The 57,671-nt window shown below is 70.3% G+C and carries 52 protein-coding genes and 1 pseudogene (1 of these 53 running past the window's edge); 26 read left to right on the forward strand and 27 right to left on the reverse strand.

What is annotated here, in order from left to right:
• Window positions 1–399 (reverse strand): amidase family protein (locus tag G6039_RS13915; protein WP_241258784.1); only part of this gene is annotated, 399 nt, incomplete at its 3' end.
• A 165-nt stretch (window positions 400–564) separates the two neighbouring features.
• Between G6039_RS13915 and G6039_RS13920 the strand changes: the two genes are divergently transcribed.
• The 7 genes from G6039_RS13920 to G6039_RS13945 all read left to right on the forward strand — a co-directional run bounded on the left by G6039_RS13920 (window position 565) and on the right by G6039_RS13945 (window position 8,914).
• Window positions 565–1,995 (forward strand): MFS transporter, encoded by a 1,431-nt coding sequence (locus G6039_RS13920; protein ID WP_043802795.1) that lies wholly within the window; start codon window positions 565–567, stop codon window positions 1,993–1,995.
• 60 nt (window positions 1,996–2,055) lie between these two features.
• Window positions 2,056–3,243: a flavin reductase family protein gene (locus G6039_RS13925; protein ID WP_043802798.1), complete on the forward strand. Its 1,188-nt coding sequence runs from the start codon at window positions 2,056–2,058 to the stop codon at window positions 3,241–3,243.
• Between the two features lie 322 nt (window positions 3,244–3,565).
• Window positions 3,566–3,754, forward strand: coding sequence for a hypothetical protein (locus G6039_RS30275; RefSeq protein WP_139310913.1), 189 nt, complete (start codon window positions 3,566–3,568; stop codon window positions 3,752–3,754).
• Window positions 3,751–4,977, forward strand: a complete 1,227-nt coding sequence (locus tag G6039_RS13930) for a glycosyltransferase (protein ID WP_043802800.1) — start codon at window positions 3,751–3,753, stop codon at window positions 4,975–4,977. Before G6039_RS30275 ends, G6039_RS13930 begins: the two co-directional genes overlap by 4 nt.
• Before the next feature lie 182 nt (window positions 4,978–5,159).
• On the forward strand, window positions 5,160–5,633 hold the full coding sequence (locus tag G6039_RS13935) for an STAS domain-containing protein (RefSeq protein WP_006931741.1): 474 nt from the start codon (window positions 5,160–5,162) through the stop codon (window positions 5,631–5,633).
• 236 nt (window positions 5,634–5,869) lie between these two features.
• Window positions 5,870–7,357 (forward strand): flavin-containing monooxygenase, encoded by a 1,488-nt coding sequence (locus tag G6039_RS13940; RefSeq protein ID WP_043802803.1) that lies wholly within the window; start codon window positions 5,870–5,872, stop codon window positions 7,355–7,357.
• 243 nt (window positions 7,358–7,600) lie between these two features.
• Entirely contained in the window at window positions 7,601–8,914 is a 1,314-nt protein-coding gene (locus G6039_RS13945) for a serine/threonine-protein kinase (protein WP_152103868.1), read from the forward strand.
• Window positions 8,915–9,005: 91 nt separating this feature from the next.
• Here the strand turns inward: G6039_RS13945 and G6039_RS13950 are convergent, their stop codons facing one another.
• The 11 genes from G6039_RS13950 to G6039_RS14000 all read right to left on the reverse strand — a co-directional run bounded on the left by G6039_RS13950 (window position 9,006) and on the right by G6039_RS14000 (window position 20,712).
• Window positions 9,006–10,088: an ABC transporter ATP-binding protein gene (locus G6039_RS13950; RefSeq protein ID WP_043802940.1), complete on the reverse strand. Its 1,083-nt coding sequence runs from the start codon at window positions 10,086–10,088 to the stop codon at window positions 9,006–9,008.
• 8 nt (window positions 10,089–10,096) lie between these two features.
• Window positions 10,097–11,413 carry an ABC transporter substrate-binding protein gene (locus G6039_RS13955; protein WP_006931730.1) on the reverse strand — a complete coding sequence of 439 codons (1,317 nt, stop codon included), beginning with the start codon at window positions 11,411–11,413 and terminating at the stop codon, window positions 10,097–10,099.
• A 20-nt stretch (window positions 11,414–11,433) separates the two neighbouring features.
• Window positions 11,434–12,321, reverse strand: a complete 888-nt coding sequence (locus tag G6039_RS13960) for a carbohydrate ABC transporter permease (RefSeq protein ID WP_006931729.1) — start codon at window positions 12,319–12,321, stop codon at window positions 11,434–11,436.
• Window positions 12,318–13,367: a carbohydrate ABC transporter permease gene (locus G6039_RS13965; protein ID WP_043802936.1), complete on the reverse strand. Its 1,050-nt coding sequence runs from the start codon at window positions 13,365–13,367 to the stop codon at window positions 12,318–12,320. Before G6039_RS13965 ends, G6039_RS13960 begins: the two co-directional genes overlap by 4 nt.
• Window positions 13,368–13,480: 113 nt before the next feature.
• Window positions 13,481–14,401, reverse strand: a complete 921-nt coding sequence (locus tag G6039_RS13970) for a L,D-transpeptidase (RefSeq protein ID WP_029546319.1) — start codon at window positions 14,399–14,401, stop codon at window positions 13,481–13,483.
• Between the two features lie 145 nt (window positions 14,402–14,546).
• Window positions 14,547–16,226: an FAD-dependent oxidoreductase gene (locus G6039_RS13975; protein WP_043802933.1), complete on the reverse strand. Its 1,680-nt coding sequence runs from the start codon at window positions 16,224–16,226 to the stop codon at window positions 14,547–14,549.
• Between the two features lie 129 nt (window positions 16,227–16,355).
• Window positions 16,356–16,571 (reverse strand): dodecin, encoded by a 216-nt coding sequence (locus G6039_RS13980; RefSeq protein ID WP_006931721.1) that lies wholly within the window; start codon window positions 16,569–16,571, stop codon window positions 16,356–16,358.
• Between the two features lie 65 nt (window positions 16,572–16,636).
• Entirely contained in the window at window positions 16,637–17,845 is a 1,209-nt protein-coding gene (locus G6039_RS13985) for a serine hydrolase domain-containing protein (protein WP_043802930.1), read from the reverse strand.
• Between the two features lie 82 nt (window positions 17,846–17,927).
• Window positions 17,928–18,455 (reverse strand): DUF6764 family protein, encoded by a 528-nt coding sequence (locus G6039_RS13990; RefSeq protein WP_006931715.1) that lies wholly within the window; start codon window positions 18,453–18,455, stop codon window positions 17,928–17,930.
• A 130-nt stretch (window positions 18,456–18,585) separates the two neighbouring features.
• Complete coding sequence (locus tag G6039_RS13995; protein WP_006931712.1) at window positions 18,586–19,638, reverse strand: DNA polymerase domain-containing protein; 1,053 nt, start codon at window positions 19,636–19,638, stop codon at window positions 18,586–18,588.
• A gap of 6 nt (window positions 19,639–19,644) precedes the next feature.
• A complete protein-coding gene (locus tag G6039_RS14000) occupies window positions 19,645–20,712 on the reverse strand; it encodes an ATP-dependent DNA ligase (protein ID WP_006931710.1) in 1,068 nt (355 codons plus the stop codon).
• Window positions 20,713–20,813: 101 nt separating this feature from the next.
• On the opposite strand from G6039_RS14000, the gene lppU reads away from it, so the two are divergent.
• The gene (gene lppU / locus G6039_RS14005) at window positions 20,814–21,422 is read left to right on the forward strand and encodes an LppU family putative lipoprotein (RefSeq protein WP_006931708.1); all 609 of its coding nucleotides are present in this window, start codon (window positions 20,814–20,816) and stop codon (window positions 21,420–21,422) included.
• 22 nt (window positions 21,423–21,444) lie between these two features.
• Here lppU and corA read toward each other — a convergent pair whose 3' ends face one another.
• Entirely contained in the window at window positions 21,445–22,599 is a 1,155-nt protein-coding gene (gene corA, locus G6039_RS14010) for a magnesium/cobalt transporter CorA (RefSeq protein ID WP_006931706.1), read from the reverse strand.
• Between the two features lie 342 nt (window positions 22,600–22,941).
• On the opposite strand from corA, the gene G6039_RS14015 reads away from it, so the two are divergent.
• Window positions 22,942–23,622 carry a 3'-5' exonuclease gene (locus G6039_RS14015; RefSeq protein WP_006931704.1) on the forward strand — a complete coding sequence of 227 codons (681 nt, stop codon included), beginning with the start codon at window positions 22,942–22,944 and terminating at the stop codon, window positions 23,620–23,622.
• Between the two features lie 121 nt (window positions 23,623–23,743).
• Here the strand turns inward: G6039_RS14015 and G6039_RS14020 are convergent, their stop codons facing one another.
• Window positions 23,744–25,165 (reverse strand): RtcB family protein, encoded by a 1,422-nt coding sequence (locus tag G6039_RS14020; RefSeq protein WP_029546328.1) that lies wholly within the window; start codon window positions 25,163–25,165, stop codon window positions 23,744–23,746.
• 92 nt (window positions 25,166–25,257) lie between these two features.
• Between G6039_RS14020 and G6039_RS14025 the strand changes: the two genes are divergently transcribed.
• A complete protein-coding gene (locus G6039_RS14025; RefSeq protein WP_043802925.1) occupies window positions 25,258–25,674 on the forward strand; it encodes an archease in 417 nt (138 codons plus the stop codon).
• A gap of 559 nt (window positions 25,675–26,233) precedes the next feature.
• Here G6039_RS14025 and G6039_RS14030 read toward each other — a convergent pair.
• Window positions 26,234–26,698 (reverse strand): annotated as a pseudogene (locus tag G6039_RS14030) (M23 family metallopeptidase); the annotation flags it as partial.
• Between the two features lie 264 nt (window positions 26,699–26,962).
• On the opposite strand from G6039_RS14030, the gene G6039_RS14035 reads away from it, so the two are divergent.
• Window positions 26,963–27,835, forward strand: a complete 873-nt coding sequence (locus G6039_RS14035; RefSeq protein WP_373867484.1) for a F510_1955 family glycosylhydrolase — start codon at window positions 26,963–26,965, stop codon at window positions 27,833–27,835.
• Between the two features lie 104 nt (window positions 27,836–27,939).
• Here G6039_RS14035 and G6039_RS14040 read toward each other — a convergent pair whose 3' ends face one another.
• Window positions 27,940–28,653 carry a DUF305 domain-containing protein gene (locus tag G6039_RS14040; protein ID WP_029546334.1) on the reverse strand — a complete coding sequence of 238 codons (714 nt, stop codon included), beginning with the start codon at window positions 28,651–28,653 and terminating at the stop codon, window positions 27,940–27,942.
• 557 nt (window positions 28,654–29,210) lie between these two features.
• Between G6039_RS14040 and G6039_RS14045 the strand changes: the two genes are divergently transcribed.
• On the forward strand, window positions 29,211–29,477 hold the full coding sequence (locus G6039_RS14045; protein ID WP_006945984.1) for an SHOCT domain-containing protein: 267 nt from the start codon (window positions 29,211–29,213) through the stop codon (window positions 29,475–29,477).
• Window positions 29,478–29,739: 262 nt separating this feature from the next.
• On the opposite strand, the gene G6039_RS14050 is transcribed toward G6039_RS14045, so the two are convergent.
• From G6039_RS14050 to G6039_RS14065, 4 genes are all read right to left on the reverse strand, one after another.
• Window positions 29,740–32,130: a heavy metal translocating P-type ATPase gene (locus G6039_RS14050; RefSeq protein ID WP_043802922.1), complete on the reverse strand. Its 2,391-nt coding sequence runs from the start codon at window positions 32,128–32,130 to the stop codon at window positions 29,740–29,742.
• A gap of 404 nt (window positions 32,131–32,534) precedes the next feature.
• Window positions 32,535–32,990: a hypothetical protein gene (locus tag G6039_RS14055; RefSeq protein WP_029546339.1), complete on the reverse strand. Its 456-nt coding sequence runs from the start codon at window positions 32,988–32,990 to the stop codon at window positions 32,535–32,537.
• A gap of 17 nt (window positions 32,991–33,007) precedes the next feature.
• Window positions 33,008–34,546 carry a multicopper oxidase family protein gene (locus G6039_RS14060; protein ID WP_164528082.1) on the reverse strand — a complete coding sequence of 513 codons (1,539 nt, stop codon included), beginning with the start codon at window positions 34,544–34,546 and terminating at the stop codon, window positions 33,008–33,010.
• A 48-nt stretch (window positions 34,547–34,594) separates the two neighbouring features.
• On the reverse strand, window positions 34,595–34,831 hold the full coding sequence (locus tag G6039_RS14065) for an SHOCT domain-containing protein (protein WP_037201187.1): 237 nt from the start codon (window positions 34,829–34,831) through the stop codon (window positions 34,595–34,597).
• Window positions 34,832–35,036: 205 nt separating this feature from the next.
• On the opposite strand from G6039_RS14065, the gene G6039_RS14070 reads away from it, so the two are divergent.
• From G6039_RS14070 to G6039_RS14080, 3 genes are read left to right on the forward strand one after another with little or no spacing between them, the layout of a single operon-like run.
• The gene (locus G6039_RS14070) at window positions 35,037–35,738 is read left to right on the forward strand and encodes a response regulator transcription factor (protein WP_043802950.1); all 702 of its coding nucleotides are present in this window, start codon (window positions 35,037–35,039) and stop codon (window positions 35,736–35,738) included.
• A complete protein-coding gene (locus tag G6039_RS14075) occupies window positions 35,735–36,949 on the forward strand; it encodes a sensor histidine kinase (RefSeq protein ID WP_043802919.1) in 1,215 nt (404 codons plus the stop codon). The genes G6039_RS14070 and G6039_RS14075 overlap by 4 nt, the downstream gene beginning before the upstream one ends.
• Window positions 36,946–37,275: a cupin domain-containing protein gene (locus G6039_RS14080; protein ID WP_029546350.1), complete on the forward strand. Its 330-nt coding sequence runs from the start codon at window positions 36,946–36,948 to the stop codon at window positions 37,273–37,275. Before G6039_RS14075 ends, G6039_RS14080 begins: the two co-directional genes overlap by 4 nt.
• 213 nt (window positions 37,276–37,488) lie before the next feature.
• On the opposite strand, the gene G6039_RS14085 is transcribed toward G6039_RS14080, so the two are convergent.
• Window positions 37,489–38,325, reverse strand: a complete 837-nt coding sequence (locus G6039_RS14085; RefSeq protein ID WP_037202046.1) for a helix-turn-helix transcriptional regulator — start codon at window positions 38,323–38,325, stop codon at window positions 37,489–37,491.
• 254 nt (window positions 38,326–38,579) lie between these two features.
• On the opposite strand from G6039_RS14085, the gene G6039_RS14090 reads away from it, so the two are divergent.
• The 4 genes from G6039_RS14090 (at window position 38,580) to G6039_RS14105 (ending at window position 43,251) form a co-directional block, all read left to right on the forward strand.
• A complete protein-coding gene (locus G6039_RS14090; RefSeq protein ID WP_043802914.1) occupies window positions 38,580–40,211 on the forward strand; it encodes an acyl--CoA ligase family protein in 1,632 nt (543 codons plus the stop codon).
• A 72-nt stretch (window positions 40,212–40,283) separates the two neighbouring features.
• A complete protein-coding gene (locus G6039_RS14095) occupies window positions 40,284–41,024 on the forward strand; it encodes a TetR family transcriptional regulator (RefSeq protein WP_006930316.1) in 741 nt (246 codons plus the stop codon).
• Between the two features lie 160 nt (window positions 41,025–41,184).
• Entirely contained in the window at window positions 41,185–42,342 is a 1,158-nt protein-coding gene (locus G6039_RS14100) for an acyl-CoA dehydrogenase (RefSeq protein ID WP_006930317.1), read from the forward strand.
• A gap of 60 nt (window positions 42,343–42,402) precedes the next feature.
• Entirely contained in the window at window positions 42,403–43,251 is an 849-nt protein-coding gene (locus tag G6039_RS14105) for a 3-hydroxybutyryl-CoA dehydrogenase (RefSeq protein ID WP_029546354.1), read from the forward strand.
• 110 nt (window positions 43,252–43,361) lie between these two features.
• On the opposite strand, the gene G6039_RS14110 is transcribed toward G6039_RS14105, so the two are convergent.
• The 3 genes from G6039_RS14110 to G6039_RS14120 are packed head-to-tail and all read right to left on the reverse strand — an operon-like array spanning window position 43,362 to window position 46,350.
• On the reverse strand, window positions 43,362–44,006 hold the full coding sequence (locus tag G6039_RS14110; protein WP_006930319.1) for a GTP pyrophosphokinase: 645 nt from the start codon (window positions 44,004–44,006) through the stop codon (window positions 43,362–43,364).
• The gene (locus G6039_RS14115; RefSeq protein WP_006930320.1) at window positions 43,978–45,312 is read right to left on the reverse strand and encodes an MFS transporter; all 1,335 of its coding nucleotides are present in this window, start codon (window positions 45,310–45,312) and stop codon (window positions 43,978–43,980) included. The genes G6039_RS14110 and G6039_RS14115 overlap by 29 nt, the downstream gene beginning before the upstream one ends.
• 42 nt (window positions 45,313–45,354) lie before the next feature.
• Entirely contained in the window at window positions 45,355–46,350 is a 996-nt protein-coding gene (locus tag G6039_RS14120) for an aldo/keto reductase (RefSeq protein ID WP_043802911.1), read from the reverse strand.
• A gap of 131 nt (window positions 46,351–46,481) precedes the next feature.
• Between G6039_RS14120 and G6039_RS14125 the strand changes: the two genes are divergently transcribed.
• Complete coding sequence (locus G6039_RS14125) at window positions 46,482–47,054, forward strand: TIGR03086 family metal-binding protein (protein ID WP_043802909.1); 573 nt, start codon at window positions 46,482–46,484, stop codon at window positions 47,052–47,054.
• Entirely contained in the window at window positions 47,051–48,826 is a 1,776-nt protein-coding gene (gene ilvD, locus G6039_RS14130) for a dihydroxy-acid dehydratase (RefSeq protein WP_206531035.1), read from the forward strand. Before G6039_RS14125 ends, ilvD begins: the two co-directional genes overlap by 4 nt.
• Window positions 48,827–48,879: 53 nt before the next feature.
• Here ilvD and G6039_RS14135 read toward each other — a convergent pair whose 3' ends face one another.
• Together G6039_RS14135 and G6039_RS14140 are read right to left on the reverse strand one after the other, a co-directional pair.
• A complete protein-coding gene (locus G6039_RS14135) occupies window positions 48,880–49,242 on the reverse strand; it encodes an ArsR/SmtB family transcription factor (RefSeq protein ID WP_006930324.1) in 363 nt (120 codons plus the stop codon).
• A 115-nt stretch (window positions 49,243–49,357) separates the two neighbouring features.
• A complete protein-coding gene (locus G6039_RS14140) occupies window positions 49,358–50,482 on the reverse strand; it encodes an MBL fold metallo-hydrolase (RefSeq protein ID WP_231772402.1) in 1,125 nt (374 codons plus the stop codon).
• Window positions 50,483–50,673: 191 nt separating this feature from the next.
• On the opposite strand from G6039_RS14140, the gene G6039_RS14145 reads away from it, so the two are divergent.
• Genes G6039_RS14145 through G6039_RS14165 form a run of 5 tightly spaced genes read left to right on the forward strand, consistent with a single transcriptional unit; the run spans window position 50,674 to window position 57,009 of the window.
• Window positions 50,674–51,183 (forward strand): DsrE/DsrF/DrsH-like family protein, encoded by a 510-nt coding sequence (locus G6039_RS14145; protein WP_006930336.1) that lies wholly within the window; start codon window positions 50,674–50,676, stop codon window positions 51,181–51,183.
• A 24-nt stretch (window positions 51,184–51,207) separates the two neighbouring features.
• Entirely contained in the window at window positions 51,208–51,441 is a 234-nt protein-coding gene (locus G6039_RS14150) for a sulfurtransferase TusA family protein (protein ID WP_029546361.1), read from the forward strand.
• Between the two features lie 4 nt (window positions 51,442–51,445).
• Window positions 51,446–52,966, forward strand: a complete 1,521-nt coding sequence (locus G6039_RS31250) for a 4Fe-4S dicluster domain-containing protein (protein ID WP_043802902.1) — start codon at window positions 51,446–51,448, stop codon at window positions 52,964–52,966.
• Window positions 52,967–53,008: 42 nt separating this feature from the next.
• A complete protein-coding gene (locus G6039_RS14160) occupies window positions 53,009–55,876 on the forward strand; it encodes a molybdopterin-dependent oxidoreductase (protein ID WP_043802898.1) in 2,868 nt (955 codons plus the stop codon).
• On the forward strand, window positions 55,873–57,009 hold the full coding sequence (locus tag G6039_RS14165) for an Mrp/NBP35 family ATP-binding protein (protein WP_051446183.1): 1,137 nt from the start codon (window positions 55,873–55,875) through the stop codon (window positions 57,007–57,009). Before G6039_RS14160 ends, G6039_RS14165 begins: the two co-directional genes overlap by 4 nt.
• 26 nt (window positions 57,010–57,035) lie before the next feature.
• Here the strand turns inward: G6039_RS14165 and G6039_RS14170 are convergent, their stop codons facing one another.
• Window positions 57,036–57,671, reverse strand: the 3' portion of a protein-coding gene (locus G6039_RS14170) for a chymotrypsin family serine protease (RefSeq protein ID WP_043802893.1). It continues 27 nt past the right edge of the window; 636 of the gene's 663 nt are visible here — the last part of the coding sequence; its start codon lies off the right edge, out of view — the gene reads right to left on this strand; its stop codon occupies window positions 57,036–57,038.

The raw sequence follows: 57,671 nt of genomic DNA on the forward strand, positions 1-57,671 counted from the left end.
GCGGGTGGGGCCGGGGGCGAAGTAGCCGAACTCGGTCGTCACGGTCTTGCCCTGGACGATCGCACCGAGGGAACGCAGACGGGTCACGCAGGCAGCATCGGTGCCGACGGCATCCGGAGAGGTGACTGCGGAGCCGGCACGCGTGGGCATCCCGGCTACGTCGATGAGGTCCTTGACTCCGACGGACACACCGGCCAGAGGCGCAGAGCCGGGGTCCCGGTCGACGGCACGAGCCTCTGCCGCAATCGTCGACGACAGGCAGACCCAGGCGTCGAGTTCCGGTTCGCGCAGCTCGATCGCTCGTCTGACCTGCGTGGCGAGGTCCTCGGCCGGCACCGACCCGGTCCGGACCACCCCGACCTGCTCCCGCAGAGACAGCTCCGACGCGCGCGTGCTCATACTCCTCCTCCGGTCTCGACTCCTCCATTCTGGGCGAACAAGCCGAGGGCCGACAGTAAAGGTTTCCCTCCTACCGCAGTAAGGACGCATGGAAATAGCTTCTGAACCACTGTCGACCCGCTGGCGGATTCCGCATCCGCAGCTCGCTAGGAAAGGTGGCTGCTCATGGCTTCGACCGTGGCGCCCGAAGTCTCTGTCTCCCCGGAACCCGGGGAGAAGAGGATCGACTTCCACAGGATGAACCGCAAAGCGTGGATAATCACGGCTCTGCTCATCCTCTTCCAGATCGTGGCCTTCGCCGACAAGGCCGTACTCGGCCTGGTGGCCTCGAAGGCCATGCCCGATCTCGGAATCTCCGCCGTACAGTTCGGTTTCATCGGCAGCGCGTTCTTCTTCCTCTACGCGGTGGTCTCCGTGGTCACGGGTTTCCTCGCCGCCAGGTTCTCGGTCAAGTGGATCATCCTCACCATGGGCGTCGTCTGGGCGGTCATGCAGTTCCCGATGCTCCTCGGTGGCGGTGCCGCGGTGCTGCTGGTGACCCGCATCGTCCTGGGCGGCGCGGAAGGTCCCGCCACGGCGATGTCCCTCACCGCGGCCCATTCGTGGTTCGAACCGCGCCGTCGCGCCCTGCCGTCCAACCTGGTGGCCGCCGGCTCGACGCTGGGCCCGGTCATCGCCGCGCCTGCCCTCGCCTGGGTCATCGTCGCCTGGGGATGGCGCTGGGCCTTCGGCGTCCTCGGCATCGTCGGGCTCGTGTGGGTCGTCGCCTGGCTCCTGATCGCCGGTGACGGACCGTTTGCCGGGCACGGCAAGCAGAACCCCGCCGCCGCCCGCACCGCCGATCGGAAGCCGGCCGATGCCGCCGACGAGGTGGCCACGAACGATGTGGACGAACAGAAGCCTGTCGTCGTATGGCGTGCCCTGCTCAGCATGACCTTCCTCGCCGCGGTGATCGGCGGCGCCTCGAACTTCTGGGTCCAGGGGTTCGTCACGACATGGTTGCCCCAGTACCTCGGCACCGTCGTCGGCCTGTCGCTTCCTCAGGTCGGCACCGTCACCACCTTTCCCTGGATCCTCGGAGCCGCCGTGTTGCTGCTGCTCGGTTTCCTCGGCCACCGGTTGATGAAGCGCGGCCACAACGCGCATCGCGCGATCGCTGTCCCGTTCGGCATCGCGGCTCTGGTGGCCGGAGTCTGCTTCATCCTGGTCCAGGCGACCTCCGGTGTGCTGGCCGTCGCCCTCCTGTGCCTCGCCGCGGGCTGCAGCCTCGCGTACCCGATGACCGCCTCTGCGATCGCCTATGCCGTCGGCGCCAAGCAGCGACCGATTCTCATGGCCACGCTCGGCGGCGTGGCGTCGATCGGTGCCATCGTCTCCCCCACGCTCGTGGGCTGGCTGATGGCCCGCGCCGGTTACGTCTCTCCCGCTGCAGGAAGCGAACTGACCACCGAAATGGCGACGAACATGGCGATCGGTGTGCACCAGGCATTCACCATCACCGGCATCATCCTTCTCGTCGGCGGTCTCCTCTGCATCCTCTTCCTGCGGCCCGAGAGCCTCGGCCGGAAACTGCAGTCCAAGTACGTCAAGCACTGAACCCGGCATCTCGATGCATGCCGGCACCATCCCACCGTCCCCGAGATCAGGAGGACCTCCATGACAGGTTTCGCGACCCCGGTCGACCAGGGGCTCTTCCGGGAAGTGATGGGGCACTACCCGACCGGTGTGGCTGTCGTGACCGGCCGCGCGGACGACGGGGAACTGCTCGCCCTGGTGGTCGGAACCTTCGGTTCGGTGTCTCTCGATCCGCCCCTCGTCTCCTTCATGCCGATGAAGACGTCGAGGACGTTCGCCAAGATGCGGGAGTGTACTTCGCTGTGCGTCAACATCGTCGGCGGCGAGCAGGAGGAACTGGTCGCCACCGTCGCACGACGCTGGGAGAACAAGTTCGACGGGATCGACTGGTTCCCGTCCCCGTCGGGGGACCCCGTACTGGCGGAATCGGTGGCGTGGATCGACACCCGCATCACCGACACGGTGGAGGCGGGCGACCATTGGATCGTCCTGTGCGCTGTGGCGGACATGGCCGTCACCAACCCGGTGGCCCCGCTGATCTTCTTTCAGGGCGGTTACGGAAGTTTCGTCGGCACGTCGCTGATGGCCCGGATGGAGCACCGGATTCTGTCGGCGATTCAGGATGCGGACTGCGCGCGGCCGGCCGTGAGGGACCTCGCGAACGAAATAGGTTGCGAAGTCACGCTCTACACGGCCGTCGGCCATGACGAGATGGCGACCGTTCTCTCCGCGTCGGCTCCCGGAATCGACCCGGAGAACGGACTGGCGCAGCGAGTTCCGATCGTGCCACCCATCGGCGATTCACTCGTCTTCGATCTGCCTCCCGAGGATCAGGAGCGGTGGATCGCCAAGGCTCGCGGCGTCGAGGAGTCCGGCAGACAGCTCTACCGGGACCGTCTCGACTTCGTCCGCGAACACGGGTTCCTGCTGTCGTTCCTGCCCCGGGAGGGCGGTGCCGCATACGAGGAGATGCGCGCCGCCACCCGCCGGTACGAGAGCGGAAGGCTGACACCGGCACAGGAACGGAGCATCCGGGAATGCGTCGTAAGGTCGACGGTCGACTACCGGTTGCACGACCTCGACGGTGCGGAAACGTACGACCTCGGTTCGGTCGTACTACCGGTTCGCGACCGAAAAGGTGACTACACGCTCACGCTGCGATTGGCGCAACTTCCTCGCCGGGTGTCCGGGACGCGGGTACGAGAGTGGATCGCTCGGGCCAAGGCGGTCGTCGGCGTCCTCGAGAGCGGTACCGATTTCGACCGGTAACCCGTTCCCGCGGAACGCGGTACACCGCGACATCCGGTGCCATGAGGGGTACCGGTCGGTCTTCGCCAGCTTGCATGTCGACCGGGTCGGTCACGGCTCGCCGGGCCGTGGGACGTGCGCCTGCCCCGTGCGTGTGTTCCACGGCTCCCGGATCCTGGCTGTGCGCGTCAGGCCGAGGGCGCTACCCGCACAGCCGCCGATCAAACTCGAGACGCTCCCCCGGCAGTGCGACGATCCCGTCCGCCGGATCGAGGCACGCGTGCGTCCGAGACGATTCCGCCTCCTCGGTTTTACCCGCCGCAGAATCGGTAACCCTGTGCCCATGGCGCACCCACCGAACGTGCTTCCGTGGCAGATCCACGGCTCGTGGACGCCCTCACACGTTCAGGGGTCCCAGGACCCGTTGCCGTCCCTCCTCGACGGCGGGCCGTGGGCGCGGGGCTGCTGCGGGCGGTACGCGCTGATCGACGAGGTGACGAGCGCGGCAACCCGCAGGAGGGAAGGGCCATGAAGATTGCGATGGTGTCCGAGCACGCACGCCTCCTCGCGGCCCCGAGCGACGCAGACTCCGGCGGCCGGGACGTGCACGTCGCCGAACTGTCGGCGGCGCTGGTACGGGCGGGACACGACGTCACCGTCTACACCCGTCGCGACGACCCCGATCTTCCCGAACGAGCCCGGACCGAGGAGGGGTACGAGGTGGTCCACGTCCCCGCCGGGCCACCCACCCGCCTGCCGGCGGACGAACTCCTCCCGCGGATGGGCGAGTTCGGCACCTTCCTCGAACGCGCATGGACGAAGGACCGGCCCGACGTCGCCCACGCCCACTTCTGGATGTCGGGCATCGCGACCCAGCTCGCCGCCCGCAACGCCCGGGTGCCCACGGTGCAGACCTTCCACACCCTGGGCGTGGTCGAGCGCCGGCACCAGGGCAGCGCGGACGCCGGCTCGTCGAGCCGGATCCGCGTCGAGCGGCTCCTGGCCCTGGGCGCGAGCCGGGTGGCCGCCACCTGCTCGGAAGAGGTGTTCGAGCTCGCCACGCTGGGTCTGCCCCGCACCCGCACGTCCGTCGTGCCCTGCGGCGTGAACCTCGAGCTCTTCACGCCCACCGGCCCCGGGGATCGGGCGCGCGGGGCCGGGCACCGCATCGTCACCGTGGGCCCGCTCGTGCCGCGCATGGGCTTCGACGTCGCGATCCGGGCCCTGGCCCTGCTCCCCGACACGGAACTGGTGATCGCCGGCGGACCGGTGGACTGCGACCTTGCCTGCGATGCCGAGGCCGCCCGCCTGCGCGCCGTCGCCGAACAGCACGGTGTGCGGGACCGGGTGCGGATGACCGGGCCCGTGCCCCGGAAGGACATGCCCGCGCTGCTGCGGTCGGCGGACGTCGTGGTGTGCACTCCCTGGTACGAACCGCTCGGCATCGTGCCGCTGGAGGCGATGGCCTGCGGGCGGCCCGTCGTCGCGACCGCCGTCGGCGGCCTGCTCGACACGGTCGTCGACGGGGTGACGGGCACGCTGGTGCCCCCGCACGCATCCGAGGCCGTCGCTGCGGCCCTGCACGGCCTGCTCACCGACGACGTCCAGCGCACCGCCTTCGGTCTCGCCGGCCACGACCGGGCGAGTACCCGCTACTCGTGGGACCGGTCCGCCGCCGACGCCGCGCGCACCTATGAGCGGTGCGTGCCGGAACCGCGGCAGGCGGTGCGGTCCACGCGCTCCGGAGCGCGCTGAAGGAACTCCCGGGATCTTCACGGAAATTTCACAGATTCGGCCGCCGGGCACAGGGCCGAGACGTTACTGTTGCGAACAAGGTTGAGAAGCAGCCGGTTCTCGTCTCATGGAGGCGATTGCTGCGCTCCCCTGTCCCCCGACCGGGCGCTGCTCCAGCAGTCGGAATCATCGGAGGAACAGCCATGGTCTATCTGCGCTCCATCCTGGACGCACCGCACCGGTATTCGTCGTCGCTGCTCGACACCGCGCTGTTCGACGACTTCTCCGGCGACGGGACCCGGGTCTGCATCGACGTCGACGAACCGCCGGGCGGTCCCGTCGTGGTGCAGGTGTCAGGGAGCGTCGACGAGGGCGCCGCGCCGGTGCTGCACTCGTTCCTGCGCGAGGCCGTCGTGCGGGGTCGAGGCGTGGTACTGGACCTGTTGCAGGTCACCGCCGTCGAGTGCGACACCGCGGCACTGCTCGAGCGGGCCGAGTCGCTGCTCCGCGAGCGGGGCGCGAACATCACCGTCGCCGGCGGTGCGGCGGTGCGGCGCGCGGTACGGGACGCGGGATTCGAGGACCGGATCGCGTGCTTCGACACCTTCGGTCCGGCATTCGAGGCGGCACACCGCGGGTGCGACCTCCGGACCGCGGCACGGCGGGTGCAGCCGTGACCGCCAATGTCGTCCTGCTGCTGTTCGTGCTGGCAGCAGGCATCGGTGGCACCGCAGCGTTGCAGGGGGCGCTGCGGCGCCGCCGCTGACTTCACACCTTCCGGACGGCCGTGTGCGGTGCGTCGTGCGCGGGCGTGTGCTGTCCGCGCCGAGGCCGTTGGCCGATCGCCCGCCCGTTGATAGTGTTCTGCGTCACCTACCTCGGTCGCCGAGACCTCGGGGAACGGAGAAGCGCGATGCACGACGAGCACGTCGACGTCCTGATCGTCGGCGCCGGACTCTCCGGGATCGGCGCGGCCTGCCATCTGCAGGACGAATGCCCGGACAAGAGCTACACCGTCCTCGAGGCGCGCGACGCCATCGGAGGCACCTGGGACCTGTTCCGCTACCCGGGCATCCGCTCCGACTCCGACATGTTCACCCTGGGGTACTCGTTCCAGCCCTGGACCGAACCAGAAACCTTCGCCGACGGCCCGTCCATCCGCGACTACGTCCGTCGCACCGCGCGGACCCGCGGCCTCGACGAGAAGGTCCGGTTCCACCATCGTGTGGTCCGCGCCGAGTGGTCCACGCCCGAGGCCCGCTGGACCGTGACGGCCGAGCGCACCGACACCGGCGAGCGCATTCGTCTCACGTGCGGCTTCCTGTTCGTCAACTCGGGCTACTACCGCTACGACGAGGGATTCACCCCCGAACTGCCCGGCGTCGAACGGTTCACCGGCACGCTCGTGCATCCGCAGCACTGGCCCGAGGACCTGGACTGCACCGGCAAGCGCGTTGTCGTCATCGGCAGCGGCGCCACCGCGGTGACCCTCGTCCCGGCGCTCGCGGAGTCGGCCGCACACGTGACGATGCTGCAGCGCTCCCCGAGCTACGTCATGTCACGGCCTTCGATCGACCCCGTCGCCGGTGCGCTGCTCGGCCGGGTGCCGTCGAAGATCGCCTATCCGATCGTCCGCTGGGCCAACGTGCTGGGCAGCATGGCCTTCTTCCAGTTGAGCCGGCGCCGGCCGGCTCTGGTCAAGAGGCTGCTGCGCAAGGGCGTGCTGAGCCACCTGCCCGCGGACTACGAGGTGGATGTCCATTTCCGGCCGCGGTACGACCCGTGGGACCAGCGGGTGTGTTTCGTTCCCGACGGCGACCTGTTCAAGGCCCTGCGCGAGGGCCGGGCGACGGTCGTGACCGACACGATCGACACGTTCACGGAGAACGGAATCCGGCTCGCCTCGGGGCAGGAACTCGAGGCCGACGTGGTCGTCACCGCGACGGGGCTGAACCTGCTCCTGCTCGGCGGGATGGCCGTACGCGTCGACGGTCGCGACGTGGAGATGGGAAAGACGCTGGCGTACAAGGGGATGATGCTCTCCGGTGTCCCCAACCTGGCGTTCACCGTGGGATACACCAACGCGTCCTGGACATTGAAGGCCGACCTCGTCGCCGGATACGTGTGCCGCCTGCTGCGGCACATGGACGCGCGCGGGTACGCCTACTGCACCCCGACCGCTCCCGCCTCCACGACGGCCGCGTCACCGCTGGTCGATCTGGCGTCCGGGTACGTACTGCGCAGCATCGATTCGCTCCCCAAGCAGGGACCCGCGGCTCCGTGGCGACTGTTCCAGAACTACGTCCGTGACCTGGTGATGATGCGCCGCGGCGGGCTCGAGGACGGCGCCATGCGCTTCTCGCGGGCAGCGGTCCCGACAGCGAAGCAGCCGGCCGCCTGAGGTCCCCGTACGGAATCTCCGAGCATCCCGGGGCCCGCTTCCGCGGATGCGTATGTCCGCGTATCCGCGAGGAATCTCGCTGCCCGCCCGATCGAAAGTAGCAGCGTAGGTGGGCGGTTCCCAGCCGAGCGCGACACCATCCGGATCCGCCGCATAGACTGCCGGTGGAGGAGGCGGTCGACCCTCCCCTCCCCGGCGCACAGTTCCGCAACCGCGGCAATTTCCAGGGGCGGAGAGTGACATATGCAAGTTGGTGCCCTGTTCGGCAGGTATCGCCTGGACCGTCCACTGTCGGTGGATGCGACCGGCGAGGTGTGGGCCGCGTTCGACACGATCACGCATCGGCACGTCGCCGTGCGGGCGCTGCCGCCGGAGGCGACCGAGGACGACGACTACCGCGCTCGTTTCGAACGGGAAGCCGAGATCGCAGCGCGCATCCGGAACCCGCATGTGGTCCCGATCCACGACTTCGGGCAGATCGGCAGCCGGCTCTTCCTCGCAACGCCGATCGTCCAGGGCACGAGCCTGCAGGCGATGCTCCGGGCCACCGGCGCAATGGAGGTGCCGCGCGCGGTCGACGTCGTCGAGCAGCTGGCGTCGGCCCTCGCGGCCGTGCACGCGGCCGGACTGGTCGAGCAGGAGGTGACGTCGGCGAACGTCCTCGTGCAGGACGATGGGCTGATCTGCCTCACCGATGTGGGGTTCCCCCCGCATCCCGGCGCGGCGTCGGGCGTCTACGGCCTGACCACCGTGCTGTACGAATGCCTCACCGGCCGACTCTTCCAGTCGTCGAGCGGACCGACGTTGCCACCGCAATCGTCGTCGGTGCTCTCGACCCTGCCCGCCGGTATGGTCGACGTGATCGCCCGCGGAACGGCAGCCGAACCCGCGCGGCGTTACGGATCGGTGGGCGAGCTGGCCGCTGCCGCGCGCACCGCGGCAACATCGCAGCGACCCGCCCACAGGGCCTCGACCGCGATCGTTCCGGTCGACTGGAGCCGGCGCATCCTGGTCGCAGGCCTCGCGCTGGCGGCGATCATCGCCGTTTTCGTCGTCGGCAGCATGGCACTCGGCGCGATATCGCCCTCGTCCGAGGGCGCCGACCCCGCTCCGCTCCCGATCGCGGCGCGGCCGGCCGCGCCGACACCGTCGCCACCGACCACCCCGACAGGTGCGGACGAGGTGCCGCCGGAACCAGCGACACCTCGGACGGAAGCTCCGGCCGCCGAGGCTCCTCCGCTTCGGGAGGCGGCCCCACCGGCACCCACACCCCGATCCGCACCGCAATCGCCACCTGCACCGGCACCGCCACCTGCACCGGCACCGCCACCGCCGGCGCCCGCGCCGCAGGTACTGCCCTGCTACCCCGGCTACGAGCACACCCCGCTACCGGACGGACCCTGCCTTCCGGCCGGCTCACCCCCCGCACCAGCCCCGGCACCGCCGGCGCCCGCGCCGCAGGTACTGCCCTGCTACCCCGGCTACGAGCACACCCCGCCACCGGACGGGCCGTGCTGGGCCCCCGCGAGCCTGCGGGGCCCGACCGGCGACGGGTGATCCCGGTGAACCGTCCGCTCGCCGTCGGGCCGAATGTCACACGCATTCAGTTCAATCGAATGCATGTGACATTCGGCCGCCGAGGCGGGGGTCAGAGGCGGGCGCCCGTCGTCGCCGAGAAGAAGTAGACCTCGCCCGCCTGCGGGAGCAGGTGCACCCGCTCGCCCGGACCGATCGGGACGCGTCGATCCACCCGCACCACGACCTTGCCCGACGCGCTCGACCAGTCGGCCGGCTCGGCGGCCGTCGCGTGGACGAACGATTCCGCGCCGAGCTGCTCGACGAGGTCCACCGTCAACGACAGGGTTCCGGAACGCCACGCCCCGACGGGGGTCCACGCCTCGGGCCGCACCCCGACGACGATCCGCTCGGCATCGACGTCGGCCGGCACGGCGACCCGCAGACTGCCGAGCACGGCCGCGCCGTCGCGGACGGGCGCGTCGAGCAGGTTCATGCCGGGCGACCCGATGAATCCGGCGACGAAGGTGTTGACCGGGTTGTCGTACAGGTCGCGGGGCGCGGCGACCTGCTGCAGGCGGCCGCCGTCGAGGACGGCCACCCGATCCCCCATGGTCATCGCCTCCACCTGATCGTGGGTGACGTACACGGTCGTGGTGCCCAGCCGACGTTGCAGTCCCGCGATCTGCGAGCGTGTGCTGACCCGCAACTTCGCGTCGAGGTTGCTCAGCAGTTCGTCCATGCAGAACACCGCGGGCCGTCGCACGATGGCCCGGCCCATCGCCACGCGCTGCCGCTGCCCGCCCGAGAGCTTGCCCGGTTTGCGGTCGAGCAGCGGCTCGAGCTCGAGCATCCGCGCGGCTTCGAGCACCCGCGCCGACCGTTCCGCCTTGCCGACGCCGGCGTTGCGCAACGCGAAACCCATGTTCTCCGCCACCGTCATGTTCGGATACAGCGCGTAGTTCTGGAACACCATCGCCACGTCGCGTGCCTTGGGCGGCAACCCCGTCACGTCGGCTCCGCCGATGTCGATGCGGCCGTCGTCGACTGCCTCGAGCCCGGCGAGCATCCGCAGGCTCGTGGATTTCCCGCAGCCCGACGGACCGACCAGGACCAGGAACTCCCCGTCCGCGACGTCGAGGTCGAGCCGGTCCACCGACGGCCGTTCGACGCCCGGGTAGCGGTGGGTGACGGTCCGGAAACCTATGCTTGCCAAGGCTGTTCCTACAGGTACGGGGTGATCTGGCGATCGATGATCTGCTGCAGCTGACGGGTGACGTCGCCGAACGCCGTCGTCACGTCGGCGCCCTGGAGGGCGATCTGCTCGAGGCCGGTGCCGATGATCTGGTCGCCGCCGGGTACGAAGACGCGCGCGTAGTCCTGCGAGCGAGTGCGCGCGAGTTGGTCGACGGCGGTACGAGAGTTGGGGTTCTGCTCGAGGAACGCCTTCATGTCGGGGTTCTCGGTGGCGGACTTGCGCACCGGCATGTAGCCGATCCGCTGCGAGAAGTAGGCGGTGTTCTCCCCGTTGGTGACGAAGTCGATGAACTTCAGCGCGTTGCGCTTTCGCTCGTCGGAGATGTTCGCGGGGATCGCCAGTCCGGCGCCGCCGGTGGGACATCCCGGAGTACCGTCGGGGGCCGGCAGGAACGCGGTGCCGAAGTCGAACGCGGCGTTCTTCGTGATGCCGGACAGGTCGCCGGTGGAGGCGATCGTGGACGCGATGATCCCGGCGGAGAAGTCGTTGGCGATGTCCGTGGAGACACCCGCGTACTTCCCGGTGTGGATCATGTCCTTCAGGAACTGTCCCGCGGCGATCGTCTCCGCGTCGCCGAAGCGCAGCCGCCAGCCGTCGGAGTAGGCACCGCCGAACGTCCAGATCGGTCCTTCGAAGGTCCAACCCAGGTAGTCCTTGGCGTTGCCCCAGCCGTGCGCCAGCTTGCCTGAGCCGACGGCGCGTTGCAGTTCGGGCCCCCACTCGGAGAACTCCTGCCAGGTGGCGGGCCCGCGGTCGGGCAGTCCCGCCTGCCGCCAGACGTCGCGGTTGTAGTAGAACAGCGGGGTCGAGCGGGCGTAGGGCAGCGCGAAGTGGCGGCCCTCGAAGAGGTAGTCGGCCAGCAGGGAATCGACGTAGTCGCCGGTATCCACGCCGACCTCGGTGAACAGGTCGTCGAGCGGCGTGATCGCGCCGGCGAGCGCGTAGTTGAACCACCACACGTCCGACAGGACCACAACGTCGGGCAGATCACCCCCGGACAGGGCTGCGTTGAACTTCTGTGACACCTCTTCGTAGTTCTTGCCGCCGTCGACGAGGTCGACGGTCAGATCCGGGTACTTCGCCTGGAACCGGGCGATGAGTTCCTTCTCCACGTCCTGGGACTTGCCCGGGTGGTTGGACCAGAACTTGATCGTGTTCGCGTCGGAGGCGGACCCCGAGGTGCCCGCCGACCCGGACGAGCCGGTGCCGGCGCACGCGGCCAGCGCTGCGCTCGCCGCGACCACCCCGGTCAGTCCCAGAAATCCACGCCTGTCGATGTTCACGAAGTTGCTCCTGGAAGAGTTCAGCCCTTGACCGCACCGGAGGTGAGGCCCTTGATCATGTGTCGTTGCAGCGCAAGGAAGACCACGAGGATCGGCAGCATGGCCAGCACCGTGCCGGCCATCACCGGACCCCAGTTGGTGACGCCGTCGTTGTTCTGCAACTGGGTCAGTCCGATCGGCAGCGGGGCCACCGACGCGTCGTCGGCCATGAGGAACGGCCACAGGTATTCGTTCCACTCGTTGACCACGGTGATGAGCGCGAACGCGACCAGGGTCGGGCCGGACACGGGCAGCACGACCCGCCACAGCAGACGGACGTGTCCGGCGCCGTCCATCCGTGCCGCCTCGATGATCTCGGCGGGGATGGACAGGAAGTGGTTGCGCAGCAGGAACGTTCCGAACGCGATGCCCGCGAGCGGCACGATGATCCCCTGGAAGGTGTTGCGCCATCCCCATTCCGCCACCAGCGCGTAGTTGGAGATGACCGTGATCTGGTTCGGCACCATCAGGGCGGCGACGATGCCGACGAACACGAGATTCTTGCCGGGGAACCGCAGGAACACCAGACCGTAGGCGCTCAGGATGCCGAGGACGAACTTCACGCTCGACAGCACCGTGGTGATGATCAGCGAGTTCCGCAGGAACGTGCCGAACGGCACCGAGGTGACGGCCTCCGTGTAGTTCTGGGGATGGAACATGCTGGGCCACCAGGTGACCGGCAGCGTGTAGATGTCGGGCCGCTGCTTGAACGACGTCACCACGATCCAGTACAGCGGCAGCGCCACGACGAGCAGTGCGACGACCATCGCGGCGTAGGCGAGCACACGGATCGCGCGCTCCCGACGCCGGTACGGCTCTGCCGCCGCCGGCTCCGCACGTACGATCCGGCGGTCCAGAAGCGCCGTCATCCCACGATCTCCTTGCGCGCCACCGGCCGGATGTCACATTCCGTCGATGGGACCGAACGCGTGTCACATTCGGCCCCGCGCCCGCGCCCGCGACGGCGAAGACGGGGGCCGCGGACGGGGCGCGGCCGGTCGTCGCGGTCCATGAGACGCACCTGGTACACCGTGACCGCCAGCAGTACGAGGAACATGACGGTCGCGACGGTGGCGCCGTAGCCGGCCCGGAAGTTGCGGAAGGACTCGTTGTAGACCTGGTAGACCATCGTGGTGGTTCCGGTGCCGAGCGGTCCGCCCCGGGTCATCACGTTGATGATGTCGAAGACCTGGAACGAATTGAGCAGCACGGTGATCGACAAGAAGTAGGTGGTGGGCCGCAGCTGCGGCAGGAGTACGCGCCGGAAGGCGGTCCACGACGAGACGCCGTCGATCGCGGCGGCCTCGGAGAGTTCGGGGCGCAGGCCCTGCAGGGCGGCGAGATAGATGACGAAGGTGTAGCCGAGGTTCTTCCACAGGTAGGTGAGGGTGACCATCACCAGCGCCCAGGCCGGATCCTGGTAGAAGTCCGGGGCGCCGATCCCGACCCTGTCCAGCAGGTCCTGGACGAGGCCGAAGTTCGGGTCGAACACGAACTGGAACGCCACGCCCACCGCGGCGCCGGAGATGACGAACGGCGCGAAGAGTGCGGAGCGGACGAGGTTGCGGCCCAGGAGTTTACGGTCCAGCAACAGCGCCAGCGCCAGACCGAGCAGCATGGATCCCGCGACGGTGGCGACGGTGAACACGACGGTGTTGCCGACGATCTGCCAGGTGTCGGCGCGGCCGAACCACTCGCGGTAGTTGCCGAATCCGACGAACGTGGCGGTGGGGCTCGAGATGTTCCACTCGAAGAACGAGAGGCGGATGTTGTCGACGAGCGGCCGGTACGTGAACAGGATCAGCAGCGCGAGATTCGGTCCGATCAGCGTGGCGAACAGCGCGTAGTCGCCCCATGGGCGTCGCGACAGCCCCCGATCGGGTTGGGGCAATACTCTTTCCGGACTCGAGCGCACTGCGGCAGTGTGCCTGCCGCGGGCGAACCGGAGGTTACGCCGGTCTGGCGCCGGCGAGTACTCTCGCCACCCGGAAGGTCACCAGGTGCTCGCCGGCGTCGACCGTTGTCCGGCTAGAGGTTCCAGTCGCCGAGGCCGTCCCAGCCGTTGAGGGTGCCGCCACCGGTGTTCTGCACGATCACCGGGTCGCCCTTCTGGGCGTTCTCGAAGAACCAGCGACCGTCCTCGGTGCTCACGTTCAGGCACCCGTGGCTGACGTTGGTGTTGCCCTGCGCCCACTCGGACCACGGCGCCGCATGCACGAAGATGCCGCTGTTGGAGATGCGGGTCGCGTACTCGACGTAGGTGCGGTATCCCTCGGGCGAGTCGACCGGAACGCCGTACGTGGACGAGTCCATGTACATGTCGCGGAACTTCTCGCCGACGATGTAGGTGCCGTTGGGCGTCTCGTAGCCGGGCTTGCCGAACGACGTCGGCATGGTCTTGACGACCTCGCCGTTGCGGGTGACGGTGATGGTCTTGGTGTTGTCGTCCGCGACGGTGATCAGCGCGTCGCCGACGGTGTACGACGACTGCGTGCCCCCGGCGTTCACGGTGACCTGGGTGTGGGCCGGCCAGAACTCGAACGGCCGCCACCGCACCTGCCGGTCCGAGGCCCAGTAGAAGTGCCCGGACACCGGCGGGTTCGACGTGACGGTGATGGCGCGCTCGGCGGCCGCGCGATCGGTGACGTTCTCGTCGAAGCGGATGATGATCGGCTGGGCCACGCCGACCGTCTCACCGTTCGACGGGTTGATCGACGGGGCCGAGAACGGCGGCGGCGTGGGTGCGACGGAGTTCGAGCCGCCCGGAAGCCTCTCGACGAGTTCCTGCACGCTCGGCAGTTCGGGCCCGCCCGGCCACAGGGGTACCGCGGCGGCGGGTCCCGTCATGGTGAGCATGGCGGCGCCGGCCCCCACCAGCGCGGTGGCGACACGGCCGGACCAGCGACCGGCGCGGCCACGACTGCTCGGCCGACCCTTCTTCTCGAACATTCGACAACCCATCGTTCGTTCGTGCCGTCGCACCCACGTCCGCCCCGACAGCGACGACTTGGCGAACCCATTAGACACAGCTCCCCCGCAAGCGGGCAATTCGACCATGCCCGCCCGGACCACCCCTCGCGGGCTCGCGCCCAGGTCAGGACTCGATTCGAGAGGCGGCAAGGAGATCGGCGACAGCGACGAACTTCACGCGAGAGCGACCCGCGGCACCGCCCCGGGCGCGTTCCTGCTTGTCGATCTGCTGCCAGCCCCGGTAGTCGACGTACTCCGGCCGGCGCTCGGAGACCAGCGCCGCGAGCTTCTCCCGGTCGGCGACGGGTGCGACGAGCCGGCCGGCCACGAAATCCTGGACCAGGTGCTCGACGGTCTGGGCGGAGCACTGCTTGTTGGTGCCGATGACGCCGGTGGGTCCGCGCTTGATCCAGCCGGCGGTGTACACGCCGGGCAGCGGCTCGTTCGTCTCCGGGTCCACGACCCGGCCCTCCTCGTTGGGGAGGATGCCGCGCTGGTCGTCGAACGGCAGGTCGGCGACGGGGGCCCCGCGGTAGCCGACAGAACGCAGGACCAGGCCGGTGGCCAGGGTCTCGGTCTGCCCGGTGCGGTGCGCCTCGAGCCGGCCGTTCGCCTCGACCAGTTCGGTGCGTTCGAGGGTGATCGATTCGACCCGGCCGTCACCGCTCAGCTCGACGGGGGCGGCGAGGAAGCGCAGCACGATCCGCTTGTTGCCCTCGGTGGGGCGCCGCTGGGCGAAGGCCTGGACCTGTTCGACCTTCAGCACGATCCGCGGTTCGGCGGTGGGGTCGTCGACGAGGGCGCGGCCGGCCGGGTCGAGTTCGGCCTCGGCCGGGTCGACGACGATGTCGACGCCCGCGAGCTGACCGAGGGCCAGCAGTTCCGGGTTGGTGTAGGCGGCCTGGGCGGGTCCGCGGCGTCCCACGACGACGACCTCGCGGATGTTCGACTCGCGCAGGGCGGCGACGGCGTGGTCGGCCATGTCGGTCTTCGCCAGCTCGTCCGGGTCCATGACCAGCGCCCGCGCCACGTCGAGGGCGACGTTGCCGTTGCCGACGATCACCGCGCGTTCGCCGGACAGGTCGAAGGTGCGGTCGGCGTAGTCGGGGTGTCCGTTGTACCAGGCGACGAACTCGGTGGCCGCGTGCGAACCGGGCAGGTCCTCGCCGGGCACGTCCAGGCGCCGGTCCCCGGCGGCGCCGACGGCGTAGAGCACCGCGTGGTGGTGCGCGAGCAGTTCCTCGTGGCTGATGTGGGTGCCCACCTCGACGTTGAACCAGCACTGGCTCTTCTTGTGGCCGAGGGCACTACGGAACAGCTCACCGACGGCCTTGGTGCTCTGATGGTCCGGGGCGACACCTGCGCGGACGAGGCCGTACGGGGTGGGCAGGCGGTCGAAGATGTCGACCTCGACGCGGGCCCGGCCGGTCAGCTCCAGCGCGGCGTAGCAGGCCGCCGGCCCCGAGCCGACGATCGCCACCCGCAGGGTGCCGAGCTCGGCGGGAATCTTGGTGCGGTCGCGTTCCTCGGGCCAGTCCGGTCCGATCGGGTATCGCCGGTAGTAGTCCTCGGCGATCTTCAGATAGGGCTCGTGCGCGGCGGGCAGCTCGTTGTCGGCGTAGATCGCGTCCACCGGGCATTCGTCCACGCACGCGCCGCAGTCGATGCAGGTGTCCGGGTCGATGTAGAGCATCTCGGTGGTGGCGAACGGCGCCTCGTCGGGCGTGGGATGGATGCAGTTGACGGGGCAGACCTCGACGCACGAGGCATCGTTACAACACGCCTGGGTGATCACGTAAACCACGGTGGATACCTGCCTGAAGTGCCGGGGGTTCGACGACCCACTCAGACTATAACGTGTTCCAATTCCGGTCGAGATCCGGTTCGCCGCCCCTGCTCTCCCGGCGTGTCCCCCGCCACCGGACCGGACGCGTCAGCCGTCGGTCGGCTCGATGCGGAAGCCGATCTTCACGGTCACCTGGATGTGCGCGACGGCCCCGTCGTCGATGTGGCCCCTGACGTTCATCACCTCGAACCACTCGAGGTGGCGCGTGGTCTCCGCCGCGCGCGCGACGGCCTGCTTGATCGCGTCGTCGACGCTGTCCGTCGACGAACCCACCACCTCGATCACCCGGTACACGTGGCTCACAGTGTCGCTCCCTCCGTTTCGAACTGCTTCGAACAATCGTGGGGGTAGGCGCCGCGGCACCTTCCTCAGGCGCGGCGGGCCAGGTCGCGCGCCAGCGCGCCGAGCCGCGCGAGGCGCAGATCGCCCAGCGCGATCGGACCGCTGCCCAGGCGGTTCGTCGTGAACGCGAGCGACAGTCCGGTGTCGAGGTCGGCGAAGGCGCCGGAACCGCCGACCCCGTAGTGGCCGAGCGCCCCGCGCGGCCGCTCCCGGCTGACGAACACCGGCTGGTGGTAGCCGAGCCGCCACGCCATCGGGACCCCGAGCACGTAGTCGCGGCCGCGCACCTGGACCTCGCTCATGGCCTCGATGGTTTCCGGGTGCAGGAACTGCACGCCGTCGATCGTGCCGCCCGCGGCGATCGCCCCGTACATCCGCGCCAGGGCGCGCGCCGAGAACACCCCGTTCCAGCCGGGCATCACCGCGTCGTGCACCGCGGGATCGCGCACCAGCTCGTCGAACTCCTCCGGCATCGCGGCCTCCGCGAGGCCCCGGGTGAGGCTCACCCGGGACAGCACCGAGGCGGTCATCCCCCAGTGCAGGCCGGCGGGATTGATCCGCGGGAACAGCTTGGCGATGCGGTGCCGCTGCTCCTCCGGCACCCGGAACCAGAATTCGGGGGTACCCAGGGGTTCGGCAATCTCCTGCCGGACGACGTCGACGAACGGCGACCCGGTCACGCGCTGCACGATCTCCGCGACGAGCCAGCCGTACGTGACGGCGTGGTATCCCGGGCCTTCCAGCCGGCGCGGGTCGGGTGGGGCCGCGGCCAGCGCACGCACCGTGGCGTCGTAGTCGACGATGCCCATCCGGCCGGGCCGCAGGTTGCGCACCCGGTGCAGTCCGGCCCGGTGGGTGAGCACGTCCGCGACGGTGACGTCCTCCTTGCCGGCCGCCGCGAACTCCGGCCAGTACCGCGCGACGGGGGCGAAGTAGTCGATCAGGCCGCGGTCGGCGAGCCGGTGCACCACGGTGGACGCCACGCCCTTGCCGGTGGAGAAGGACAGCGAGACCGTGTCGCGGTTCCACCGCCGGTCGCGGGTGGCCCAGCCCGCCCAGATGTCGAGCACCTTCTCGCCGTCCAGGTAGGCGGCGAGGGCCCCGCCCCCGTGCCGGGGCAGCCGGTACAGGTCGAAGAAGCGATCCGCGAGCGGCAGGAATCGCCGGTCGACGTGCATCTCGGTCGGCGGCGGTTCCTGTACCGCTGCCGCGCCCCGCACCGGTCGGGCTGTCATCCGTGGTACCTCCCAGTCGACATCGTGCCGCCAGGTTACGTCGCAGCGTCCGGTCCCGAACGGGTTTTCCGCAGGCTCCCGGTCAGGGCGTGACGTACCGGAACGTCCCCAGCACGACGCACCCACGGCCGGTGGTGAGGTTGACGGCGGTCGCGGCGGACCCCTCGCACAGCACCGGGTCGCGCAGGTCGCCGATGAAGGCCTGGGACTGCGGGCCGGCCACGACGAGCGCGGTCGCGGGCTCCTCGACGATGCCCAGGGCCAGCGCGTCCTCACCGAAACCGAGCGTGGCGAGAGAACCGCCGCGGGCCTCGCCCGCCCCGGCACCCCCCGAGAGCCCGGCCGCGAGCACCCGCGCCCCGGTGCGCGCGTCGGCGAAGCCGACTCCGCCGTCGCCGTGGGCCCACGCGCCGCTCGGTGCGTCCGCGACCGCGCCGCACGCGGTCCGCCCGTCGAGCTGGGTGACCGAGGCCGCCGAACCCGGGGGCGCCGCACACGTCACCGCCTGCGCGGACGGCGCCGCGACGAGTGCGGCCCCGACGGCCGCCGCCACCACGGCCCCACCACCGAGAACCCGAACCGACTTCCGCGCATCCGCTACCACCGACACGGTGACTGCCTCCTCCGGCCTCGTCCCCCGCAAACCGAATCCCCCAGGGGGAGTCTACGGAGACGCGCACCGGTTCACCGGGTCGGCGGGCATCGATGCGGTCACGAGAGGTCACCGCCCCGGTGAATCCCTAGCCGGGCCGCTTGCGGTCGGTGTCGCGGGACGGCTGCACCCGCTTCGGCTCGCCCGGCATCTTCGGATGGGTCGGCGGGTAGGGCAGGTCGCCGAGGCCCGCGGCGGCGTCCCGCTCGGCCATCTCGAGCAGCACGTCGAGCGCCTGCGCGGTCTCGTCCATCGCGGCCATCGGATCGCCGCGGCGCTCGAGCAGGCCCGGCACGGTCGCGATCGTGAGATCGTCCGGGTCGGCGTCGACGAGTTCGTCCCACGTCAGGGGTGTCGACACCGTCGCGATCGGGGTGCGCCGCACCGAATATGCCGACGCGATCGTCTTGTCCCGGGCGTTCTGGTTGAAGTCGAGGAAGATGCGCTGCCCGCGCTCCTCCTTCCACCACGCGGTGGTGGCCCGGCCGCCGCTGCGGCGTTCCACCTCCCGCATCAGGGCGATCCCGGCGCGGCGCACGCCGACGAAGTCCCACTCCGGGACGATGCGGACGTACACGTGCAGGCCGCGGCCGCCCGACGTCTTCGGGAAACCGACCAGACCCAGCTCGTCGAGCAGCGGTCGCAGCACCTCGAGCGCGACCGCGCGGGCGTCGTCGAACGCGGTCCCCGGCTGCGGGTCGAGATCGATGCGCAACTCGTCCGGGCGGTCGACGTCCCCGCAGCGCACCGCCCACGGGTGGAACGTCACGGTGCCCAGGTTCGCCGCCCACACGACGTCCGCCGCGCTGCGCACCCGCAGCACGTCGGCGGTGCGGCCGGACGGAAACGTCACCTCGCACGTCGCGACGTGGTCGGGCCGGCGGGCAGGCACCCGCTTCTGGTAGATCTCCTCGCCCTCGATCCCGTCGGGGAACCGCTGCAGATGTGTCGGCCGCTCCCGCAGCGCCTGCAGCAGCGGCGCCGAGCCGGCCGTCGCGACGGTCCGGTAGTACTCGACGAGGCGGCGCTTGGTGCCGGCCTCTCCGAGCCGGGGGAAGTACACCTTGTCGGGGTTGGACAGGCGGACGGGCACGCCGCCGACGTCCAGTTCCACGGCGGGAGAACGCTTCGCATCGGGCACCGGAGGTCACACTCCTGTCCGGTCGAGGACGTCGCCGAGGTCGTACCGCACCGGCACGTCCAACTGCTCGAAGGTGCAGCTGCGCGGCTCGCGGTCCGGTCGCCACCGCAGGAACCGCGCCGCGTGCCGGAACCGCAGGCCGGTCTCGGCGTTGCCCTCCATCTGGTCGTAGGCCACCTCCAGGACCCGCTCCGGCCGCAGCGGTATCCATCGGCGGTCCACCGCCGTCCGCCACCGGCTCGGCTCCCCCTCGGCGACGACGTCGGCGCCGACCCGCAGCGGTGCGAGTTCGGCGAGCAGCTCCTTGCGCTGTTCGACGGTGAACGCCGACGCACCGCCCACCATCACCGGTTCGTCGCCGCCGTCGTACAGGCCCAGCAGCAGGGACCCGACCCCGTCGATGCTCTTGTGCGGCCGGTAGCCGATGAGCACGCAGTCGGCGGTGCGGGCGTGCTTGACCTTGAGCATCTCCCGCTTGTCCGGCACATAGGGCCCGTCGAGACGCTTGGCGACGACCCCGTCGAGACCGGCACCCTCGAACTCGGCGAACCACCGGCCGGCGGTGTCCGCGTCGCGGGTGGCGGCCGTGACGTGGCAGCTGGGGCCGCCGCCGACCACCGCCCGCAGCCGCTCCCTGCGCCGCGCGAACGGCGCCTCCATCAGGTTCTCGTCACCGATCGCGAGCAGATCGAAGCCGACGAACTGCGCGGGGGTCTGCTCGGCGAGCAACGCGATGCGGCTCGCCGCCGGGTGGATTCGCTCGGACAGCGCCTGCCAGTCGAGCCGGATCCGGCCGTCGCGCGGGCGCGGCACCACGATCTCCCCGTCGACGACGCACCGGGCGGGCAACTCGGCCCGCACCGCCGCCGCCAGTTCCGGGAAGTACCGCACGAGGTCCTTGCCGCCGCGCGAGGCGAACACCACCTCGTCGCCGTCGCGGAACACGACGGCGCGGAAGCCGTCCCATTTCGGCTCGTACGACCACTCGGGGTCGCCGTCGGCGGGCTGAGCCGGGACCTCGGACACGGCCTTGGCGAGCATCGGTGCGATCGGCGGAGCGACGGGCAGCTGCACCGGCCCATGGTCGCACCCCGAGCCGACTCGTGCCCGCCGGATTTGCGAGAAATCACCCTACGTTTCCCGCCCGAGGCGGACATTCCGTACGCTCTCCCCCCATGAACTTCATTCGACGGGTGAGCGGCACCGCCGTCGCGCTGGCCGCGGCGGCTCTGGTACTCGGCGCGTGCGGATCGGACGTCGAGCCCCGGGCGGTGCCCGAGTCCGGGTCCGAGACCACGTCGGCGAGTGCATCGGATACCCGGACCACCACCGGCCGTCCGACCACTACCACGGCACCGACGTCCCCCGGCTCCTCCGGCCTGGACATCGACGTCGAGATCGGCGACTGCGTGCGCCTCGGCGGCACCGTCGACGACGCGACCATCGAGAACGCGACCTGCGGCAGCATGGACTCGAACTACAAGGTGATCGACATCGTCGACTCCAGCGAGCAGTGTGTCTCGGACGCCGACCAGACCTACTACGAATCCTCCGCCGGTGTCGAGGTGGGCGCCCTGTGCCTCGACGTCGACTGGGTGGTGGACAGCTGCATGGACATCTCCGGTGAGGACCCGCAACGCGTCGACTGCGCCGCGCCCGGCCCCGAGACGGAGAAGGTCACCGAGATCCTGCAGAACACCGACAACGTGAACGACTGCTCCGTCTCCGAAGGCGGATTCGTCTACAGCGAGCGTCGTTTCGTGGTCTGCACCGACACACTCTGAGGTCGCCGTCCGCCGCGGCCGGCTACAACCAGCCGCGGCGGCGGAAGATCGCGTAGAGCCCCGCGCACGTCATGACCATCATCAGTAGAGCCATGGGATATCCTGCGGCCCAATGCAATTCCGGCATGGTGTCGAAATTCATCCCGTAGACCGTGCCGATCAGCGTGGGCGCGAACAGAATCGCCGCCCACGCCGAGATCCGCTTGATCTCCTCGTTCTGCTCGATGCTCGCCCGGCTGAGATTGCGCATCTCCTCGTTCTGCATCTGTGAGACCAGCGTCGCGTTGACCGTGAGGATGTTGCCGAGCAGCTGACGGAAGCTGTCGACCTGCTCGACGACCGTCGTCGCGTGGTCGGTGACGTCCCGCAGGTAGCGCTGCAGTTCGTCGTCGGTGCGGTACTTGGCGAATCCCGACGACAGACCGGACAGCACGGTGAGCAGCGGCTTGGCCGCCCGCTGGAACTCGATGACCTCACGGGACAGTTCGTAGATGCGGCGCGAGACCCGCGGATCGCCGCTGAACACCTCGGTCTCGATCTCGTCGATGTCGTTCTGCAGGCCCGCGACGACCGGCGCGTACCCGTCGACGACGGCGTCGAGGATCGCGTAGAGCACCGCCTCGGGGCCGAGCCGCAGCAGATCCGGCTCGCTCTCCATCCGGTCCCGCACCGCCGACAGGTCGGGCGATTCGCTGTGCCGGACGGTCAGCACGAACGTCGGGCCGACGAAGACGTGCACCTCACCGAAGTCGACCCGCTCGGATTCGTCGACGTAGCGGGCGGCCCGCAGCACGACGAACAGCGTGTCGCCGTACCGCTCGAGCTTCGGGCGCTGATGCGCGACGATGGCATCCTCGACCGCGAGTTCGTGCAGCCCGAATTGCTCTGCGGCGGCGTTGAGTTGAGCGTCGGTGGGCCGGTACATCCCGATCCACGCCATCGAGCCGGGCTCGGGCAGGCAGTCGAGGGCTTGCGCGAGCGTCGCCGGCGACGCGACGCGGCGGCCGTCACGGTAGACCGCGCTGTCGACGATGCTGCTCTCCGCCCCCGCGGCGTCACGGCCGGGACTCGACGCGACGGCGGGGTGCAGGGACGCACCGAACCCGGCGGACGGGTCGGCGGTCGCCGCCGCGGAGCGACGCGGCAGCAGGGCACGGACGGAACGGTTCGGCAGCATGTCGGCACGGCCTTTCGGGGGGCACGGGGGACGACGGCGAGGGCATTCGCCGTGGGACGTACACGCGACGGCAACCGTCGCGCACCGAAAGGACGCGTACGGGCTGCCGTCAGCCGGTACTCGGAGGTCGACTGCGCATCGCGAGTCCCACCTCCTCCACATCACCCGGAACCGCTCCGGGGGCCTGACGAAACACCAGCAGCGTACGCCTTCGTGCCGCACGGAGCCATTTCGGCCGGTCCGGCGCACGACGTCGCGCCGCCCGGCGGACGGTGTCGGTGGCTGCGGCCACAATCGCCGTGACCGCCCTCACCGCCCGCACGACCGACGACAGGACCCCCGATGACGCACTGGCCCGATCGACCGATCTGCGCGTTCGACCTCGAGACCACCGACCGCGATCCGCGGATCGCGCGCATCGTGACCGCGTCCGTCGTCGTCCTCGACGGTGACACCGTCGCGTCGCGGACGTGGCTGCTCGATCCGGGCATCGAGATCCCGGAGGAGACGTCGGCGATCCACGGCGTGACCACGGAGCGGGCGCGCGCCGAGGGCCTCGAGTACACGGCCGGCTACGCCCAGATCCGCGAGGCACTGTGCGAGGCCTGGGTCCGCGATCACATCGTCGTGGCGTTCAACGCCAGTTACGACCTGACGGTCATCGACGCCGAGGGCCGCCGGCTGGGCCTGCCGGGACTCGCCACGGGCCTGGTGTTCGACCCGTACGTCGTCGACCGCGAGATGGACCGCGGCCGCGAGGGCGGCCGCACCCTGCAGGCGGTCTGCGCTGCGTACGGCGTCACGCTGACCGCCGCCCATCAGGCCGAGGCGGACGCACTCGCGGCCGGGCAACTGGCGCGGGCGCTGTGCACCCGCTTCCCGCAGCTCGCCGACCTGGACATCATGACGGACCAGGCGGCCTGGCACGCGGAGCGGCAACGCAATTTCGCCGAGTACCTCTCGGGCCTCGGCCGCGACGCGTCGGACGTGGACCCGCAATGGCCCATCCGCGGTATCGCCTGAGAGAAGTTGCCGGGCAGCGGTTTCCAATGCAGAAACTCTCGACACCGTCCGTGGGCGACCGAATGTCACATGCGTTCGATCGAATCGAACGCATGTGACATTCGGTCCGGCCGCTCGGCGCTCACCCCTTGACGACGCCGAGCGGCACGAGCCGGGCGATCCGGCGGGCCAGGCCCGCACGTTCGCTCACCTCCGCCACCGCGTCGATGTCCTTGTACGCCTCCGGCTTCTCCTCGGCGAGTCCCCGCCACGAGCTTCCCCGCACGAGCACCCCGTGCGTCTCGAGTGCGTCGCGCACCGCCCGGCCGTCGGTGTGCCGGGCAGCACGGTGCCGGCTCTGCACCCGACCGGCCCCGTGCGCGGTGGAGTAGAACGCCGGGTTCCCGGCGACACCGGCCAGCACGTACGACGCGGTGCCCATCGTGCCGGGGATGAGCACGGGCTGCCCTGCATCGGTGAGGTCGGCGGGCACGTCGGGGTGGTCCGGCGGCAGGGACCGCGTCGCGCCCTTGCGGTGCACGCACAGCGCGCGGACCCGGCCGCCGACCTCGTGCCGCTCGATCTTCGCCAGGTTGTGCGAGATGTCGTAGAGGAGGTCGAGGGTCGTGCCGGCCGTTTCCTCGAAGACCCGGCGGGCCGCCTCGGTGAGCAACTGCCGGTTGGCCCGGCCGTAGTTGGCCGCCGCCACCATGGCCCCGAGATAGGCCTCCCCCTCCGGCGACCGGACCGGAACGCACGCCAGCTGCCGGTCGGGGACGTGAATCCCATAGCGGCCCATTGCCTTACCCATCTCACGTACATGGTCGGTGCAAATCTGGTGGCCCAGGCCGCGGGATCCGCAGTGGATCATCACGCACACCGTGCCCACGTCGAGCCCCATCAGCCGCGCGGTGTCCGGATCGAAGACCCGCTCGACGGCCTGGACCTCGAGGAAGTGGTTTCCCGACCCGAGGCTGCCGAGCTGACCGAGGCCCCGCTCGACGGCACGGTCGCTCACCGAGTCCGGGTCGGCGCCGTCCAACACGCCACGGTCCTCACACCGCTCGAGGTCGCGGGCGACGCCGTGCCCCTGCTCCACCGCGAAGCGGGCGCCGCCCGCGAGCACCTGCCGCAGCACGGTACGGTCCGGGAGTTCCCACACGCCCCGGGTCTCCATGCCGCGCGGTACGACGCGACCGAGCCGGTCCATCAACACACCCAGGCGCGACGCGAGGGCGGACCGGTCCGCGTCGCGTGCGATCAGGAGCCGTACGCCGCACGAGATGTCGAAGCCCACGCCGCCGGGGGAGACGACGCCGCCGTCGTCGATGTCCGTCGCCGCGACCCCGCCGATGGGAAAGCCGTAACCCCAGTGCACGTCCGGCATGGCGAACGACGCGGTGACGATGCCGGGCAGCGTCGCGACGTTGGCGACCTGGGTGAGCGCCTCGTCCCCCTCCGCGACGGGGAGCAGGGACCGGGCGGCGAAGACGATCCCGGGTACGCGCATCGCGCCGGCCCGATCGATCCGGAACCGGTACGGGGTCTCCTCGACGATCCTCATCACTGTCCGATCCGGGGGCGGGAACGCGACGTCGGCGGCCTCGTTCCACCATAAGATCTGCAGTGCCTGCTGCACAGGCCCGGGAGCGAATCATGAACGGAAGCGGGTACCGGTCGGTGCCGCACACGGCGGATCTGCGCATCGAGGCGTGGGCACCGACCCGTGACGAGTGCATCGCGCAGGCGGTGCGCGGCGCCGTCGCGAGCTTCGCCGACATCTCGTCCGCGGGACCCGGCCGGGTCCGCAACCGCCCGTTGACGGCCGACGGCGACGAGGACCTGCTCGTCGCGGTGCTCGACGAGGTGATCTATCTGCTCGACACGGCCGGGGAGATCCCGATCGACGTGGTCGTCGAATCCGGCGGCGGCACAGCGGAGGCGCGGTTCTCGATGGTCGACGCCGCCGCGGTGCCCCAGATCGGTGCGGTCCCGAAGGCGGTGTCGCTCCACGAGCTGCGCCTCGACCGACGACCGGAAGGGTGGTCGTGCTCGGTGACGCTGGACGTGTGAACCGGCGACGAGCGCCGCAGTACCGGTCGCGGCACGCCGAGCGCAGGCGACCGTGTGGGCGCCCTCGCCGTTGTGACTTTCCGCTGTAGATGGCCGGGATTGCCTGCCGGGCCGGTGCCCGTTGCCGGGGCCGAGACCCGGGTGGTCGGCGAGCGGCGGCGCTACATCGGCATGTTCATCATGGGCATCCCGCCCATCTGGTGGAGCCACATCATCAGCTGGTGCAGCAGGGTGTGCGCCTGGTCCATCATGCCCATCATGTTCACGGCCGTGACCTTTCTGGAGCCGAGTAACCCTCGGGGGCGGGATCGTCCCACTATGGCGCTCTGTTGTTCCCCGATGTGCCACCTCGCCTGCGAGATCCGTCTTCTTCAACAGATCTTCACGAGATCTCGACTTTCGGTGTCCGGACACGGCAGGAGTGGGCCGCAGCACCCCCGCACTTCGGAACCTGCCGGCGCGCATGGCGTGGCACCGGTTCATTCGAGCTGTCGTGCGCCGCCCGGCGTGGGTGCGCTGCGGCTGTGCCAGTGGGGCGGTGCGGTTGCCCGCTCGGAGGTCAGTCCGCAGCGATGATGGGGGTGCCGCGGTCGGCCAGCCACTGCGCCGGGTCGGTCTTGGCGCCGGAGCGGTCTTCGACCTCGAAGTGCAAGTGGGGTCCGGTGGAGTTGCCGCGATCTCCGACGGTGGCGATCTTCTGCCCGGCTTCGACTCGTTGCCCGGCCGTCACCAGGTTGGTGTTGTTGTGGCCGTAGGTGGTCACCGTGCCGTCGTCGTGCCGGATGCGTACCCACAGCCCGTAGCCCTGTGCCGGTCCGGCGCTGATGACCTCCCCGTCGGCGACGGCGACGATCGGTGCGCCCATGGTATTGGCGATGTCGATGCCTCCGTGTCCCCGCCCGTCCCCGAAGGTGGAGGTGATCACCCCGGCGGTCGGGGCGACGGACCGCCCGGTCCCGCCCCAGTGCCCGCCGTCGGCCGGGCGCGGCAGGGTGGGGCTTGCGGGTGCGGCGCCGGGGTCTTCCCCTCCGGTGGCGCTCTTGTTGCCGGGGCCGTATCGGGTGTGCCCGCAGCAGGCGCGTCGTCGCCGCCGGGCGGCGCCCCAGGCTCCGGTGCCGGGGGTTGCCCGAATCTCGCGTGCTCTCGACCGCTACCGTCCCCCTACACTGAGGGCACTCGGTCTGTCGAGTGTGAGAGGAGCGGAGATGCGGAACCTGTCGCCGCTGACGATCGTGCTGACCGAGCAGGAGCGCCTGCGGGTGCGCGAACAGCTCCGGCAGCGAGCTGCATGAATCGCGACCAGTTCTCCATGGACCTCAAGGCGCGTGCGCGCACCTGGACGAGCCTGCCGGGCGCGGTGTCGGCGTTGGCCGCAGCTGCCCTGCTCGTGGCCGGATGCTCGTCCCCCGACACCCCTCGCGCGGCGACCGTACCCTCCGGCGCCGCCACCGCACCGCGCGTTGCGTTGTCCCCGGCGCTCGATCACGTGCACGGGATGAGCGTCGATTCCGCCGGCACGATCCTGGCCGGCACCCACAGCGGACTGGTCGCGGTCGCGCCGTCCGGCGCCACCACCGAGGTCGGCACCTCCGACGACGATCTGATGGGGCTGGCCGGGGTGTCCGGCAGCGACGTGCTGGTCGCCTCGGGCCATCCGGGTCCGTCGAACCCCGGCCCCAACCCGCTGGGTTTGCGCCGCAGCGACGACGGCGGGCGCACCTGGACCGACCGGTCCCTGCTCGGAGAGGTGGATTTCCACGCCCTGGCCACGGACGGCACCGTGGTGGTCGGTTTCGACGGCACCCGCGGCATCCGGGTGTCCACCGACGCCGGCGCCACCTGGAGCGCCGGTGCCACCGTGGCGGCCGCGGCCCTGGCCCTGACCCCGGGCGCGGTGTGGGCGATCACGCCGGCCGGGCTCGAGCGCAGCACCGACCTGGCACGCACCTTCACCCCGGTCGAGGACGCACCCGCCCTCGTGCTGCTGGCCGGCACCGGCGACGGGCTGTGGGGCATCGATGCCGACGGCTACGCCTGGCGCAGCCGGGACGGCGCCGCCTGGGAGCAGCGGGCCTTCGTCGGGCAGGTGGAGGCGCTGACCGCCACCGGGTTCGACACCGCCTACGCCGCCACGGCCGAGGTCTTGTACACACTGAACTGACGCGGTCGGACCGGGCGGTGCTCCCCGCTGACCGGTGGGGCCCGGCACGTCCGCGTGCCGGGCCCCACCGTGTCGACCGCGCGAGCGCGGCGGCTTTCTCGCGGTCACAACGAGGACAAAATGTTCTCCATCGTGGTGATCTCCTGCTGCTGCGTCTCGGCGATGGTGCGCGCCATGGCCACCGCGTCGGAATTCTGCCCGGAGTCGACCTCGGTCTGCGCCATCGCGATCGCGCCGCGGTGATGTTCGATCATCTGGGTCAGGAACAGGCGGGACGCGTCGACACCCTGTGCGTCGCGCAGGGCGGTCATGTCCTCGGCCGACATCATCCCGCTCATGCCGCCACCCATCTGTCCGCCGCCGGGCATCGTGGTGGACTGCATCGGCATGTCGTGTCCGGGCATCTCCATCCCGGGGGACGACATGGGCATGTTCGGAGTGGCCATCGGCATGCTGGTCGTGCCCATGGGCATGGTGGGCTGCCCCCAGTCGGTGAGCCAGCTCTGCAGCTGCTCGATCTCCGGGCCCTGGGCGGCCTTGATCTGCTGGGCCAGTTCGGTGACCCGCGGGTCGATGCCCTCCTTGGCCAGGATGACGTCGCTCATCTCGATGGCCTGGCTGTGGTGCGGGATCATCTGCTGGGCGAAGGTCACATCCGCCTGGTTGTGGTCGGCGGCCGTCTCGGCGGAGGCGCTGGTGGTCGCCGTCGCCGACGGGCTCGCCTGCGAGGCCTGATCGTTGCCCGAGTCGCTGCAGGCGGCCAGGGTGAGCGCCGCAGCGACCGCCACTGCGCCGGTGGCCAGAGACTTCTTCCTCACAAGAACATTCCTTTCCGTCGTGTACACGCACCGGGCCGACACCACGGTCGCGATAGCGAAGGCATCCCCCACAGCGGCTGCGGCAAACCCGGCCCGCCTCACCCCTCGGCGGGGGACGCGGACCACTGCGGGTGTGATACGCCCTCTGCGGTGCGGCCGACCGGCCGGCCGCACCTCGTCCGGATCCGAGCCTGGCAGCCGCACCCGGCGACAACTCGGACCTTTCGGTGAAGATTTCCTGAAGAACCACCGCGCCGAGCCCGGAGCCGGGGTCACACGGCGCTCCGTGCCCGGACCGTGGACGCTGCGGCCCCTTCCCGCCCCGGCCCCTCCGGCAATCGGCGACCGACCCGGACGCCTGGGCGACCATCGCCGCTGTTCTTGAGCAGATCTTCACGGAAACGACGGCGAAGAGCTCATCGAGGCCGGGCACCGTGGACAGCGAACACACCGGGACCGCGCACCGCTGCCCCACGCGGGGTGCCGGTGCTGCGGCCGACCGGGTCGGACAGCCGGTGTCCGGTAGCGCCGACCGAGGGCGAGGAAGGGTGGTTTCGATGATGTTCTGGTACGGCAACGGCATGAACGGTTGGGGTTATGTGCTCATGACCGTCGGGATGGTGGCGTTCTGGGCGTTGGTGATCGTCGGCATCGTGATGCTGGTGCGCGCCGCGACTCCCCGGTCGACACCACCGCCGGCGCCCTATGCCCCGACGCCGGAAGAGATTGTGGCCATGCGCTTCGCCCGCGGCGAGATCGACGAGGACGAGTACCGGCGCCGTCTCGACGCCCTGCACACCCATCGGCCCGGCCCGGGGGCGTGAAGACCGCAGTCAGGTCGAATCGCCCTGCCCACCTCAGGTGCGCCGGGTTCAGGAGCGGCGGTGTCAGCGGCGGTAGTGGCGACCGTCGGAGTCGTCGGTGACCAGGCGGTACAGCACGTAGACCGAGAACCAGACGATCAGCACGGACACCAGCACGAGCGCGATCTCGTACACGAGGACCACACCACCGATCCTACGGCCGCGCCGGCCACCCGATCCCACCCTGGCGTCGACCCCTGGATGCGCCGACACCGCGGTGAGGTCAGCGGTGCGGGCTGGTAGGGATCGGCTCCGGTGCCGGGCGCGGCGCCGGCTGCTCCTGCGGTGGGGACGGCAACCGCAGCCGCTTGAGCATCAGCGCATTGACCGCGACGATCAGGCTCGAGCCGGACATCGACAACGCCGCGATCTCCGGGCGCAGCACCAGCCCGAAGGCGGGCTCGAACACGCCGGCGGCGATCGGCAGCGCGATGACGTTGTAGCCGACCGCCCAGCCGAGATTCTGCCGCATCTTGCGCAAGGTGCCCCGGCCGATGCGCAGCGCAATCGGCACATCCAGCGGGTCCGAGCGCATCAGCACCAGATCGGCGGTTTCGATCGCGACGTCGGTGCCGGCACCGATGGCGATCCCCAGATCCGCCTGCGCGAGGGCGGGTGCGTCGTTGACGCCGTCGCCGACCATGGCGACCTTCTTCCCGGCTCTTTGCAGTTCGGCGATCTTGTCGGCCTTGTCGCCGGGCAGCACCTCGGCGATGACGGTGCCGATGCCCAGTTGTCCGGCGATGCGGCGGGCTGTGGCCACGTTGTCGCCGGAGAGCATGACCACCTCGATGCCGAGTTCGTGCAGCGACGCCACCGCCTCGGCCGAGGTCTCCCGGGCGGCGTCGGCCAGGGCAATCGCCCCGACGCCGCGGCCGTCGACAGCGACGAGGACCGCGGTGCGGCCGGTCGAAGCCAGCTCGTCGCGCCGGTCCATCAACGCGCCGAAGTCGACATTCTCGGCGACCATGAGTTTGCGGTTGCCGACGGCCACCCGCCGGCCCGCCACCTCGGCGACCGCACCGTGTCCGGGCACGTTGCGGAAGTTCTCCAACGACACCGCGGGAAGGCCGCGGGCGGCGGCATAGCGCACGATCGCACCGGCGAGAGGATGTTCGGATTCGCGTTCGACCGCCGTCACCAGGGTCAGCAGCTCGTCCTCGGTGAGCCCGTCGACGACGACGTCGGTGACCTCCGGCTCGCCCTTGGTCAAGGTGCCGGTCTTGTCCATCACCACGGTGTCGATGCGGGCCGAGGTCTCGAGGGCGGTGGCGTTCTTGAACAGCACGCCGCGCTGGGCGCCGAGACCGGTGCCGACCATGATCGCGGTCGGGGTGGCCAACCCGAGCGCGTCGGGGCAGGTGATCACCACGACGGTGATGGCAAACAGCAGCGCCCGCTGCACATCCCCGTCGACCGCCCACCACACCACGAACGTGCCCAGCCCCCCGATCAGGGCGACGAGCACCAGCCAGAATGCGGCGCGATCGGCCAGGCGCTGGCCGGGTGCCTTGGAATTCTGGGCCTCCTGCACCAGCGCGACGATCTGCGCGAGCGCGGTGTCGGAGCCGACCTTGGTCGCCCGTACCCGCAGGGTGCCGGTGGTGTTGATCGACGCACCGATCACCTCGGACCCTTCGGCCTTGGTCACCGGCAGGGACTCCCCGGTGACCATGGATTCGTCGACCTCGGAACTGCCGGTCTCGACGGTGCCGTCGACCGGGATCTTCGCCCCCGGTCGGATCAGGAGCAGGTCCCCGACCACGACCTCGGCGGTGGGGATCTCCACCGGCTGCCCGTCGCGCAGTACCACCGCCATCGGCGGGGCGAGTTCGAGCAGGGTCCGGATGGCATCGTTGGCGCCGCCGCGGGCGCGCATCTCGAACCAGTGCCCGAGCAGCACGAAGCTCGCCAGCACGGAGGCGGCCTCGTAGAACACCTCGCCGCCGCCCGTCAGTGTCACGCCCACGCTGTAGAGCCAGCCGGTGCCGATCGCGACGGCGACGAGCACCATCATGTCCAGGGTCCGCGCCTTCAAGGCCCGGTAGGCACCGTCGAAGAAGATCCACGACGAGTAGAAGATCACCGGCAGGCTCAGCAACAGGGTGAACACGTCGTCGCGCAGGCCGAACGGCGCCGGGACGGTGAACCCGAACATCTCGCGACCCATCGGCGACCACAACATGATCGGGATCGACAGCACCAGCGCCACCAGGAACCGATTGCGCATGTCGCGGACCATGGCGTCCATCGACATCCCGGCGTGACCGCCGTGACCCATCAGCTCCTGCGCGGTGTGCCCGCCGGGCATCTCGTGCGCCGCCGGCTGCGGGGGATGTGCGGGTGTGCCCGGGCCCGGAGCCGGTTCGCTCATCGGGTCGCACACGTGCTCGGGCACCGAGCGGCCGGCGCAGTGATAGCCGCAGTCCCGCACCCATTTCGACAGCTCCGCCACCGACGTGCGGTCCGGATCGTAGGTGACGGTGGCGGTCTGGTTCACCGCGTTGGCCTCCACCGCGGTCACTCCCGGTCGGCGCAGCAGGGCCGATTCGATGACCGGCGTCGACGTCGCCCAGTGCAGGCCGCCTACTTCGAGAACGGTGGTTCGGTTCATTCGATCCGGTCCCTCCCTCTGATAGCGGGGACGCATTACTCGCCCCCGTACGCAGTGCGGTTCCGCCGAACCGCAGTACCGGTAGCCGACACCGGTGAACGGTCATCGCTGATCGAGTCCGAGTCTGCCCCGCCCCGCCCCGGCGTCTTCTGGTGGTTGGATGAAGATCCGTTGAAGAAGTCCGGGTCTCGGTCAGGGTCCGTGCTCGTCGGTACCAGTGCCCCGGCGATGATCAGCCATCTCGCCTCCTCGGATTCCGGATGTGCGGGTCGGTTGGTACCGGAGCCGTGCGCCGATGACTCTTCCCGCCGCGGTGGGGGTTTCGGCTGGTGGTTCGGTGAAGATCTGTTGAAGACTCTGCATCCCCCGAAACGGGTACCGCCGAGCCCTGCGGTGACAGTCCCTCAGCCGCTGTGGTGTTCGCCGTGGTCGGCCGGGACGGTGGTGGTCGGCACCGAGCTCGGTCCCGGCGCCGGCGCAGGGTTCGGGGCCGAGGGGCCGGTCAGAGCCGGTCCGAGCACGAACGCCGAGAGCGAGAACATCGCCGCGAACACCACCAGGGCGAACGCCGGGGCCTTCCAGGTGTGGAACCGCCGGAACAGCCGGCGCAGCAGCGGAATCGAGAACACCACCCCGAGGGCGAAGAACAACAGGTTGCCCCCGGCGCCGGTGACCAGCGCGGCCCCGGCGATCAGGCCGACGTGGTGCAGCACGTGCGGCGCCAGCCCCATCACCGCGCCGAGGGCCGCGGACACGGCGTTCCAGGTCGCGGCCGGCGGGCCCTTGCGGGCCGGCACGGCCGCCGGTGGGGTGCTCATGGCTTCGGCGGTGGCGGGGTGCTCGCCGGGAGGAGTCGTCACACGCAGGCTCCGTCTTCTCAGGCGCGGTAGGACAGGGTCGTCATCATTCCGGCTTCCTGGTGGTAGGCGTTGTGGCAGTGCAGGGCCCACTGGCCCGGGTTGTCGGCGTCGAACTCGATTTCCACAGTCTGCATCGGACGCACCGTCACGGTGTCCTTGCGGGCTCCGCCGTCGACCAGGGCGAAGGTGTGTCCGTGCACGTGCATCGGGTGGAACATGGCCGACATGTTCCGCAGCCGCATCCGTACCCGTTGTCCCTGGGCGACGGTCAGCGGCGCGGTGTCGGGGAAGGTGGCGCCGTTGAGCATCCACCGGTACGGGGCCATCGTGCCGCCCATGTCGACGCTCAGGTAGTTGTCGTGGGATCGTCGGGGCAACCGCACCTGCTCGGCCGGGGACAGGGCGGTGCCGAGCAGCACCCGCCGATCCAGCTCGCCGGGCCGGGTATCGGTGGTGGCCGTCCCGGCGGCGGTGCGCACGACGGCCACCGCGTGGCCGGGTTTGCCTTCGGCGGCGGCGTAGAGCGGGAACACCCCGTCGGCGAGGGTGACCAGCACATCGAACCGTTCGCCCATACCGATCAGCACCGCGTCGGTGTTCCGGGGGGACACGGGGAAACCGTCACTGTGGGTGACCGTCATCGCATGTCCACCGAGCCCGACGCGGAAGGCGGTGTCCGAGGCGGCATTGACCAGCCGGATCCGCACCCGCTGCCCCGGGGCGGCGGTCAGGGTCACCGGGTCGACGGGGGTGCGGCCGTTGAGCAGGTAGTACGGGTAGTTCACGTCGCCGGCACCGCCGAGCAGGTCCGAGCGCATGCTCTCTGCACCCATCATCGAGCCCATGCCGCCCATCGCGCCGTGGTCCATCATCGAGCCCATCCCACCCGCGCGGGGGGCGAGCCGGCCGGGGGCCGGCATGCCGAGTTCGCGGGCGACATCGTCGGGGGTGCGGCCGGTGCCGTCGACCCAGTCGTCGAGCACGACGACCCATTCGTCGTCGTAGCCGCCGGGCTCGGCCGGGTCGTCGATCACCACCACCCCGTACAGGCCGCGGTCGAGCTGCAGCCCGGTATGCGAGTGGTAGAAGTAGGTGCCCGGATGCGGGGGCGTGAATTCGTAGGTGAACGACTCCCCGGCGACGATGGGCTCCTGCGTGAGCCCCGGTACCCCGTCCATGTCGTTGCTCATCGCGATGCCGTGGAAGTGGATGCTGGTGTCGGCCTCGAGTCGGTTGTCGACCCGCACCTGCAGCAGATCCCCGGCCCGGGCCCGCAGCAGCGGACCGGGCAGCGTGTCACCATAGCCCCAGGTCGAGACCACCGTACCGCCGAGGTCGACCTGCACAGGCCGCGCCGTCACCTGCGCGGCGACCACCGCCTGCCCGGTGGTACGGCGTTGGGCCTCGAGCCGGCGCACCGCCTCGGCGCCCGGCCCGACCGGATTTCCCGCTACACCGGGGCGGGCGCAGCCGACCGGCCCACCGAGGGCCATCGCCCCGGCGGCCGCGGACGCACCGAGCAGAAACATACGGCGGGACATCTGCACCACACACATCTCCTGGAAACGTTGGGACGACAACGGACGACACGAGGTCGGCGCCGCTCACCGATAGGGACGCAGCGCCCGCCGCCGGGCTTGGTACTCGTCGGCGTCGATCTCGCCCCGTGCGAAACGGTCGTCGAGGACGCGCAGCGGATCGGCCGGCGGTGGCGGGGTGCCGGTGCGGTGACCGGTGCGGAACAGCGCGGCGATGCCGAAGGCCACCAACGCCCAGAAACCGATCATCGTCAGCGCCATCACCATCCAGCCGGCCCAGCCCACTGCGCCCGATCCCCACATCACGGCCGCTCCTTTCCTCGAAAGGCCCGGATCCGAGTCTGGGCCCGTTACCCGACGCCGCGGGTTGGCGTTCGATGAAGGTTCGCTGAAGAACGTCGCCACCGGCCCGCCGCGGCGGTCACGATGGGACATGGCCTCCGGTTCCGATCAGCTCGTCCCCGCCTCTGCCTCGAGCGCAGCGGTCCCCCCGAGCGGCCTGCGGGCGCTGGTGGTCGAAGACGAAGTGGCGCTGGCCCGGGTGGTGGGCACCTACCTCGAACGCGCCGGCTGCGAGGTCACGCTCGTGCACGACGGGCTCGACGCCGTCGAGCGCGCCCGGCAGGTCGATCCGGATGTCGTGGTGCTCGATCTGGGGTTGCCGCACCTGGACGGGATCGAGGTGTGCCGGCAGCTGCGCACGTTCTCCGACGCCTACGTCGTCATGCTCACCGCCCGCGCCGACGAGATCGACACCCTGGTCGGCCTGTCGGTCGGCGCCGACGACTACATGACCAAACCCTTCAGTCCGCGTGAACTCATCGCCCGCATCCAGGCCATGTTGCGGCGCCCCCGACCCTCGACCGGGGACGGCCGCACCCCCGCGCAGTCCGGCACCGATACCGGCCGCCGTACGTTCGGGTCGTTGACCCTCGATGCGGCCGGCCGCGAGGTGTGGGTCGACGGTACCCCGATCGCCTTGACCCGCACCGAATTCGACCTCCTCGCCGCGCTGTCCGCACACCCCAACATGGTGTTCACCCGGGCGCAGCTCATCACCGCGGTGTGGGGCCCGAGCTGGGTCGGCAACGAACACCTGGTCGACGTGCACATCGGGCACCTGCGCCGCAAACTCGGCGACGACGCCACCCGCGGGGTGTTCGTGCGCACCGTGCGCGGGGTCGGATACCGCATGGGAGCCGGGCAGTGACCACACCACCCCCACCGGCGGCAGCAGGGCGGAGGCCCGGGCGCCGCAGTGTCGGATTCGGCAGCCGGCTACTGGCCGCGCAGGCGATCGTCGTCGTCGGCGGCGCGATCAGCGCCTGGCTGGTGGCCGCCGCCGTCGCCCCAGGACTGTTCCACAACCACCTCGAGCAGGCAGGTATCGAGCACGTCTCGACCGAGGCGGCGCATGTGGAGGAGGCGTTCACTTCGGCGATGATCATCTCGCTGGCCATCGCGCTGGTGGTCTCGGCGCTGATGGCGCTGGCGGTGAGCTGGTACTTCACCCGCAGGGTGCAGCGCTCGGTCACCGGCGTGGCCGCCTCGGCCACCGAGATCGCCGGCGGCCACTACGGCGTGCGGCTGCCCGGACCCGGTCTCGGGCACGAATTCGACCAGCTCGCCGAGACGTTCAACCAGCTCGCCGATCGGCTGGACTCGGTCGAAACCACCCGGCGGCGCATGCTCTCGGATCTCGCGCACGAGATGCGCACCCCGCTGGCCACTCTCGATGCCCACCTCGAGGCCCTCGAAGACGGCATCCGGGTTTCCGACGCCGAGACCCTCGCGGTCCTGCGGTCGAGCACCGCCCGGCTCGGGCGGCTCGCCGAGGACATGGGCGCGGTCTCGCGCGCCGAAGAGGGCCGGCTGTCCGTCACGCCCGTGCCCACCGACACCCGCACCCTCGTCGACGCCGCGGTCCGCGTCGCCGCCGACCGCTACGCCGCCAAGGGCGTCGCCCTGGTCGAAGACGTCGAGCACCCCGCCGCGGTCACGGTCGACCCGGACCGGATCGGGCAGGTGCTGGGCAATCTGCTCGACAACGCCCTGCGGCACACCCCCGCCGGGGGCACGGTCACCGTCGCCACCACCGCCGTCGACGGAGAAGCCGGGATCACCGTCACCGACACCGGCGACGGCATCGCCGCCGAGCACCTGAGTCATCTGTTCGACCGGTTCTACCGTGCCGACCCCGCCCGCCGACGGCAAGAAGGCGGCAGCGGCATCGGATTGACCATCGCCCGCGCCCTGGTCGAAGCCCACGGCGGTACGCTGACCGCCTCCAGCGGCGGAGCCGGAACCGGCGCCCGATTCACCGTGCACCTGCCCACCGCCGCAGGCGCCCGCAACAGCGGGCGCACCACCCCTCCGCGGGGTGCCGTGCACGCCGGCACCGGTCCCCGGGAGCGGCGATGAAGAAGCTTGCGCTCGATGCGCTCGCCCGGCACCTGGCCGCGCATGCCGCCGCCGCGCCCAGCGGCCGCAGCGCCGAGACCGTCTACGGCGGGCACGAACACGTGCTGCGGCAGACTCTCGTGGCGTTGCAGGCCGGACAGTCCATGGCCGAGCACGTCAGTCCCGGTGAGGCCACGGTGTACATCCTGCGCGGGCGCATCCGTGTCGTCGCCGACCGGACGAGCTGGGACGGACGCAGCGGCGACCTGATCGCCTTACCCCGCACCCGGCACCGGATCGACGCCGTCGCCGACACGGTCGCGCTGCTCACCGTCGCCAAGTACTGACCTCCGGGTGGTTCAGAGCCCGTCGCCGGGGAGCGGCTGCGCCCACTGCGACGGCTCCGGCTGCAGCATCGGGCTCTGCCCGATCCCCAGATCCTCGAACGGCACCAAGAACGCGATGAACGTCCGATGTCGGCGCTGCCCACCGCTACCGACTGGCGCCGAGCCGGGAATCCGCCCCGGTCCGCTACGGAGGTGGGCTGCGACAAAGCCCTGCTAGGGCAACAGGCCTTGCCGACGGGCCTCGACGACCGCCTCGTGCCGGCTGCCGACCTCGAGCTTGCCCATCAGATTGCGCATGTAGCTCTTGACGGTCTCCACGCTCAGCGACAGCCGCTCGGCGATCTCGGCGTTGCGGCACCCGAGCGCCACGTACGCCAGCACATCCCGTTCCCGCGCCGAGAGCCGCACCGTCGGTGTGGCCGCCCCGCCGGTCAGCGTCCGCAGCTTCTCCTCGACCTCCCGCAGGCGCGCTTCGATCCCCGGGTCGGACGTCTGTGCCGCGATCTCCCGCAGGGCCAGGTAGCTCTCGGTGATGCCCTCCGACACCGACGCGGACACGGCGGACGGGGCGGCGGCGCGGGCGTTGTCGATGAGGGCGACCCGCCGGTCCACCTCGTCCCGGATCTCGATCTCGCGGGCGAGCCTGCGGGCCGACCGCATCACCTGCTCGACGACCACGTCGCCGATCGGCAGGCTGGTCCGCAGGCCGCCGTACAGGGCGGCGCGGGTGCGGCGGCGCACCACCACCGGAACGGCGAGCAGCGACTCGATGCCCTCCCCCGCGACCTCCCGGTCGTACTCGTGGGAGATCTGGGGGGAGTTGAAGTAGTCCGACACCGCGCCGGGCCGTTGCTCGGCGACCACCTTGCCGCCGAGCCCGCACTCGGAGCTGATCACCAGGTCGCGGAGGATGCCGCTGCGGGTGCCGACGAAACCGGACAGCAGCATGTCCCCGCCGTGCACGGTGCCACCGAACAGCACGGGCATCCCGGTCGAGATCTGCAGCTGCCGCAACTCGGCGCGCAGGGCGTCCTCGTCGCTCGGCCGCAGGTGCGCGTGCGGGCCCTGGCGCGTCGCCGCAACATTCGGCGTCCCGACCCGTGTCGATGCCGGGTTCGTCGACGCCGTGCTCGTCGACGCTGGGTTCGTCGACACAGACCTCACCGGAACCACCTCCGAGACCGCGAATACCCACTTCGGAGGGTAGCGGGGAATCTGTCGTGACTCATAACCTCCACCCGTTCCGGTGTTGCAGCGATCACAATGGCGTACACCGACCGAGTGCCGAAGTCCCGGAGGTATCCGTGCCCACCCCCACGTCCGTCCCCACCGCCCGAACGGCGAACCACACCCCGCTCAGCCCCCTGCGGTTCCTCGAGCGTTCGTCGTCCGTGTTCCCCGACCGCACCGCGATCGTCCACGGCGACCGCCGCTACACGTACGCGCAGTTCGCCGACGAGGCGCAGCGCCTGGCCCGCGTCCTGCGCAGCCGGATCCAGCCGGGTGACCGGGTGGCCTTCCTGGCGCCGAACGTGCCGGAACTGCTCATCGCGCACTTCGCGGTGCCGCTCGCCGGAGGCGTGCTGATCGCGCTGAACTCCCGGCTCGCCGGGCCCGAACTCGAGTACATCCTCGGGCACGCCGAGGCGTCGCTGCTGTTCGTCGACTCGGAGTTCGTGGGGTCGGTCGCCGGTGTCACGGCCGGCGTGCCGTCGCTGACGGCGGTCGTGGAGGTGCCGGATTCGACGGTCCCGTACCCCGACGTGCCGGCCGGGATCGTCACCACCCGGTACGACGAGTTCCTCGCCGCCGCCGACGACCTCGACGACACCCCGCTGCACTGGGGCGTCGACGACGAGGAGCAGGTCATCACCCTGAACTACACGTCGGGCACCACCGGCAAGCCGAAGGGCGTGATGTACACGCACCGCGGCGCCTACCTCAATTCCTTCGGCGAGACGTTCCACAACGGGTTCGACGGGAAGACGCAGTACCTGTGGACCCTGCCGATGTTCCACTGCAACGGCTGGTGCACGCCGTGGGCCGTGACGGCGGCCGCCGGCACGCACATCTGCCTGCGGGCCGTGCGGGCGGACGCGATCTGGGACGCCATCGACAACCTGGGCGTGACCAACCTCTGCGGCGCCCCCGCGGTGTGCTCGACCATCGCCGAGGCCCCGCAGGCCCACCGGCTGGACCGGCCGCTACGGATCACCACGGCGGGCGCGCCCCCGTCGCCGACGGTGATCGCGCAGCTCGAGGCGATCGGCGTGACCGTCGTGCACGTGTACGGCCTCACCGAGGTCTACGGGCCGTACACGATCTGCGAATACCAGGACTCGTGGGACGACAAGCCCGCCGAGGAACGCGCGGCGCTCCTGTCGCGGCAGGGCGTGGGCATGCTGCAGGCGGAGAACGCACGGGTCGTCGACGCGAACATGAACGACGTGCCCGCGGACGGGCAGACGATGGGCGAGATCGTGCTGCGCGGCAACAACGTCATGGCCGGGTACTTCAAGGATCCGGAGGCCACGGCGGAGGCGTTCATGGGCGGCTGGTTCCACACCGGCGACCTGGGCGTGATGTACCCGGACGGATACATCCAGCTCAAGGACCGCGCCAAGGACATCATCATCTCCGGCGGCGAGAACATCTCCACCGTGGAGGTCGAGCAGGCCATCGTCAGCCACCCGGCCGTGCTGGACGTCGCGGTGGTGGGCGTGCCCGACGAGAAGTGGGGCGAGCGTCCCAAGGCGTTCGTGATCCTGAAGAAGGGCGAGACCGTGACGGCCGAGGAGCTGATCTCCTACACGCGCACGTTGCTCGCCGGGTACAAGGTGCCGCGGGAGATCGTGTTCCCGCTGGATCTGCCGCGGACGCCGACCGGCAAGATCCTCAAGTTCGAGCTGCGGGCCGCGCACTCGGCGCAGGCCTGACGCCGGCCGCGCCGCCGGGTCCGGCGGCGCGGCCGTTTCGACTTCGATACCGCGGATTGGATACTGAGAACCATGGCACTCGGTCCCGACTCCGCCCGCCGCATCGACGCGACCGGCCCCGATCCCGCCCAGTTCCGGGTGCACGTGGTGACGCAGGCGATCCGCCTGTTCTCCGAGTACGGCTACGAGTCGACCACCGTCGAGCAGATCGCGTCGGCCGCGGGAGTGTCGCGACGGACCTTCTTCCGGCAGTTCCGCTCGAAGGAGGACGTGATCTTCGCCGATCACGAATCGCTGCTCGAGCAGGTCGGACACTATCTGTCGGGGAACTTCGACGATCCGTGGGCGGCCGCCGCCGAGGCCGCCGAGCTGGTGTTCGGGCACTTCCGGGACAAGCGGGAGCTTGCGGTGTGGCGGTATCGCGTGGTGCAGCGGGTGCCTGCGCTGCGCGAGCGGGAGCTGGTCACGACGTACCGCTACGAGCGCCTGTTCACCGACTACCTGCGCTCGGCGGTGCCGTCGGAGTCGGGGGTGCGGATCGTCAGCTTCGCGGCCGCGATGACCGCGACGCACAACTTCCTGCTGCGCGCGATGATCCGCGGCGACGAGTCCGCGACGGCTGAGGAACTGCGCCGCGCGCTGCTCGAGGTGCGGCGCTCGTTCGGTGTCGCACCGGGGCAGAGCGCCGCGCCGGCCGTCGGTCCGGCGCGGGACGCCGAGCGCGCGATCACGGTGGTGACCTATCCCCCGGGCACGTCGCCCGCGGAGGTCGCCCGCCAGGTGCAGGCGCAGCTCGAGGCGGCGTCGGACTGACGTCAATGGGGTGGCCGACGATCCACCACCCCATTGACGTGGCACTGAGTGCCGTGGTTCACTGGAACCGATTTCGTGACGTCGCGAGCCCTCCACTCAGTAGGATGGATGCGACACCCAAACAAGAACTGGCACTGCGTGCCGATAGGAGTCCGCCGTCATGGCCTTCAACCCGGAGTTCGGTCTGTTCAAGCTGGGCGAGGAGCACGATGAGCTCCGCGCCGCCATCCGCGCGCTGGCCGAAAAGGAGATCGCGCCCTACGCCAAGGACGTCGACGAGAACTCCCGCTTCCCGCAGGAGGCCCTCGACGCCCTCAACAAGTCCGGCCTGAACGCGATCCACGTCCCCACGGAGTACGGCGGCGACGGCGCCGACTCGGTCGCCACCTGCATCGTCATCGAGGAGGTCGCCCGCGTCTGCGGTTCGTCCTCGCTGATCCCGGCCGTGAACAAGCTCGGCACCATGGGCCTGATCCTGTCCGGCTCCGAGGAGCTCAAGCAGAAGGTCCTGCCCGACCTGGTCAAGGGCGACATGGCGTCCTACGCGCTGTCCGAGCGGGAGGCCGGCTCCGACGCCGCGGGCATGCGTACCCGCGCCAAGGCCGACGGCGACGACTGGATCCTCAACGGCTCCAAGTGCTGGATCACCAACGGCGGCAAGTCCAGCTGGTACACCGTCATGGCCGTCACCGACCCCGACAAGGGTGCCAACGGCATCTCCGCGTTCATGGTCCACAAGGACGACGAGGGCTTCGTCGTCGGCCCCAAGGAGAAGAAGCTCGGCATCAAGGGCTCCCCGACCGCCGAGCTGTACTTCGAGAACTGCCGCATCCCCGGCGACCGCATCATCGGCGAGCCCGGCACCGGCTTCAAGACCGCCCTCGCGACCCTCGACCACACCCGCCCCACCATCGGCGCGCAGGCGGTCGGCCTCGCGCAGGGTGCGCTCGACGCGGCGATCGCCTACACCAAGGACCGCAAGCAGTTCGGCAAGCCGATCTCCGACTTCCAGGGTGTGCAGTTCATGCTGGCCGACATGGCCATGAAGGTCGAGGCGGCACGCCTGATGGTGTACACCTCCGCGGCGCGCGCCGAGCGCGGGGAGCCGAACCTGGGCTTCATCTCCTCCGCCGCCAAGTGCTTCGCCTCCGACGTCGCGATGGAGGTCACCACGGACGCCGTGCAGCTGTTCGGCGGTGCCGGCTACACCACCGACTTCCCGGTCGAGCGGATGATGCGCGACGCCAAGATCACCCAGATCTACGAGGGCACCAACCAGATCCAGCGGGTCGTCATGTCCCGCGCGCTGCTCCGCTGACGCGGCGGCAGTAAGTTCACCCTGGTCCAACCTTCGTATCGAGGAGAATCTCCCGTGGCAGTGGAATTGATCGGTGTAGTCGGTGGCGGCACGATGGGGGCCGGCATCGCCGAGGTGTGCGCCAAGGCCGGCAGCGACGTGATCGTGCTCGAGACCAGCGAGGAGTTCGCCGACGCGGCCCGCAAGCGCGTCTCCGGCTCGATCGGCAAGGGCGTCGCCCGCGGCAAGATCACGCAGGAGGAGGCCGACGCCGCGATCGCGCGGGTTCGGGTCACCACCGATGTCGCCGATCTCGCCGACCGTGATCTCGTCATCGAGGCGGCACCCGAGATCGAGTCGCTCAAGGTCGACATCTTCACCAAGCTCGACGCGGTCGTGAAGCCCTCCGGCATCTTGGCGACCAACACGTCGTCGCTCCCGGTGATCAAGATGGCCCAGGCGACGTCGCGTCCGGGACAGGTGGTGGGTGTGCACTTCTTCAACCCGGTGCCGGTGATGCCGCTGGTGGAGATCATCTCGGCGCTGACCACCGAGGAGGAGACGGCGAACGCCGTCTTCGACTACGTCAAGAACACCCTCGGCAAGATGACGGTCCGCGCGGGCGACCGCGCCGGCTTCATCGTCAACGCGCTGCTGATCCCGTACCTGACGTCCGCCGTGCGGATGCTCGAGTCGGGCTACGCGACGAAGGAAGACATCGACGCCGCGATGAAGGGCGGCTGCGGCTACCCGATGGGCCCGCTCACCCTCATCGACACCGTCGGTCTCGACGTCACCCTCAACGCCGCCCAGTCGCTGTACGACGAGTTCGCCGAGCCGCACTACGCGCCCCCGGCGCTGCTGCGCCGCATGGTCGACGCCGGCCGCCTCGGCCGCAAGACCGGCCAGGGCTTCTACAGCTACAACTGAGCCCCGCAGCACGAACCCCGTCGCGACGCGCTCGCGGCGGGGTTCGTCGTATCCGTGATCCCCCGCGCGCATCGGTGCCGTCCGCGCGCGGCCACGCCGGGCGAGCGGACCTACGCCGGGGGTGCGTCCCGGTCCGCCTCGGACCGCTCCTCCACGTGCCGCTGCAACGCGCCGATCCGCAAGTCGAGATCCCGGGCGCTCTCCGCGGCGGCGCGCAGTTCGTCGAGCATCTCCCGCGGGACGTGACCGTCGAACTCGGTGCGCAGCCGCGTCGCCACGCTCTCCCACGACTCCATGACCCCGGTGCGGATCTGCACCTCCACGTACACGGTCCGCACCCGGCCGGTCGACGCCACCGGCACCTCCACGACGAGGCACAGCCCGCGGTACCCGTCCGGGCCGGCGCGCTTGATGTAGTCCCTCGCCTCGATCACCCGCACGTCCCGCCGGGCGACGAGCAGGTCCCGTACGCGGTACACGTCGGCGGTGACGGCGCACGTGAGCCGGATCCCGGCGACGTCCCGCCCGAGGTCCTCGACCCGCAGCGGTGGATCGGCCTCGTCCAGGACCGAGTCGGGCGTGGTCAGCCACGTTTCGGCATGCTCGACGGGATCGTAACCGTGGGTGTCGGCGAACTCGCTGCGGACGATGTCGATCTTCGTCCGCAACTCTTCGACACCGAACCCGCAGGTCTTCAGGAACCGAGCCAGATCCCGCCGGAGGATGTCAGTCCGCCCGGGTCCGCTCCCCGTCATCGCCAGCCTCCTCGATCCGCGTCTGCGAATTCGCCGGCCCCGCGCGACGACCGTCGCGCAGCACCTGCCGCAGCGTCCGCGGCGACACGCCCGCCTCGCGGCGGGCCTTGCCGCGGGTGACGAGCACCCCGATGATCGCCACGACCCACACGGGATACTGCGCCAGCCAGGCGACCCGGAACGCCTCGAAGGTGTAGCCGCCGAGACGCTGCAGGATCAACCCCATCGCCTGGATCACCAGCAGGGACGCCAGGAATCCGCCGATGTTGACCATGCCCTGGGCGGTGCCGAGCGCGGTGCTCGGGTTGAATGTCCGCGCATAGTCGAATCCGATCATAGACCCGGGTCCGCCCACCGAGATGGTCACGATCAGGAGGACGAGCAGCCACATCGGGGCCGGCGCCGGCAACAGCAGCACGACCGTCCACATCGCGGCGTTGCTCACCATGATCGACAGCACCAGCCACGAGCGGTGCAGCGGGAACCGGCCGCTGAGGATCCCGAGCACCGGGCCGGCCGCGATCGCCGAGACCACGGAGAGGGTGAGCAGCGAACCGGCGGCCGCCGCGGACAGGCCCTGCGCCGACTGGAGGTACGGCACGCCCCACAGCAACGCGAACGTGGTGATGGAGAATTGGGTGCCCATGTGGGTGAAGAAGCCGAGCCGTGTGCCCGGTCTGCGCCACACCACCCCGATCTGCCCGAGCACCTGCCGCATCCCGGCAGCCTCGGTCCGCACGACCACCCCCGGCGGCGCGTCGCGCACCACTGCGACCGCGAGCACGCAGGCGAGCACACCGAGCGCCGCGGCGCTCGCGAACGCCGCGCTCCACCCCGCTCCGCCCAGGATCAGCACGAAGGGCAGCGCCGAGAGCACCTGACCCAGCTGCCCCAGGATGCCGGTCAGCTGCGACACCAGCGGCACCCGCCGCGTGTCGAACCACACCGGCACCAGCCGCAGCACCGAGATGAAGGTCAGCGCGTCGCCCGCCCCGACGAAGACGCGGGCCGCATAGGCGGCGGGCAGGGACTCGGTGAACGCCAGCACCAGCTGCGCCACCGCCATGATCGCCGCACCCGAGGCGATCATCACCCGGGAACCGAACCGGTCGAGCAGCACCCCGGCCGGAATCTGCATGCTCGCGTACACCACGATCTGCAGGACCACGAAGCCCGACAGCACGGCCGGGGTGATGTCGAAGCGTTCCGTCGCGGCGAGTCCGGATACGCCGAACGACGTGCGATGCATGACGGCCACGACATAGGCGAGGACACCCACGCCCCACACCCACCAAACCCGTTTCATGATGAAACGACCCTACGCGGCGACGCGACTACCCGCCGGTAGTCACTCCCGGCCCCACGACACCCAGGTCGGGTCCGCGGCCCGCCCACCCACGACCGCGTCGGCGAGGGTGTCGAGCCTGGCGACGTGCTCGTCGGTGAGACGCACGTCGAGCGCGCCGGCATTCTCGGTGACCCGCGCGGCGGAGCGGCTGCCCGGGATCGCCACCGACGGCAGCCCGAACTGCCGCGCCTTGGCGTCGAGCCACGCCAGCGCCACCTGCGCGATCGTCGCGCCCACCTCGTCGGCCACCGCGCGCACCGCGGCACGCACCTGCAGGTTCGCGGGCAGCGCGTCGGCGTCGAATCGGGGGAAGCGCCGGCGCAGGTCCTTCTCCCCGATCCGGGCGGCATCGAACGCGTCGGTGAGCAGACCTCGGCTGACCGGCGAGTACGGCACGAAGCCGATGCCCAGCTCGACGGCGGTCGGCACGACGTTCTTCTCGACGTCCCGGGAGACGATGCTCCACTCGGACTGGATCGCGGCGATCGGGTGCACGGCGTGCGCGCGGCGCAGCTCGTCGCCGGTGGCCTCGGACAACCCGATGTGCCGGATCTTGCCGGCCTGCACCAGCTCGGCCAACGCGCCGACCGTGTCCTCGATGGGCACGTCCGGGTCCACGCGGTGCAGGTAGTACAGGTCGACGCGGTCCACCCCGAGCCGGTCGAGGGACTCGTCGAGGGCCTTCTTCGCGTACTCGGGACGGCCGTCGATGCCGCGATTACCGCTGCCCAGCGCGCCGACGAGCCCGAACTTCGTGGCCACCTGCACCTCGTCGCCGCGGTCATGCAGCAGCTTCCCGACGACCCGTTCGCTGGTGCCGTCGCCGTAGACGTTCGCGGTATCGACGAACGTGACCCCCAGGTCGACGGCGTGATGCAGCGTCGCCAAGGCCTCGTCGAGATCGACGGGTCCGTAGGCGGGCGAGACCGACATCGCGCCGTATCCCTGTGCGCTGACGGTCAGGCCGGGGGCGAGGTCGACGGTGGGGACGGGCATGACTTCTCCAGTACTGTCCGGACGATCGGGGGACCGCACCAGGTGCGGCGACACCGATCCTTCCGAACATCGCGGGCCGCCGCACGCCGGGAAACCCGGTGCCGCCGCCACCGCCCGCCTAGGCTGAATCCATGTCGTACGACTGGCTCGAACTGCAGCACATCGCCCGGCAAGGTTTCGAGAGCCGGCTCTCGGCGGTCACCGACTGGTCCGCCCCCACCCCCGACACCGAATGGGACGTCGCCACCCTGTTCCGGCACGTCGTGGACGAGCAACGGTGGGTGCCGCCGCTGCTCGCCGGCAGGACGATCGCCGAGGCGGAGGCCGAACTCGACCCGCTCGGCGACGACCTGTCCGCCGAATGGGACCGGCACGCCGTCGACGCCTCCGTCGCGTGGGCGTCCACCGACCCGGACAAGCAGGTGCACCTGTCTTACGGGATGGTGCCCGTCCGCGACTATCTGCGGCAGCAGGTCGCGGACATCGCGATCCACACGTGGGACCTGGCCCGGGCCGTGGGGGCCGACGAGCGCCTCGATCCCGACCTGGTGGCGGCCGTGTGGGAGGACATACAACCGCAGCGGGACATGCTGGCCGCGAGCGGGCTGTTCGCGCCGCCCGTGCCGGTGCCCGACGACGCGGCCGTGCAGGACCGGTTGCTGGCGCTGACCGGGCGTGATCCCCGACCGGGAGGAACGCGATGAGCACGCCGACCGAGCCGGAGGCGAGCCGCGCGACCGAGCCGGAGGCGAGCACGCCGATCGAGCCGGAGGCGAGCAGCGCGACCGAGCCGGACATCAAGCCCCGCAGCCGCGACGTCACCGACGGCCTCGAGAAGACCGCGGCGCGCGGCATGCTCCGCGCGGTCGGCATGGGCGACGACGACTGGGGCAAGCCGCAGATCGGGGTGGCCTCGTCGTGGAACGAGATCACCCCGTGCAACCTGTCGCTGGACCGGCTGGCGCAGGCGGTCAAGGACGGCGTGCACGCCGCCGGCGGGTATCCACTCGAGTTCGGCACGATCTCCGTCTCCGACGGCATCTCGATGGGCCACGAGGGGATGCACTTCTCGCTGGTGTCGCGGGAGGTGATCGCCGACAGCGTGGAGACGGTCATGCAGGCGGAGCGGCTCGACGGGTCGGTACTGCTCGCAGGATGCGACAAGTCCCTGCCCGGAATGCTGATGGCCGCCGCGCGTCTCGACCTGGCGGCCGTGTTCCTGTATGCGGGGTCGATCCTGCCGGGCGTCGCGAAGCTGTCCGACGGATCCGAACGCGACGTGACGATCATCGACGCCTTCGAGGCGGTCGGCGCCTGCGCCCGCGGGCTGATGAGCCGGGAGGACGTCGACGCGATCGAGCGGGCCATCTGCCCCGGCGAGGGCGCGTGCGGCGGCATGTACACGGCGAACACGATGGCCAGCGCGGCCGAAGCGCTCGGCATGTCGCTGCCGGGAAGCGCGGCGCCGCCGGCGACGGACCGCCGCCGCGACGGGTACGCCCGCCGCAGCGGGCAGGCCGTGGTGAACCTGCTGCGCCGCGGCATCACCGCCTCCGACATCCTCACGAAGGAGGCGTTCGAGAACGCGATCGCCGTGGTGATGGCGTTCGGTGGGTCGACCAACGCGGTGCTGCATCTGCTCGCGATCGCGCACGAGACGCAGGTCGAGCTGAGCCTGGACGACTTCTCCCGCATCGGTGCGCGCGTCCCGCACCTGGCCGACGTCAAGCCGTTCGGCCGGCACGTGATGCAGGACGTCGACCGCATCGGCGGCGTGCCGGTGATCATGAAGACCCTGCTCGACGCGGGCCTGCTGCACGGCGACTGCCTCACCGTCACCGGGCGGACCGTCGCCGAGAACCTGGCCGAGATCGCCCCGCCCGACCCGGACGGGAAGGTGTTGCGCGCACTGAGCGAGCCCATCCATCCCACGGGGGGCATCACGATCCTGAAGGGCAGCCTCGCCCCGGGCGGCGCGGTGGTGAAGTCCGCCGGGTTCGACGAGTCGGTGTTCGAGGGCACCGCCCGGGTCTTCGAGCGCGAGCGTGCCGCGATGGACGCGCTCGAGGACGGCACGATCACCGCGGGAGACGTGGTGGTGATCCGGTACGAGGGCCCGAAGGGCGGGCCGGGAATGCGGGAGATGCTCGCCATCACCGGCGCGATCAAGGGTGCCGGCCTCGGTAAGGACGTGCTGCTGCTCACCGACGGGCGGTTCTCCGGCGGCACGACGGGCCTGTGCGTCGGGCACGTGGCTCCCGAGGCGGTGGACGGTGGCCCGATCGCCTTCGTCCGCGACGGCGACCCGATCCGCCTCGACGTCGCGAACGGCACCCTCGACGTGCTGGTCGACGAGGAGGAACTCGCGTCCCGCCGGCAGGGGTGGGAGCCGCTGCCTCCCCGCTACACCCGCGGGGTGCTGGCCAAGTACACGAAGCTGGTCGGTTCGGCGTCGAGCGGCGCGGTCTGCGGCTGACCCGATTCGCGGATCCGTCGAGGCGGTGGAGAATCGGCCTGCGCGACGGCGCCCTACAGATCGAGGCCGAGGTCGACGTCCCGGCCGTCGAGGGCGCCCCGCAGGATCGCCTGGTCGGCCAGGTCCTCGGCCAGGAATTCCCGGAGCAGGTCCACCGCCTGCACGATCTTCCGGCTGCGCAGCGAATAGAAGACGTTGTTGCCGGAACGTCGCGCGTTCACGATGCCGCGCTCGCGGAGAACGGACAGATGCTGGCTGGCGTTGGACTGGCTGAAGCCCAGCGCCTCGCACAGGTCACCGACGCTGAGTTCGCCGTCCCGCAGCTCGTTGATGATGAGCAGTCGCTTGGGGTCGGCGATGGCCTTGCAGACTCGGGCGTGGAGTTCCTGCAACTGTGCCGCGATGTCCTGTTCCATCACCCCTCCGAACCGAGCGTCGGGTGCCGATTATAGGTGCGCCGGCCGGGCGGCAGCGGATCGCGGCGGGGCGCCGGCCCGGCGAGCGCGACGGTGCCGTCGGTGGCCGCACCGCTCAGTGGGCGGTCTTCAGCGAGGTGGCTGCCGCGCATTGGTTGCGGCCGACGTCGAGGACCTCGAGCTCGTCGTCGGCGGGGGCGAGTTGTCCGGCGTTCACGCGGCGGATCGTCTCGTAGGTGTGCGGGGCTGCGGGCAGCGAGTTCACGATCTGCTCGACGAAGCGTTCGAGGGCGTGCTCGTTCAGCAGTGTGGCGGTGAAAACCTCCTCCAACGTGGTGACGACCAGTCCTTCGGCGTTGATCTCCTCGCTGCTCGACCAGTGGGCCGGGGCGATCATCGTTCGCGGGTCGAGGGGGCGCAGCCTGTCGTGCACGCTGCGGAACAGATCCCGCGCCAGCTCCTCGGCCCGGCCGGTCAGGTCGGGCCGGCCGAGTCCCCGGACGAAGACGGTGTCGCCGACGAGCAGGACCGAATCGCTGACCAGCAGCGCCGTCGTGCCGGGGGTGTGGCCCGGCAGGTGCATGGTCATGGCCCGGACGACGGTGGACCCCAGGTCGAGTGCGTCGCCCTCCTTCAGCGGCCGGTTGGGGAACGGGACGATGCCGCCGGCGTCCTCCGGCGGCAGGTGATACTCCGCATCGAGCCGGGCGGCCAGTGCCGGGCCACCACTGACATGGTCCGCGTGCACGTGGGTGTCCACGACGTGCACGATCGAAACATCTTGCATTCGAGCAAGTTCCAGGTATGCCTCGGTCGATCTGGCGGGGTCGACGACGATGCCGCGGCCGCCGGGCACGCCGACGAGGTACGACAGGCAGGCCTTCGCCGGGCGCTGGAACTGCCAGATGCGCACGTCGCCGGGGAGTCCGGTGATCTCGACGGGAACGAGGAGCCGGTTCCACGCGTCGGTACCGCCCTCGAGGGAGCGGGTGCGCAGGCCCAGCGTCTCGAACTCCTCGGCGACCAGTTCGGAGCCGTTGCCCTGTCCGCAGACGACGACGGCGCCCGCCCGCGTGACGGCGGCCTGTTCCTCGAGTTCTTCCATCACCCGATAGACCGGGACGTGGCGAGTGGGAACGGGCCGGGGTCCTTCGATCCGGCCGGCCCGGAAATCCTCGGTGCTGCGGATGTCGAGGATCTCGGGAACGGTGCCCGCCTGGAGCTCGCGAAACAGTTCCAACGCTGTGACGGTATCGGCCACGGGTCCTCCCAGGGACGAAACGGGCGGGTGGTCCGCACACCGGGAGGGCGACTTTCCGAACCATCTTGCGGTATGCGCATACACGAATGTAGTGTTCTGGATCACATATCGCAACACTCCGCGCGAAGGCCGCACGAGGCCTCCCCGGCAACCACGAAAGGGGCCGGCGCATGTCGGACAACCCGCAGCGTGACGTCGACGACGCCCCGGAGAGCATGACGATCGTGGCGTGGAGCGGCGATCTGGACAGAATGTGGCCGACCCTGATCCTCGGCTCCACCGGCGCCGCCTACGGCATGTCCACGACGATCTTCTTCACCTTCTGGGGACTGTTCCCCCTGGTGCGCGACGACGTCCGGATCACCGGCACCGACGCGATGACCAAGGCGCTGGCCGGCATGAACCGGCCGGGCATGCGGCACATGAAGCTGTCGAAGCTCCACCTGGCCGGCGCCGGGCCCTGGATGATGAAAAGACTTGCGCGCCAGAAGAACGTGGCCCACCCGGCCGAGCTGGTCGAGATGTGCACCGAGCTGGGCGTGAACCTGTGGCCGTGCGAGATGACCATGGACCTGCTGGGCCTTCGCCGCGACCAGCTCCTCGAGGGAGTGGGCGAGCCCGTCGGTGCCGCCACCGCCCTGTCCGCGATGAGCAGGTCCCAGATCAGCCTCTTCATCTGACCCTTCCGAACCCAGGAGCGGACCGTGGACTACCAGATCGACGTCGTCGTCGACGCCAAGGGACAGAAATGCCCGATGCCCGTGCTGCTCGCCTCGCGTGCGATCAAGAAGCTCGAGTCCGGGCAGATCCTGCTCGTCGAGGCCACCGACGGCGGATCGAAACGCGACATCCCGTCGTGGGCGACCGACACGGGAAACGAACTGCTGGACAACAACAGCGAGGACGGCGTCCACCGCTACCTCATCCGGAAGAAGTGAGACGGTGCGCTACGGCTTCGCGATCGATCAGCGCACGTGCATCGGCTGCCACGCCTGCACGGTCGCCTGCAAGACCGAGCACGAGGTGCCGCTCGGCCAGTTCCGCACGTGGGTGAAGTACGTCGACGCGGGTGAGTTTCCGAACACCACAAGATCTTTCGGTGTGATGCGCTGCAACCACTGCACCGACGCACCGTGCGTGAAGATCTGCCCCACCGGCGCGCTGTTCAAGCGCGACGACGGAATCGTCGACTTCGACAACGAGCGCTGCATCGGCTGCAAGAGCTGCATGCAGGCGTGCCCCTACGACGCCATCTACATCGATCAGGACACCCACACCGCGGCGAAGTGCAACATGTGCGCGCACCGCGTCGACAACGACATGGAGCCTGCCTGCGTCGTGGTGTGCCCCACCCACTCGATCTGGGTCGGCGACCTCGACGACCCGACCAGCGGCATCGCCACCCTGGTCAGCACGCAGCAGACCGCCGTGCGCTCGCCGGAACAGAACACCGGGCCGAACGTCTTCTATCTCGGTGCCGACCGGGCGGTCCTCGATCCGCTGGTCGCCCCGGTCGCCGACACCTACATCTGGGCCGAGCCGGACGCGCACCGCCGCGAGACCGCGGCCGACCTGCCCGGGGATCGCACCACGAAGGCGCGCACCACGCTGAACACCGCGCATCCCCGGCCGTGGGGATGGCGCGTGACGACCTACCTGTGGACCAAGGCCGTCGCCGCCGGCGCCCTCGCCGTCGCGGGGCTGGCCCACATCCTGGGCATCGACCTGGGGTGGCTGGGTGACTACGCGGCGCCCGCAGTGGCCATGGCGGGCGCGGCCCTCACCGGAGTCCTGCTGATCTGGGACCTGAAGCGGCCGGAGCGTTTTCTCTACATCTTCCTGAGATCCAACTGGTCCTCGTGGCTCGTGTGGGGCGCCTACGCGCTGGCCGCCTTCGGCGGGGTGGCCGCCCTGTGGGTCCTCGCCGCCTTCCTCGGATCGGCTTGGGGCGCAACCGTGCTCGCCTGGGCCGCCCTGGTCTCCGGCGCGCTGGTCGCCGGCTACACCGGATTCCTCTTCGGGCAGGCCGAGGGCCGCGACCTGTGGCAGTCACCGTTGTTGTTCTGGCACCTGCTGGTTCAGGCCGCCATGGTCGGGACCGGGGCGCTGCTCGTCGTCGCGCCGTTCGCGGGTCTCTCCGACGGGGCGGTCGGCTTCCTCGTGCGCGTCTTCGTGCTCTCGACCGGACTGCACCTGCTGATGCTGCTCATCGAGTACTCCGGCCGGCACGCCAGCCGGCAGGCGACCCTGGCCGCGCACATCATCACCCGCGGCCGCTACGCCCGGCTGTTCTGGCTGGGGGCGATCGTCCCGGCAGTGGTGGCGGCCGCACTGGCCGCCCCGTCGTGGAACGGCTCCGCCGGGGCCGCCCTCCTCGTCGCGGCCGGCCTGCTGACGCAGATCTCACTGCTGGCCTACGAGACTGCGTTCGTCCGGGCGGGCCAGGACCCACCCCTGTCGTGAGCGGCCCGACCGGCACCCGACCACCCACCCGAAGGGAACCCCATGACTGCCGAGACGGAGCACACCCCGACCGGGTCGGCGCTGCCCGGTCAGCGCACGCACGAGCGGCTGCGGAACTTTCCTCCGGTCGAAAACTGGGACCACCACGTCGAATACGACGCCAAGGCCCACCCTCGTAAGGTGCCGCACGAATACATGCTGGTGCCCACCACCTGCTTCAACTGCGAATCGGCGTGCGGCCTGCTCGCGTACGTGGACAAGTCCGACCTGTCCATCAAGCGGCTCGAGGGGAACCCGGCGCATCCGGGCTCACGCGGACGCAACTGCGCCAAAGGTCCCGCGACCATCAACCAGATCAAGGACCCCGAGCGCATCCTGTACCCGCTCAAGCGCGTCGGTGCCCGCGGCAGTGGGCAGTGGGAGCGCATCGGCTGGGACGAGGCCCTCGACGACATCGCCGCCCGGATCCGGGCCGCCATCGTCGAGGACCGCCGGGACGAGGTCGTCTACCACGTGGGCCGACCCGGCGAGGACGGCTTCGCCGAGCGGTTCCTGCTGGCGTGGGGGGTGGACGGACACAACAGCCACACCAACATCTGCTCCGCCGGCGCCCGGCTGGGCTACGCCCTGTGGGGTGGCTACGACCGGCCCTCACCGGACTACGCGAACGCCAAGGTCATCCTGCTGATCTCGAGCCACCTCGAGACCGGGCACTACTTCAACCCGCACGCGCAGCGGATCATGGAGGGCAAGGTCGAGGGCGGCGCCAAGGTCGTCGTGCTCGATCCGCGGCTGTCGAACACCGCGTCCCACGCCGACCTGTGGATCGCCCCGTGGCCCGGCAGCGAGGCGGCGATCCTGCTGTCCGTCGCGTCGTACCTGCTGCGCACCGGCCACATCGACCGGGCATTCCTGCGCCGCTGGGTGAACTGGCCCACCTACATGAAGCACCGCCACCCCGACCTGCCCGCCGACGACTTCGACGTGTTCGTCGGCGCACTGACCGAGGACTACGCCTGCTTCACCTTCGCCTTCGCCGCGCAGGAGGCGCAGGTACCCGAGAAGCAGATCGCCGAACTCGCCCGGATCGTCGCCACCGCCGGCTCGGCCCTGTCGGCGCACGTGTGGCGGGCGGCGACCGCCGGCAACCTCGGCGGGTGGCAGGTCTCGCGGGCCCTGTTCTTCCTCAACGTCCTCACCGGCAGCGTCGGCACCAAGGGCGGCACCAGCCCCAACGGCTGGGACAAGATCATCGCCCACGGCCCGAACCTGCCCCAGGGACACGAGTCCTGGAACGAGCTGCTCTGGCCCCCCGAGTTCCCCCTGTCGACCAACGAGATGTCGATCCTGCTGCCGCATCTGCTCCAGGACGGCCGCGGCACGCTGTCGATGTACTTCTCGCGCGTCTACAACCCGGTGTGGACCAACCCCGACGGCTTCAGCTGGCTGGAGGCCCTGACCGACGAATCGCTCGTGGGCTGCCACGTCGCACTCACCCCCACGTGGTCCGAGACGGCAACCTTCGCCGACTACGTCCTGCCCATGGGGCACAGCACCGAGCGGCACGACACCCAGTCCTACGAGCAGTACGCCGGCAAGTGGCTCGGATTCCGCCAGCCCGTCACCCGGGTGGCGCTCGAGCGCATGGGCCGGAGCGTGTCCGACTCCCGCGAGTCCAATCCCGGAGAGGTGTGGGAGGAGAACGAGTTCTGGTTCGAGCTGTCCTGGCGCATCGACCCCGACGGCAGCCTCGGCATCCGCAAGTTCTTCGAATCCCCCTACCGGCCCGGGCAGAAGGTCACCGTCGACGAGTACTACCGGTGGGTGTTCGAGAACAGCGTGCCCGGCCTGCCGAAGGCCGCGGCCGACCAAGGGCTCACCCCACTGGAGTACATGCGCAGATACGGCGTCTTCGAGGTCGCCAAGGACACCTACCGGCTCGACGAGCGGCCGCTGACGGCCGCCGAGACCGAGGGGGCGGACCCGGACGAGCACGGGGTGCTGCGCAAACCCGTCACCCTGGACTCGACCCCGCCGCTCGTCGGCGAGGCGGGTGCCGTCGGTGTCGTCCACGAGGACGGCAGCAGGACCGCCGGGTGGCTCACCCCGTCGCGCAAACTCGAGCTGTTCAGCGAGACCATGGTCGACTTCGGGTGGGAGGAGTACGCCACGCCCGGCTACATCGAGTCCCACGTCGGGCACCGCTCGATCGACCCGGCGAACAACGAGATCGTGCTCGTGCCGACCTTCCGCCTGCCGACCCTGGTCCATACTCGGTCCGCGAACGCGAAGTACCTCAACGAGATCAGCAACACGCATCCGCTGTGGACGAATCCCTCGGACGCCGCGCGCTTCGGCGTCGGCACGGGTGACCTGGTCCGGGTCAACACCGAGATCGGGTACTTCGTGGCCCGTGTGTGGGCGACCGAGTCGATCCGCCCCGGCGTCCTCGCGCTCTCGCACCACATGGGCCGCTGGCGCACGTCCGAGAACGCCGGATCCCGTTGGGCGATGGGCCTCGTCGATCTCGACAACGACGGAGACGGGGTGTGGCGGTTGCGCTACAAGCAGGGCGTACAGCCGTTCCGCAGCGACGACCCGGACAGCGAGCGGATCTACTGGGAAGACCCCGGCGTGCATCAGAACCTCGCCTTCGCCGTGCACCCCGACCCGCTGTCGGGCATGCACTGCTGGCACCAGAAGGTGCGCGTGGAGAAGGCCCACGCCGACGACCGGTACGGCGACGTGGTGGTGGACACCCGGCGGTCCCGCGAGGTCTACCGCGCCTGGCTGGCGTACACCCGGCCCGGCCCCAGCCGGTCCGGGCTGCGCCGCCCGGAGTTCCTGATGCGCCCGGTCAAACCCCGCCGGCGTGCCTTCCGCGCGCCCGGGACGGAGGAGCGAACATGAGCCTGCTGTCGCGGAGGACGTCCGGCCCGGCGGTCTCCGCGGCTGCGGTGCGTGCCGCGCTGGCCCGGGTCGAGGATCCCGAGCTGCATCTGCCGCTCGAGCAGGCCGGCATGCTCGGCGAGGTGAGGATCGATCGCTCCGGACTCGTCCGGGTGACCGTCCGGCTCACCACCTCCTCGTGTCCGATGCAGGCCTCCCTCTCCGCCGACGTCACCGCGGCCGCCGGGGCAGTCGCCGGCGTGACCGGCGTCGAGGTCGTCTTCACGGCGATGAGCGAAGCCGAGCGGAGGCGGCTCGCCGCCCGCTTGCGCGGCACGAGACCAGAGGACGCTCCCCCCTTCGGTCCCGATTCGGCGACCCGGGTGTACGCCGTGGCCTCCGGCAAGGGCGGCGTCGGCAAGTCGACGCTCACGGCCAACCTCGCGGTGGCGCTGGCCCAGCAGGGCAAGCGGGTCGGCGTTCTCGACGCCGACGTCTGGGGTTACTCCGTTCCGCATCTGTTCGGGGTGCGCCGCGCACCGGTCGCCCTGCACGGAACGATGCTGCCGGTCGAGGCGTTCGGCGTCGCCCTCATGTCCGTCGGGTTCTTCGTCCGCGACGACGAGCCGGTCGTCTGGCGCGGCCCCATGCTGCACAAGGCGATCGAGCAGTTCCTGCGCGACGTGTACTGGGGTGAACTCGACGTCCTGCTCATCGACCTGCCACCGGGCACCGGAGATGTGACACTTTCGCTGCTCGAACTCGTGCCGGACGCGGCGCTCCTCGTCGTCACCACGCCCCAGCCGGCGGCCCAGACCGTCGCCCAGCGGGTGGGCCGCATGGCGCGTGACCTGCGGATGCCGGTCGCCGGCGTCGTGGAGAACATGTCGGCGCTGGTGTGCTCGTCGTGCCACGCGAGCACACCGTTGTTTGGTACCGGAGGCGGCGAGTGCCTCGCCCGGGCCATCGCGGCACCGCTCCTCGGGCAGGTGCCCCTCGACCTCGACCTGCGCGCGGCGGGCGACAGCGGCATCCCGGCCATGGTGGCGACGCCGCACGCCCATTCCGTCTCGCAGATCCGGCAGATCGCCGCGGCCCTGCCGGCCCCGAGACGAAGCCTCGTCGGCCGGCCGCTACCGCTGTCGGTCCCGTAGCCGGCCGACGAGCCCGCGCCTGTACGTCAGATGGGGCGGTAACCCGCGCCGACGCCGCCCCGGGCGTCGACGTCGCCGAGGATCGTGACGAAGTTGGTGCCCACCTCCGGGCCGATGCACGGTGTGAGCAGGTAGGCGTTGACCATCGCGACGAGCGTCGTGCCGACGACCAGCGGGGCGCCGGAGTCGCCCTCGACGACGCACACCTGCGTCCAGGTCTCCTGGGAGTTGAACACGTCGCCCCACACGACACCACAGGTGTTGCCGGTGGTGCGGCCTTCCTTGCACGCCACGTTGGGGAACCCCACGGGGGTGCCGACGCCGGTGATGGTGACGTTGCCGACCCGGTTCACCGGCGCGACGCGGCCGCGGTCGAACTCGATCACCGAGTAGTCGAGCACCTCGTTGGTGCCGACGATGCGCCCGACGACCCCGGCCCCGGGGTCCGCCTCGGACTTCACGGTCGTCCCGGGACCGCCGCAGTGGCCGGCGGTGAAACCGACGAGCCGGCCGCCACGGTCGTTGCCGATCGTGGCGAGCGTGCAGTCGAACAGATCCTCGGATCCGTTGCCGAGCGTGATGCCCGACCCGCCCCCGAGCGGAACCGGCGGCGCCGCCACCGCGACCCCCGTCCCACCTGTCAGCAGTGCGACCCCCGCGAC

The organism is Rhodococcus aetherivorans (assembly GCF_011058165.1).
Taxonomy (GTDB): Bacteria; Actinomycetota; Actinomycetes; order Mycobacteriales; family Mycobacteriaceae; genus Rhodococcus; species Rhodococcus aetherivorans.

Excerpts from the sequence above, each read along its gene's own strand:
- G6039_RS13945 (WP_152103868.1), top strand. The coding sequence starts at position 7,601 with ATGCAAGTTGGTGCCCTGTTCGGCAGGTATCGCCTGGACCGTCCACTG.
- G6039_RS13925 (WP_043802798.1), top strand. The coding sequence starts at position 2,056 with ATGACAGGTTTCGCGACCCCGGTCGACCAGGGGCTCTTCCGGGAAGTG.
- ilvD (WP_206531035.1), top strand. The coding sequence starts at position 47,051 with ATGAGCACGCCGACCGAGCCGGAGGCGAGCCGCGCGACCGAGCCGGAG.
- G6039_RS14020 (WP_029546328.1), bottom strand. The coding sequence starts at position 25,165 with ATGAGGATCGTCGAGGAGACCCCGTACCGGTTCCGGATCGATCGGGCC.
- G6039_RS14165 (WP_051446183.1), top strand. The coding sequence starts at position 55,873 with ATGAGCCTGCTGTCGCGGAGGACGTCCGGCCCGGCGGTCTCCGCGGCT.
- G6039_RS14145 (WP_006930336.1), top strand. The coding sequence starts at position 50,674 with ATGTCGGACAACCCGCAGCGTGACGTCGACGACGCCCCGGAGAGCATG.
- G6039_RS14110 (WP_006930319.1), bottom strand. The coding sequence starts at position 44,006 with ATGACGGGGAGCGGACCCGGGCGGACTGACATCCTCCGGCGGGATCTG.
- G6039_RS14095 (WP_006930316.1), top strand. The coding sequence starts at position 40,284 with ATGGCACTCGGTCCCGACTCCGCCCGCCGCATCGACGCGACCGGCCCC.
- G6039_RS13970 (WP_029546319.1), bottom strand. The coding sequence starts at position 14,401 with ATGTTCGAGAAGAAGGGTCGGCCGAGCAGTCGTGGCCGCGCCGGTCGC.
- G6039_RS14125 (WP_043802909.1), top strand. The coding sequence starts at position 46,482 with ATGTCGTACGACTGGCTCGAACTGCAGCACATCGCCCGGCAAGGTTTC.
- G6039_RS14045 (WP_006945984.1), top strand. The coding sequence starts at position 29,211 with ATGATGTTCTGGTACGGCAACGGCATGAACGGTTGGGGTTATGTGCTC.
- corA (WP_006931706.1), bottom strand. The coding sequence starts at position 22,599 with ATGCTGCCGAACCGTTCCGTCCGTGCCCTGCTGCCGCGTCGCTCCGCG.
- G6039_RS14115 (WP_006930320.1), bottom strand. The coding sequence starts at position 45,312 with ATGAAACGGGTTTGGTGGGTGTGGGGCGTGGGTGTCCTCGCCTATGTC.
- G6039_RS13935 (WP_006931741.1), top strand. The coding sequence starts at position 5,160 with ATGGTCTATCTGCGCTCCATCCTGGACGCACCGCACCGGTATTCGTCG.
- G6039_RS14120 (WP_043802911.1), bottom strand. The coding sequence starts at position 46,350 with ATGCCCGTCCCCACCGTCGACCTCGCCCCCGGCCTGACCGTCAGCGCA.
- G6039_RS14060 (WP_164528082.1), bottom strand. The coding sequence starts at position 34,546 with ATGTGTGTGGTGCAGATGTCCCGCCGTATGTTTCTGCTCGGTGCGTCC.
- G6039_RS13985 (WP_043802930.1), bottom strand. The coding sequence starts at position 17,845 with ATGACAGCCCGACCGGTGCGGGGCGCGGCAGCGGTACAGGAACCGCCG.
- G6039_RS14135 (WP_006930324.1), bottom strand. The coding sequence starts at position 49,242 with ATGGAACAGGACATCGCGGCACAGTTGCAGGAACTCCACGCCCGAGTC.
- G6039_RS14065 (WP_037201187.1), bottom strand. The coding sequence starts at position 34,831 with ATGTGGGGATCGGGCGCAGTGGGCTGGGCCGGCTGGATGGTGATGGCG.
- G6039_RS13930 (WP_043802800.1), top strand. The coding sequence starts at position 3,751 with ATGAAGATTGCGATGGTGTCCGAGCACGCACGCCTCCTCGCGGCCCCG.
- G6039_RS13920 (WP_043802795.1), top strand. The coding sequence starts at position 565 with ATGGCTTCGACCGTGGCGCCCGAAGTCTCTGTCTCCCCGGAACCCGGG.
- G6039_RS14035 (WP_373867484.1), top strand. The coding sequence starts at position 26,963 with ATGAATCGCGACCAGTTCTCCATGGACCTCAAGGCGCGTGCGCGCACC.
- lppU (WP_006931708.1), top strand. The coding sequence starts at position 20,814 with ATGAACTTCATTCGACGGGTGAGCGGCACCGCCGTCGCGCTGGCCGCG.
- G6039_RS14080 (WP_029546350.1), top strand. The coding sequence starts at position 36,946 with ATGAAGAAGCTTGCGCTCGATGCGCTCGCCCGGCACCTGGCCGCGCAT.
- G6039_RS14100 (WP_006930317.1), top strand. The coding sequence starts at position 41,185 with ATGGCCTTCAACCCGGAGTTCGGTCTGTTCAAGCTGGGCGAGGAGCAC.
- G6039_RS14160 (WP_043802898.1), top strand. The coding sequence starts at position 53,009 with ATGACTGCCGAGACGGAGCACACCCCGACCGGGTCGGCGCTGCCCGGT.
- G6039_RS14050 (WP_043802922.1), bottom strand. The coding sequence starts at position 32,130 with ATGAACCGAACCACCGTTCTCGAAGTAGGCGGCCTGCACTGGGCGACG.
- G6039_RS14015 (WP_006931704.1), top strand. The coding sequence starts at position 22,942 with ATGACGCACTGGCCCGATCGACCGATCTGCGCGTTCGACCTCGAGACC.
- G6039_RS13940 (WP_043802803.1), top strand. The coding sequence starts at position 5,870 with ATGCACGACGAGCACGTCGACGTCCTGATCGTCGGCGCCGGACTCTCC.
- G6039_RS14025 (WP_043802925.1), top strand. The coding sequence starts at position 25,258 with ATGAACGGAAGCGGGTACCGGTCGGTGCCGCACACGGCGGATCTGCGC.
- G6039_RS30275 (WP_139310913.1), top strand. The coding sequence starts at position 3,566 with ATGGCGCACCCACCGAACGTGCTTCCGTGGCAGATCCACGGCTCGTGG.
- G6039_RS13960 (WP_006931729.1), bottom strand. The coding sequence starts at position 12,321 with ATGACGGCGCTTCTGGACCGCCGGATCGTACGTGCGGAGCCGGCGGCG.